Genomic DNA, 57,671 nt, shown 5'->3' on the forward strand with positions numbered 1-57,671 from the left:
TTTTGTGCGCCTGCCTTGGACGCATCCTGCGAATCGGACGACTCCGGCTTCACCGCATTGGACGAGCCTTCACCGTTAGTCCCTCCGGCGCTGCTGCAGGCCGCTAAGGCCAAGATCAACAAGATGAAGGGTACTGTAAATAAAGATCGAGCATTCCGCTTTGCTTTCATAGGCTTCCCATTCCTTTTTTTTGAGATTAGTAGTTGGGGTTACGAAATGATTTTGTTGTCCTGCCTGAACAGCAGCTCCGGCAGCTCTTCGACAGACAATAACGTGCGTTCGAATGTGATCTCCTCGATGCCGAGAGTGCCGAACCGATTAATCAAGATCGGCTTCATCCCTGCTTTCGCGCTGCCCACTACGTCGTCGTAATAATTATCTCCCACATATAAACATTGCTTGGGGTCGACTCCGGCGAGTTCCGCCGCCTTGAGAAAAATTCTGACATCCGGCTTCTCCACTTGAACTTCGGACGATACGATAATGTGGTCCAAATAAGGCAGCAGTCCTGTTTCCTCCAAGACGGTTCTAGCGCTGGCATCCCAATTCGAAATCAAGCCGATGCCGACCGAAGCTTTCTTTAGAAGGGCCAGCACAGGGTGGGAGAACGGAAACGGCTTCCACCTGGGAGACTGAGCTATCTGGATATCCCGCAGCCGACGGCATTGATCGTGCAGGTCGAACCGGACGCCCAGCGTATAATTGAGCACGCCCACATACCAGGGCATATACGTATGGATTTGTTTGCCTAACGCCCCCGGGTATTCCCGCATAAAAAGCTTGTCGGTCAAATGATAAGCTTCTTCAATGTCTTCCAAGCTGAGTTCGATGCCCTGCTCCAGCCAGAATTGCTGATACTCCTTCTCTCTCTCTTGATACACTAACGTATAGCCAAGATCGAACCATATATACGATGTCTGCATGTGTGCCTCCGCTGACGTATCATTGAACAAATTACTGCTTGCTGTTGACGACCGGCAGCGTCAGCTTCGACGCAAAGCGGCGATCGTGATAAATTGTTTGCGTAGCCGTTACAAAATCCGCAGCGGTCACCTGACCGGGATTCATCAGCCGGTTGGGATTACGGTCGAAGGTCGGGAACAGTGAGCTCGTGATGTCCAGCCTGACGGAGTGGCCTTTCTTGAACACATTGGCGGTCGGCCCGAGTGAAACGACGTATTGGATCACCTCGCCCGGCGGAACCGGCTCCGGTTTCTCAAGACCTCCTCTATAGCTGGCCCGCACGATCCCTTCGGCAATGTTGATCGCTCTTCCGTCCGGATAGACATCCACTAGTTTGGCTACGAAATCGGTATCCTCCGCTGTCGTGGATGCATACAGCTCGACGGACACTTCCCCGATTACCGTCAAATCCTCCTTCAGAACGTCGGACGTATAGACCAGCACATCGTTTCTGATTTCAACCGGAAGCTGGTTTTTCGGTCCCATCGGAGTGAGATCGGGAACCGCGCCCGACCTGCCGCCCAATGCGGGAACGGGAATCGAAGGATGATAGACATATACATCTGGCGGTTCATCCAGCGGTTCGGTCAGGCTCAGCTTTCCGTCGCCGTTCACGGAACTAGCTTTGTACAAGCTGTGCAAGTAATAGGCTGCTGCTTGGCTCCCCTGCACAGGCCAGCTTTCCGCTTCCAACCATTTGTTTGCCCCCATGACGAACAGACGAACGGGGGACGGCTGGGGAGCAGCCGGCTCCACACTTTTCAACCATCGGTCAAACCACTGAAGCTGAACGGAATCGATTTCATTCGCGGCCTCCGGTCCGAAATCCACTTCGCCGACGTATCTCGACCACGGCATGTGGTACCAAGGCTCGATAAACAAGTATTGATTTTTCCGCGCCCTTTCGGTTGCGCCGTGCTGGCTTACGCCCAAGTAGTTCTCGATAGTCCCGTCAATAAAAATGTCATACCACCCGCCGATGTGCAGGGCGGGCACCTCAATGGCTTTATAATTCTCCCTCAAGGAAATCTGGCGCCAGTAGTCGTCGCGGGCCGGGTGCTCCAGCCACTCCAGATAATAAGGTGCGGTTTCCTTGACCGCCTCCGGAGGGCTGTTCAGCGGAAGCGCTTTGTAATAACCGTGGATACCGGCATATAGAGAAGACAGCTCTTCCGCCCGCTCCGGCCGGTTATTCCTTAATGCCGTATCTTGGGCCACGAACAATATCCAGGATAGCGTACAAGCCAGCGCAAAGGCGCCGTTCCGGTAAGCTTTCCCTTGATACGAATCGGAACCGATCATGCCGGGCGCGATACAGACCAAATGCGGCGGGCGGCTTACCGCAGCAAGCCATTGCGCGGCTCCCACATAGGAGAAACCGTACATCCCGACATTCGGGATGACACCCGGGAGAGATGCAGCCCATTCAACTGTGTCGTAACCGTCTTCGGCTTCCTTCACGTAAGGATGAAAATCCCCTTCCGATGTCCATCGTCCCCGCACATCCTGGACGACGACAACATAACCGTGGCGGGCATACCAAGCAGGATGGGCATAATTCATCGTTTGCGCGTCTTCTTTGTTGTAAGGCGTTCTCATCAGCAGTACCGGGTACTTCTCGCTCTTGTCTCCTGCAGCAGGACGATAAATATCGGCATACAGCGTCACGCCGTCACGCATCGGAACCGGTACGTTCTTCTCTACCGTTACCGATCCGATGGACGTTATCGTGCTATCGGTCATCAGGCGTCACCTTCCAACCGGCGCTTCCGCAAGTCGCGGTAGGCCGGGAGTCCGCCCGCTCCATCCGCTGTCATGACGGCTCTTATGATTGCCGTTGCCAGCACTTCGGCCGACACCGCTCCGACCAAATCCACCGAGGCCTCGACCTCTCCCGTAGCGGCGGCAAATACGGTATCTCCGTCGAACATCGTATGTACGGGGTAAATGGTGCGGGCTAATCCGTCATGCGCCATTTCGGCCACTTTCTTCGCCTGGGCTTTGGTCAGTTTTGCGTTGCTCGCCACAACGGCAAGCGTCGTATTCGTCCCTTGCGGAATGTTAGTAAACGCAAACGGCTTATCGTACAACCAGCTGCGGCAGTCCACCGGATGGCCATCGCGGTCTAGCGAACCGGCCAGCAGTTCGCCCGTTCGGGGATCGCGAACTTCTCCCATCGCATTCAAGGCCACAATGGCGCCGATCACGAGCCCATTCGGATAACGGACGGATGCCGTGCCGATTCCCGCTTTCATCGCGCCCTCGAATCCGCCCAATTTCCCGACGGAAGCGCCGCAGCCTGCACCAACGTTACCTTCCCTGTCTTCCGTAGGGGATGCCAGCGCTGCCGCCCGGTATCCCATATCTCGGTCAGGCCTTACTTTCGGATCTCCGATGGACAGATCGAACAATACGGCTGACGGAACGATAGGAACGACGCCAACTCCGACATCGACCCCGATCCCTTTTTCTTCCAGCCATGCGACAACCCCGCCGGCTGCATCCAATCCGAAGCTGGAGCCGCCGCTTAAACAAACCGCATGGACTCGATCCACCAACCCGGTCGGGTCGAGCAAATCGGTTTCCCTGGTACCGGGGGCGGAACCCCGAACGTCAACGCTGCACACCGCACCTTCCTCCCAAATGATAACGGTGCAGCCTGTAAATGCTTTAGTGTTTTCCGCGTGTCCCACTTTCGTGCCGGGAACATCTGTAATCGATCCAGCGGACCCCATGTCTCCCCCTCCGGTTGCTCAGTATCTTCGGAATCATTTCTTTGTGGAAATAAAAAAAATGCCGCTCTAATCATTCGATTAGTAGCTGACATTTCCAGTAATCTGGTCAATGCTGAAATTCCGACTAGTTCGGTTGGAATAATACTATCACACCTATTTTTGAGAAGTCAATACATCTTTTTCCAAAAAAAATGTAGTTGACAATCTCCATATTTGTCATTACCATAGCAATCATCTGAAATACAAATCAGCTCTGCAAACATAACCTAATACTCCGTTCGACCAGTCCAACTGGAGACATTTTCTTCTTAGCGAAGAGAATGTCTTTTTTTATTCCAACCACATTGGAGGATCTCCTATGACGAAACCGCTTCAAGACGCCCGCCTCTCGATTGACTCCGAGCGCTTGCAGGAACTGCTTCAATTTCCGCTCGTCGAAGCGCTGTTCGGCCGGCGATCCCGCCGTTTCTTCCGCGGAGCGGAAATCCCGGACGGACCGCTCGCCTACAAATCGAAGTATGAACCTGAGCCACTGGACGACCTTGAGAAAATTTTGATTCTGCTCGCGGTCGGCGGTGTCACCGGTTGGCATCATTCCATCACTAGGCATGACCGGTACAAGCCGCACCTGTCCAACTATTCCGGCTCGGCTACAGGCAGAACCTTCCCTTCGGCCGCAGGCTTCCATACGTCGGAAATTTTCTTCACCGATGATACCGGCACCTACATTTTCAAAACCAGAGATGCCGTTCCCGAAGTCAAGAAAGGGGAAGACGGCAAGCACGACGTCGAGCAATTGATTCTAACTTACAAAAAACATATTCATCGCATTTCGGAACAAAGACTGCACATCCCGAACTACGAGCCCTACATGGAAGGCCATAACTCATGGGTTGCCAACAAACCGGGAACTTTTCTGGCTTTCCCTGTAGGGGATCTGGCACAACATACGATAGCCAATCTATGTTTCTATGTGCAGAACGGGCTCAGCATCTATGACGATATCAATGGACGGAACATTCCAGGTATCGAACAATTCCAGGACATCATCGGTACCGAGAATCCTCTGCCGTTAACGTTTCTCGATCAATATTCGCTTGCGGAACTATCCGCCGAGCTCGCCACTTCCACTTATGCCGGCGTGCTTATGCAGCAGGCTCTGGGACTCGGCGGCTGGATGTTCGACGGCATAGACCGCCTGACCGTTCTCGGAGCCAGCGCAGACCCTGCGGTTCCTGGTTTAGGCTTCCGTTATGATGCGGATGAGCGCTGGGCTCTTCCGAATCCTACCGGGCTGGAAGGCGTGTTCGTTTCTTACACTCCGCCGCACTTTAAGGATATGCGTGCTGCCGTCGACGCTTTCTGCGACAGGAAATTCGGTGTCAACGGCCCGTTCCATCCGGATACGCCCGGACCTTGGAAGGACAGCCAAAAGGTGCGCGGCAGCGCCCAAGTCCATGACGAGCAGTTTCGCAGCGCGGTCGCCCACCAAGCGCAATATATTTACGACACGTTCGGCAAATTCCCGGCGACCGTTCCGTCAGTCTATTCCTTGATGTACTTGCAGACCCATCATCTGGATTTGGATTTCTATGATCAATTTTTCGGTCCGCATTCGTATCTTCACACCCATGCGAAACACTTGGAACGTTGGCATAGCATAACCAAATAACAAAGAAATAACGAATACACTTCTACCAAAAAGCATGCTGCCGAGTGGTGGTCATAGCCCCTTCAAGCAGACCATGTAACAGAGACTGTACTTGATTAAGCGGCGACCGCTTTCCGGAATTCAACCGGTGAGCGGTCGCCTAGTTTTTATCTGAAAGCGTCCCGTGTAGTAAAATTCAATCAGCAATCATTCGAATGTGAGAACGGTTTGAACGTCCCTTATTGAATCAGCGGCAAAACAACCTCCACTTGAGTACCTTGATTTAACTTACTGTAGAAAGAGATTTGTCCACCGTGGGATTCGATAATTTTATAGCACATCATGAGTCCCAGACCTGTTCCCTTGACTTTCGTCGAGTAGAACGGTTCACCTAAGGAAGGAATCCGCTCCGCGGGAATGCCGCACCCCTGATCCTCGACGGTCGTTACGATCCGATTCCCCTCTACGAGATCGGCACGAATCGTAATTTCACCGCCGTCGGGCATGGACTCGATCGCATTTTTAACTAGGTTAATGAAGACCTGCTTGATTTGGACGGGAGAGCATACAATCGGCGGAAGCCCCTCCGCAATCCGGGTGACTATGGTTACGTTGTTCATTAACGCCTGTGACTCAAGCAGTGTGGCGACACCTTGAAGAATGACGTTCACTTGTGCCTGCTTCGGATTATGCTTCTCCGGCTTCGCAATGAGCAGCAGCTCGCTCACGATAAAATTGATCCGATCGAGCTCTTCCATCATGATGCCGTAATATTCGCTTTTACCTCCTTGCCCGCTTCTCATCACCTGCAGAAACCCTCGTAAAGCGGTGAGCGGGTTGCGTATTTCGTGGGCGAGTCCCGCAGCAAGCTGGCCGACGACGCCGAGTTTATCGGACTTTCTTAACAGCTCTTCCGTCTTCTTCCGCTCCGTAATATCCCGGGAAATAGCGGAATAAGCAATAATTTCCCCGTCGTTATCCCTTAATGGAGAAACAGTAAGATCGATATCGATCAAGCGTCCGTCCTTCCGTTTCCGTACGGTCCCGAGCCCTGTCGCAGATTGCCCGAATAAAGTAATCTTCTTCAGAGAATTCTCCTCTTCGCTGGCCGTATTCTCCGGAAAGACGGGTAATTTCCGATCCCGAAGCTCTTCAAGCGTCCAACCATATACGGTTTCGAACGCCGGGTTCACCCAGAGGACCTTCCCGTCCAAATCAACCAGATCAATAGCATCCGACGTGTGCTGAACAAATGACTCCAGCAGCTCCTTCGTCCTGCGAAGCTCTTCTTCCGCCTTCTTCTTCTCCGATATGTCGACGCATGAAGCGATCACCTCGACTACTTGGCCGTTCCGTTTGATCGGCTTCAGGGAAGCCAGATAAGTGACTCCGTTTCCTGCATAGCCTTCATACAGCACATGTTCTTCCCCTTGCCAGGCTCGCCGGTAATACTGTTCTTTACGAAGAGCCGTTTCGGCAGGTAAGAAATCTCGCAGCTCATGACCGATAATTTGCTCCGGCGTATGCCCCGCACGATACACCAATTCCCCCGCGCACATCGTGTGGATAAACCGGCCGTCGATTTCCTTGCATTTAAACGTCATTCCCTGCTGCTTCGTAACAATCTCCTGAAGCTCCTGTTCCTTCGAGCGTAACGATTCCTCTACCTGTTCCAAACTCGTCAGTTCTCTGCCTATAACATGATAGCCGGTGGTCCGCTCATCCGTCATAATGGGTACGACTTTGACCTCCAGGTTCACCGCGTGGCCGCCTTTGTGCTGGATCGTGACGATAGTTTCATTCTTGGCAAGCACGAAATCGTCCAAGCTGCGTCCTAACGCTTCTCCTAAGGTGTACCCGCTTACTTGTTCGGCAGCCGGATTGGCATCCTCGATCTCACAGGATGTGTTGATCCTGATCATCGCCGCCGGATTATAGTAAAGCAGCGAATGATAGCGCTGCTCCATGCTTTTGTACAACGAAATGTCCTGCATATGAATAAGGAGAAACTCGGGTTGGTTGGATGCCTCGTACATGAACTCCATCTGCAGCCCATACCAGTGTTCATGTCCTTGCGGATCGGTTAAGCGTTGTTCCGAAGCGCAAGTAGTGATGCTTCCTTCTAATAACCGCCCTACATCCATCTGGAGGACGGAAACATCCGGCGACCACGCAAGCTGATGCCAGCCCATAGTCAACAGTTCTTCTTCGTGATGGCCGGTCATCCGACAAAAGGCAGGGTTAACGCTAACAAAGCGGCCATCGAGATGGCATACGCCGATACCAGTAGGACTAGCGTAGCAAATTTGCTTCCATCTCTCATTTATAGCGCCTGGTCTATCAAAAGAACTTGAATGTCTCATGTAGCCGCCCCCGCAATAACGATGTGATTAGATGTAACAGATTTCGATTCATTATCAAGAAATTCCTGCTAATCCTCGAAATGACTATTTGTCTATCACCTTCAATATCTAGGCACCGCTGCTATTGCAACGTTCACTGAACTCAAATACCACCTCTTCGGCTACATCCTGCCCTCTATGTAATCACTGCTGAAACTTCAACCTGTTCGGCCTCATTCGGCAAGTGAGGAACTTGGGACAGAAGCAACAGGCGGCTCTTAGCGATGGCTATTTTGCAAAACCCTGCTCAGGAAACGATTCATCAAAATCGGTAGAGATATCAGGATGGGAGGGTCGTCCAGCCGGGGAACGTGGAGTGTCACTTGCTGATGCGGGACGGATGAAAAAGGATTGACCAGGAGCGGCTCTTTCGATCTGGTGCGTAAGGTGGTGTGCGGAAGCAGAATATCCATGGCGCACATTCCCCAAGAGACTGATGTAGCCATCAAATAATAAGTGCCCGGTGTGACGTTCATAAAGCAAAAATCTCCTAAAGAAGAAAGCAGCGTTCCGTATAAAGGCAGCCCTTCAGGAATCGGTTTGGCAAACAAACCAATAAGAATAACTCCCTCAAAAGGAATTTCCGCTTGAACCGTCCCTCTAATTTGGTTATGTGCAGTTACAGCAGGGCTCGACATACGCCAATCGCTAAGCATCTGCAATGAACACAAGTGGTTGCCCGCTTGCAGCGTCGAGTTCCGAAATTCGGATGGCGTCACCCCCACCCGTTCAGTAAATCGGGTGGTGAAGGTTCCCAGACTCTGCTGCCCGATCTCCAATGCGATATCGCGAACAGTCAGATTCGTGCGCAACAACAAATCTTTTGCCTTTTGCAATCGGAGGGATGAACATAATATAGGGGGGAAAAGGCCGATTCTTTCTTTAAAAATGCGCGTGAAATGATATGGACTATAACCTGCGTATTGGGCCAATCGGGAAAGCGGAAGCGGATCATAGATATGTTGATGAATATAGGCGATCACTTCATCTATTTCTGAATACCGGTCCGTCACCTTCGTGCTCAACCTTCTTTCCGTCCATATACTTTGTGCTTGCGCACACTGGTTCGAACAATTATTCCGTTCGATTCTCCAAATTCCAGAGAACAAACGTTCGCAACAATGATACCATATATTTGAAGTATTTGAAACAACTACACCATCAAAAAAATAAAAGATGCCCTTTTTCCGGGCATCTCCTACTTATGGATAATCATCCATGACAAGCTGTGATTTTTCAATCTTAAGCTTTATCTGCTGCGCTTGCTTCCATATAAAACAATTCCCATAGATGACCGTCTATATCCTGAAAGCTCCATACATACATAAAGCCATGGTCAATCGGATCATTAGGCTTACCGCCCGCTGCCAGAGCCTTATTTACAATCTCATCAACTTTCCCCCTGCTTTCAACAGACAATGCCACAATCACTTCTGTATGTTTTGCTGCATCCGGAATTTCTTTTTTGGTAAACGTCTTAAAAAAATCTTCAACCAGCAACATGACAAATGTATTTTCATTGATAACCATACACGTTGCATTTTCATCGGTATATTGGGCGTTAAATTCAAAACCTATTTTAGTAAAAAAGTCGATGGATGTATTCAGATCTTTGACCGGTAAATTAACAAAAACTTGATCTGCTTGAACTCCCATAATCTATCACCTCTAAGTTAAATTTCATGCACGAAGCTTCAGATTCATCGCTTGAGGCATTGCCAGGCTTGCTTCAGGAGGGAAATCTCCTCCGCAATATCGCCGCTTACCACCCGCGACTACTTTTCTCTATGATCCCCTCCTTAACATTAATTTTTGCGTGTCCAGCACATCTGCCATCTAGTGACATCGACATATAAACAAAAACCTGTTCCAAATAATACTAGCATGAAACAAATGAAACGATTTCTTATCGATTGCTAATTTATATAAATCTGTCGTATGCAAAAAACAAAAAAACGCCCTAACTCCCCGGCGCTTTCCGTTTAAGATGGAGCCCAGGGGATCGAACCCCTGACCTCATCGCTGCTAGCGATGCGCTCTCCCGCTATAGTCACTTACACTACTCCAAATGATCCCACCACCATTGTTTAATCCGGATGGCCGGATTATGGCCTACTTGAACGTACGATTAAACTTTCTTAACAATTGTCCAAACCTTTGACATTCTTCATCCGACCAGTCCTGCAGCTTATCCGTTACCCTAGCCAACCGTTCCTGTTTGTTTTCGACTAATTCCTTTTTTCCCAAATCCGTAATCTGAAAGGAGAAAGCCCTGCCATCCAGCGGATCGGGAATTCTGCACACATATCCTTTCTGCTCCAAAGCTGCAGCCTGCCTGCTGACCGTTGAAATATCCAAACGGAATTCATCAGCCAGAGCTTTAACTCCAGCGGAACCATGGGCGAAAATTTGGTGCAGTAAAAGATACGCAGACCGGTCGAGAGTCCAGTTTTTTTTATTGGATGCTATTGATGTGATATGACGAACCAAGACCGCCAATTCAAATTCAATCGTTTCCAGCGACTGTTCCTTCATTTCTGTACCCCCTCACTGCGAACATCATTTCAATTGAAACCATAGTAACATAACACCAATTATTTTTGAAATGACGACACCCGACTTAAAGGTCGTATTGACATCCTATATAGTTGCATAATACAATTATAAAGTTTCATCATACAACTTGTTAACGGATCGAAATTCTAGAATTAGATAGCTGCATTTAGGAGAAAACCATTTCCTTTAGGAAAAATAAATGAGGTTAGGAGTGACCATAAATGTCGACCATATCCCAAGAAGCAACCATTGCAGAGACAAGTCTTCTTAAACAGCCTCGTTCGGTGTGGGCCGTATTTTTCGCTTGTATCATCGCTTTCATGGGGCTTGGGCTTGTTGATCCGATTTTACCCGCAATCGCCAAACAATTGCACGCCTCGCAGAGCGAAGTCACCTTGCTATTCACCAGCTACAATGCCGTCATGGCGGTTGCGATGTTAATTACCGGTGCTATTTCGTCAAGGCTCGGGATCAAGTGGACGCTGATTACCGGCATTGTTATTATTGCCTTATTTTCAGCGCTCGGAGGGTTATCCAACGGGATTTGGAATCTTATCGGGCTTCGAGGGGGCTGGGGACTTGGTAATGCGCTTTTTGTCGCAACTGCTTTAACGGCTATTGTGTCCCTTTCAAATTCCGGTACTGCAAAAGCTATCATACTGTATGAAGCGGCGATAGGACTTGGAATTTCGGTTGGACCCCTGCTGGGCGGAGAACTGGGCGCCATTTCATGGCGAGGACCGTTCTTGGGAGTCGCCACGCTGATGTTGGTTGCCTTTTTCAGTCTTCTTATTATGATGCCGAAATCCAAAATGACTAATACTACCAAACACAAAACTTCTTTGCTCGATCCTTTCCGAGCGTTGAAGCACCGTTCCCTTGTCGTATTAGGCATAGCGGCTTGCCTGTACAACTTCGGGTTCTTCACCTTATTAGCTTACGCGCCTTTTGTCATGGGCTTGGATGAGCATGGTCTTGGCTACGTATTTTTAGGATGGGGCTTGTTGCTGGCTATCACCTCTGTTTTCATGGCACCAAAGCTGCAGCAAAGGTTCGGAACCGTTACATCCATGTGCGCGATGCTGTTCTTGTTTGGTCTGGTCCTGTTGACGATGGGCATTTGGACATCGACGCAATGGGTCATCATTGCCTCTGTTATTTTTGCCGGTGCGTTATTAGGTAATAACAATACTTTGATTACGACAGCCGTGATGAATGCGGCCCCTGTCGAACGCTCCACGGCGTCGGCTGCTTACAGCTTTCTGCGCTTCCTTGGAGGAGCTGCGGCCCCGTATTTGGCGGGTAAACTGGCTGAGGTCTTCAATCCGCATGTACCGTTCATTGTTGGTGCAGGATTTGTCATGATTTCCGTACTGTTCATTACGCTTAATCGGAAGCATCTGAAGCATGTCGACCATGCTGGAGCCGCTCATTGATGCAGCTATAGGGTAGCGGGCATACGGACGATTACAGCAGCGTATTTTCAATGCCGTGATCCTGGTTTAGCCCCACAAAGTGATAACCACGCTTCGGTGTATACGCCAACTACTTTGCGGGGACCTCAGGTTCATTGCTCCGTGCTCGCGGACGCCCCAGGGGTTCGTCCCTTGGGTTCGTCCCTTGGGTTCGAACCCCTGACCTCATCGCTGCCAGCGATGCGCTCCTCAAGACGGTTAGTCAAACTCACCTACTAAATGGAAAATAATTCGTGGATTACTTCCAAATTTCATCCGCAATCTCCTTGATCAAGGCAAGCTTGTTCCACTGCTGCTCTTCCGTCAGAAGATTTCCTTCTTCTGTGGAAGCAAATCCGCATTGAGGGCTAAGGCAAATGTGATTGATATCTACATATTGCGCAGCTTCCCTGATACGACTGATGATGACCTCCCGATCCTCAAGCTCTCCAACTTTGGAGGAATGGAGTCCCAGCACAACCTGCTGGTTTTTCAAATATCGCAGCGGCGCAAAGTCCCCCGCGCGATCCGTATCAAATTCCAGGTAGTAGGCGTCTATGTTATCGATTCCAAACAGAGTTTCCGCGACAGGCTCATAACCGCCCGAGGATGCCCAGGTGGAGTGATAATTGCCCCGGCAGACGTGGGTGGTAATGATCAGATCGTCAGGCAGGCCGGCAATCGCTTCTTCATTGACACGGGCGTACAACTGCGCAATTTCCGAAACGTTAACTCCTTCCTGCTGTCTGGATTCCCAATAGTTCTTGTCACAGAGCATCCCCCACGTGCAATCATCTAATTGCAGGCTGCGGCAGCCGGCCTCATAAAAGGCCAGAATCGCAGCTTTATAGGTCTTCGCAATATCAGCTGCCAAATCTTCCGTGCTGCTGTAAAAAGCATCCGTGCTCGCCTTGTTCTCCGGACGCTGAAGCTCCGCCAGGAATTGTGCGGGAGCCGGAATGGTCTGGCGAGCGATGACATCAGAGCCGGCGACATCCTTCAAGAATTTGAAATGCTCTACGAACGGATGGTAGGAAAATCCGATTTTCCCGTACAGACGTGCAGTTTCCGCTCTCGTCTCCATGCCTTGAAATGGATAGCCTTTTTCTAGGTTCGCCTTTTCCACTCCATCCAGGCCCCACATAAAATCAAGATGCCACCAGGAGCGTCTGAATTCGCCATCCGTCACCGCTTGAAGCCCTACCGATTTTTGCTTCTTCACCAGCTTGATGATTTCCTGATCTTCAATCTTTTTCAACACGTCAGCGGAAATCTCGTTGTTCTGAAATTGGATTCTGGCCTCCTTGAGCGCATGCGGACGCAGGAAGCTGCCGACCATATCATGTCTAAAAGGGGTTGCGGTTCTTTGTTTGGCACTTTCAATCACTATGCTCATTCGGTCTATCTCCTTTAGCTGTATAATTCTATTTGCTATAAGAAAGATAGCACATATGGTTAGTTATACCGTAAGTCCAATTAACTATAACTGGTTATAGCTTAAAGCTATAGCCAACCCATTACTCGATAATGGCCTGATGTAGCGCTTCAATATAAGCCAAGGCGAGCTTGGAGAGCGCAGCATCTTTATGGCTGATCCATCCGACATTGATCGTTTCCTCACACGCCAGGGGGACAGGAATAATCTCATTGCCGTTCAAGTCGGCACTGAGCACTCCTGTAGAAATCGTATATCCGTTCAAACCAATCAACAAATTGAAGAGCGTTGCCCTGTCATTGACGCGAATGCTCTTACTATGCGATAGCGTGCTTAGAATTTCCTCGGAAAAATGAAACGAATTATACTCCCCCTGTTCGAAGGACAGGTAAGGATAGTCCTGAAGCTGATCGACGGTTACGATAGACTGCTTAGCCAGGGGATTATGAACGCTGATAAAAATATGCGGCTTTGCCGTAAACAAGCTGGTAAATTTCAGGTTAGCGTCTTTCAGCAATCTGTTAATGACCTTGCCATTGAACTCATTGAGATACAGTATCCCCATTTCACTGCGCTGGGTTTTGACATCCTGGATAATTTCATGCGTTTTGGTCTCCCGCAATGCTAGTTCATATTCATCCTGACCATATTCACGAACCAAATGTACAAAAGCATTCACCGCAAAAGCATAATGCTGCGTAGATACCGAAAAATGCTGAGGCGAAGGCTTGGCGTTCAAATACCGGCTTTCCAGCAGCTCCGCCTGCTCAATCACCTGTCGGGCGTAGCCGAGAAATTCGGCCCCCTCCTTGGAAAGGGAGATGCCTTTATTGGTGCGTTCGAAAATCGTAATATGAATTTCTTCCTCCAGATCCTTTATGGCGTTGGAAAGACTCGGCTGGGATATAAACAACCGCTTTGCTGCCTCATTCATTGATCCGCGATTGGCAACCTCGATCACATATTTCAACTGTTGTAGCGTCAATGGACTTAATCCTCTCTTGGCTTCGGTCAATTCAATGTGAAGCGTGAATGCTATGTATTTTCCTCATTATATACTAAATTCAAAGGACAGCTGGCGTCATTTAGCTGCACGGCCTAAACATGGCGAATACCTTCAAATATAATAAACGGTGCACTTTCATCCGGGAAGATACATAAGATAACCCATAAGTCAAAAGCCTAATGATTAAATGAAGGGCGGGGAATAAAGTGGCGGTTTCTTATATGGACTTTTCTTCACCATCCGTACAGTTTTCGTATGATTTAAACAACAACCCATTTTTCAAAAAGGATAGCCGGAATTATATTAATTTTCTTTCCATCAACCAGCTAAACACATTAGGAAATGTGTCCCTGCTGGACATTTATCTTAGCAAGGATAACGTAATCGAGCCCCACATCCATCAAAATGCTTCAGAATTGGTATACTGTATTTCAGGCGCGGCTGTTGTCTCCTTAATTAATCCGTTTACGAAAGAGCTTCTTAATTTTCCAATCCAGCCGGGCCAAGTGGCTAATGTGCCTCAGGGATGGTGGCATTATGAAATTGCTTCGGTAGACAACACGCATTTATTGGCCATATTCGATGCGCCAGTTCCGGAATTCATTGGCGGATCCGACCTGTTGCGATTAACGCCAGCGAGTGTGTTTGCCCATACGTATTGCCTCAATGAAGCAAAAGTGAAGGATACGCTGGCACCCATTACAAAAACAGTTGTCATCGGACCGCCTAGCGATTGCAAGCCAAATCAGGTCCAAGGAAAAGCGGCTCATCCAGCCTATTCGAACCGGGACTACAACCAGGCACAGGGTCACCCGCATCGTCCAAACTTGGATGACCGGCAGCAACAGCCCGTCATCGGTAATGGCTGGAAATATGACGGGCGAAATTGAGTTTGCAGTTTCTGGACACGACGCACAACAAAAACCACTTCGGATGAAGTGGTTTGATTTATCCATCTCTATCAACTGCTTATTACGGGAGCTTTGCCAATGAACATCGAATCACGAAACTGTTTGTACATAAACGCTGCCAGATCGCTTCTGCCAAGTTTCGTACCAACAGCTCCACGACCATAATAACCTGACTTCACTTTGAGAAAGACGCCTGATTTAAGCCAAAGCGCCTCACTCGATTTCTTACCGATAAGAAGCCAAAGGTCCTTCAAAATATACGATTTGTGAAATTCGAATATGAAGAGAGCGGTCTTCTAAGTTTATTTGGATGTGATCCACCGCCACACCTGCATTTATACCTTCGATTCTCCCCACAGTCGTCATTAACGCCATTCTTTGGCCTTGATGGCGACTTAAGTGTTGCACAAACACAGGGTCTAAATGTGTGATATATTCGTTTGGCTGGGGAACTCCCGCAATAGGATATATTTGAGAATGTACGGCCGGCATCTGATTCACATAGCCCGGCTGATCAATAGGATTTTGAGCTGTATGAACCTTGTGGCTAACCCCGTTTGAATTCAATGTACATCACCCCTTTATGGCATCTGAATCCGTAATATTTATGCTGAAGAGGCAAAATCTATTCATGACCCATTCATTGTCATTGAATAGGTAGGGAGTTCGACCGCGGGACAAAGCTGTCATTGTCTGCGCGAGCAAACCTCGGGCTCTCTCCACAATGCTACAGAAATAAAGCACATGACCCATTGGCCATGTGCTTTATTTATTTCTCAATCCACTCCTCATTATGCAGGTCTTGTTTCGAACATTCCAGTTCTTTAGGTAAGAAAAGTAGGATTCGATACATATGTTATCCATACTTTTTTTTTCTACATAACTACCTGGTATCCATCCCCTATCCGAATCCAGAATACTTTTCGAAAGATCAAAGAAATAGCGTGTTTTCTTCCAAATGATCAAGCAAGCATCCCCAGTTAAGCCTAGACCGAATCCTCATCATGGAATTGCTTTTGTGTAATTGGAGGGCCCCATACAAGGCGTAACTTTCGGGTTATGCCTTGTATGGGGCCCTTCATTTATGTACCAGAGAGGAGGTGATGCTAATGGCTAAGAGCAGTCTTGTCTACAACATTGAACTCAGCAAGATGTACATCCAACAACGACTGACCGAATCAATTGCAGAAAATCTTCGCAGACAATTCAACTATGATGTAGCCACCTATGTTCAACTCTGCAAAGACGTTCTGCTCGAAGCCGGCCTAGATGCTGTGTTCATTCGCGATCTGATGTGGAATGTGGTCAACGATGCATATGTACTTCATTTAGAGTATTTACACACCGGTATTTACACATACCACAATGGTTCAGGTCAGCATCCGTATTTGCTCGTGTTCAAAGAAGCACAGGATTTAAGTGCGATGATTCGACTCTTGAAACAGTAAGCTTGTAATGTGTCCCATGAAAAGGAGGGATTCAAGCTTTGCGCAGAGCTTAACATTAAGCCCACAGACTTTTTCAAACCGGTTGAAGCAAAGTATACGAATCTCAAATATTGTAAGAAAAAGGCGAAACGGTAAGGGCTTGACCTTATCGTTTCTCTCTATTATAAGAAAACCAACGAAACATGGGCGGTTATAATTTACTCTTTTGTGATCCTTGCTTTAAAAAGAGGTTTCAATTCTTCAACCAACACAGATTGATCAGGAAACAAATTCCTTGTCTTGCAACGTTTAGAACTACCCAAGGTACGTAAATTAAATCCTGACCGATACATCTTAGGTGTTTCAATTGACTTTGGGCCCGGACAAAAAGAGAAAATTATGGAGTAGTTCAAGATTTACGGATGGTAATTATGCACAAATAAAAAGAGAGCCTTAATATGTATTTCTCTTACGTTAATATTCATGCCGTTGGTTAAATAGAAAAATCGAGTCTGTAAAATAAAGTGTGTAAACTCCCAAAACCCAGGAAGTCTGGGGAGGGAAATACCCACTCATTGTACGCTCTTGGCAGAACAACTGGGAGGAACTTGCGACCTTTATCAAGTACTCGCCGGAAATCCGTAAACTCATCTAGACCACGAACATGATCGAGAGCTATCACCGACAGCTTCGCAAAGTAACGAAGAGCAAGAGCATTTTTCCCACCGTTCTATCTGGCGACCATGGATGTGATCTGAAAATGGACAGGCCGCATCCAAAACTGGGGCCAGATGCTGCTCCAACTCTCCCTCTTCTTTCCCGATCGGGTAGGCGACCACTTACGATAAACATACAAAATCCCCCCTCGGGGGATTCATTCATAGACCCTTTCCTCTGAAAATAAAAAGCTCAAGCATTAGTCTCAGCCTGAGCAGTTTCATTAAATTGAATGCTTTTTCAATAAAGTGAAGAACTACCGTCGCTTGGCGACTCGCTTCGATAAACTGGCGCAGAGCTTCCGAGCTTTTTTAACGCTTGCTTCGATTATGGTTTGGCTTGCTTAGGTTTGCATACACGCCCTAATCATTTAATCCCTTTCCACTCAGAATTTGCTGCATACATTTTTCAACCCTTGACTCTCGAGTTTTGGATTGTTTGGGTTCAGAAAAATAAAGAATGTATGCTCTTTGCCGTCCGGGCGTCAATGCTTCAAAAGCAGTTTTCAAGGCAGGGATTTCATCGAATTTATTTTGAAGTTCTTCAGGAATTATGAATTCTGTATTCTTTTTAAAATTCACTTCCAAACCAGCTTTTTCAACTTCAATGGCTTCATAAATATAGGCTTTCAAGATGGTTTCCATTGCAACTATTTCTCGAACATTGGTGAACCGAATCTGGCGCGCCGCCTGTACATTCTCCGTTTGTTGGATTAGGATACCATGGGCATCTTTTAACAAGGCACCTTTGTGAAACAGAAGCGCACAGTATTCTTTAAATCCATGTATTAAAACTATGTTTTTATTCTGAAACGTGTAACAAGGATGCATCCACTTAAATTCTTCGGTCAGCTCACAGTCAAGAACGATATTTCTCAACTTCTCATATTCTTCCTTCCACTTTTTAGCCTTACTTAAAAATTCATCAACCTTAGGATTCATTCTACTCTTTGTCATCAAGGAACGCTCCTCTTCATCATAATAATATTGTGTTTTCAAAATAAGCAGTTCATTTTCAAAATCTACTTGATTGCTTGCTTAGCTTGCCCCCTTTTGCGCCCAATCCATGCTGGTGGACACGGACTACGGTCGTGTCGATCATGCCCTGACTCCAATCGGGTTCTATCGAAACATGATCCAAAATGATGTCCCATATCCCCGCCTTTTGTAAGCGCCAGAAAAAACTGTAGGCGGAAGACCAGGAACCATAATAGGCAGGCAAATCTCGCCATGGGGCTCCTGTACGAGCAATCCAAAGTACGGCATTCAGCATCTGACGACGATCTTTGGGCGGACGACCTCCTTGCGGTTTTCGGGTAGGGGGCAAAAACGGCTCAATGACATTCCACTCTTCATCGCTTATTTCGTATCTGCGTCTCATAGGTTCAATTGTGCTGCTTTTTTATGGATTGTACAGTTTGCGTACAGACTCTAGTAAATCAGGTATGCGGCGAAAATATAGCTCGGCTTTAATAAGACAACGTTCTTTGTTGGATTATTGAAGCCGATTATACTTATTCTTTAACTTTGCTTCGCTTCGTTGTCTTCACTTCGTTCGACTTCGCTTTTTTTAACTTCATTTCTTATCGCTTACTAATCACGTATGATTAACGTTTTTTATTTATCTTTTATGCTGTGACGACAAATTTGAAGCACGGCAAGACCTAGCCGAACAATTACACGTATTCAAAAAAGAAATAGAACGTTTCGCGACCCTCGACATTGGCGATGTACAGGTCATGAAACACGTTCTACAGAGGTTAATACAAAAAATTGAAGTTTTCGAGGGTGGAAAAATTAAAATTCACTATAATCTTTCCACCCCTCTCCCACAGAACTAAGATACAGTCTACTTGGCTGTATCTTTTCTTTCAAGTCTTACTGTACACTCCACATGTGTGGTGACGACTTGGTCAAGATGGCTGCCCAAAATAAGATCATACGGCAAAGTTATAGGTGATTGTTACAATGCCGCTGTCATGGACATCGATGCGCTTTACCAGCGCTTGCAGCGTTTCCCGGTCCAGCCTGTCTAACGGCAGGAGCCTGACAATATCCTTCAAGCTCATGGATTCGCGGCTTCCGCGCTCTTTGATGAGCTGATTGCAGGATTAGTTTCACCGTGCTGAGATGCCAGTCGGAAGAGCCGTTTTTGCGGTTTTGCCGTTGGGCCGGAGTCTGCACTTTCTCGTCCGTCAACTGGTTGGCGATCGCCCTCGAACCGCCGTTCCACCTGCTATTCGCCATAGAGGATATTACTTTTCATAGCGTTTTCCCTCCATTTCCTTATCCGAAAAATGGCATGAAAAAGACCGTCCAGATGGAACGGTCGAATCAATCCGTATGAATTTATATCAAGCCTATTTTGTCACACGTTTCCGTTTCGTTCTTGAAGGCAAGATGTTGATGACATCCACAACGCGATCACGTTCGTGAACGGCGTAATAAAGATTCGATCCAGGCACAAATCAAACTCGTCCTTAAAAATAATACGGAAGGGACGGTTAATTCCTTCTGCCACGGCGCTTCTCCTTCAGTTCGCTGGCCGTGTACCCTTTCATGTCGGGATTATCCAAATATTTTTGCAGAGAAGCTTTCAGTTCGGGATAGTCCTCAATTTCTTGGGCCAAGTCCAGTTCGGGATCATCTTCCGCGACCGGCTCAAAGTTCTCCACTTCCACGGAAACCAGTTTGCCCTCAATAACGAAAGGTCGGATTGCTTGCCTTCCAACGCATGTAAAAGCTCTTCCTTAGCTTGATCGCTCAACTGGTTCATGCCGCTCACCTCCATTTCATAATAACAAAATCGTGGAAAATTCGCTAAAGCTATATTATGCAAGATGCCCGCCTCGTTGGAGCCGTCTTGTTTCCGCAGCGGATTTATTTGTCCTTGGAGTCGCCCTCAGGAATGGTGTGACTGGCATTCCAGCAAGGAACATACCAGTTGTGCACCGTCCTTTAACCTATGTAGGTACATTCTTTCCTTTTTCCAGATTCACAATGAAATTATGCTTTTCCTCCCAATCCCATAATCCCGCCTTATTCTGTTCGTCCATCCGGTATTGGAACTGCTCGATTGCTATAAGTTCCCCGGATCGCAAGATTGAGGGAGGTTTGGCTTAAACACGATAGATTTATCATTCAACATCTATATATTGCAACGCATCATACATGGTTTCACCCGAATATAGCTTCGGTAATTTCAGGATAACAAATCTGTTCAAGAAGCGATTCACTTGATCAATTTTCGGATCACCATACTCATCGATGTTGCCTTCCATCTCGTATTGTGCGACCATTATCATTTCGTTGATTTGACCAATTATGCTTCTGTCGCTTGTCGGGGTATAACTAACATCTCCACAATTTAGTAAATATTTATCAACCAATACTTGTTCCATTCCATCTGCAAGCAAATTGTCGGAGATTTGCTTTACGATCAAGTCACCGAATCGCTTAAAATCAACCTTCACCAAACCAAACATCACAAAATTGTATCTTGTTTCGTTATTCATAACCAATACACACTTTCGGCGACTAAATGAAAATAAATGAGCATGCCAGCAATACAGTGGATTAGAATGTTTCGGCTTCTCAATTAACAAGGGAACACCCAGTTCGCTTGCCAGCTTTTTTGTACATTGTATTGTGATCATTGACAGTTACCTCATATCATGAACTTTTGAGTTCCAGTATTCAACGAATGCGGTATAACTTGTAACTAAAGTAAAGAACGGAATATGCTGATTAACAAGCAGCTTGTAGGAATTGACATACGGGACATGATTCTTTCGAGCCTTGGCAAGGCGGTGATGACCATCGATAACGATAAACGAACCCGGACTGATCTCCGCCTGAATTATTGGTATGGATAAATCAACAGTATCCACATGGTTTTGGTTGATTGAAGATGAAAGGAACTCTTTCTCAACATCAATTACGGAATGATGGATTCCCACTCGTTTCTTTCGATATACTTAATTATCCTCGAGATGTTCCATTCAAAAATTCCATGACGATAAAGCTCTTCATTTTCAAGAGATTCAATAGGTGAGTAGCTTTGATCGACAACCAACAAACGACTTTTCTCTTGCATTTCAACTCTCCATTCCTTTAACTTTCCGCAGCATTTCTTATGCTTCAGACCGCTTCCGCAAGGACAAGGATCGTTTTTGCCGAACTTAACACTTGTAACGGGCACTGCTTTAATTATGCCATCCCATTTTCAAAGGGTGTAGTCGCATTATACCTCATGATCGGCCACCTTTGAAACGCCTTTTCAGTATTTGGCTCTGATCGCCCTCGAACCGCCGTTCTACTATCCAATCCGCATGTTTTCGATTCATCATCTCCATTCTGACACCCTCCTATCCGAAAATGAGTGCAAAAAAGAAGACCAGAGCAGAAGCTCCGATCTCCCAAATAAATCCCAGTAAGATCTTTATGCCGTACTAAGTCCTCTTTCTTTTCCAATACACATTCTCTCTTTTATGTTTAATGCCATTTACCCAAACGACTGCTTCGTCTTCGTTAACCTCAAACACGAGAATGACTTGATACAGCCCCAGCCTTGCCCATTGTCCTTTCAATTTGCCTGTCAGGATTGGTTTGTCGGTAAGAGTTGGTGTAAATAGCAGTCGTTAAACGATTCCAGATAAATTCTTTCCTTCACGTCCGGCGGATAGGCGAGAATTCTGCTGAGTTCATCCAAAGCCGTTTGCGTCCAATAAACGCTATACGTTTTGTTCATGCTCAAATTCCTTGACCTTGCTGCGCAAATAGTCAAGTCCCGCTTCTTTACTGTATATGCGCCCATGTTCACGATCTTCGCGGCTCTGCTCGACTTGTCGAATGAGATCAGCATCCTCCGCGAGCGATGCGACATCCAATTGTTCCAGAACGGCTCTTTCCCGTTTCATATTCAAATACCCGATAAAATCATAAACTTCGATTGCGTCTTGTTCGGGGATTTGATCGATCATTCTTTTCAGTTCTTCCCGGTCTACACTCAACCCGTTCACCGCCTTTCCATACACCAACAACAGATTATTCCCATTATACCACAAATGGAGCGGAACTTAGACAGAAAGATGCCATCAGGTCGCCAGACCATGGCATCTTCTAAAGCTTCGATGAGGATAGATAATAACGGTTGCCTTTGTCGCCGCGCACGTGCCCTCGTGTCGGCGAGAAAAAAGTCAGGCCAGGCAATCTACCTGCCTGACTCTTCTTTACCGCACGTTGCCGCACCTAAGGGAACTTTCAACCTAACTCCCCGTGAACGTGAAATTGCCTTATCGTCTATGACCTGTTCCTCGATCGCTGAGATGGCCGAACAACTTCATGTGACGGAAATCACCGTCAAAAAGCATTTGGGCAGGATTTATGAGAAAGCTGGAGTAAAAGGAAAAACTGAACTGATAAAGAAACTGATGAGTCTTTAAAAATCAGGGTATGTAGGTTGGAAATAAGTAAAAAAAAGAAGACCGACTCTTCAGGAGTTACCGCCATACCAAAAAACGCAGCCGCTCTGGCTGCGTTAATTTAATAGATATTGGTGGAGCCAAGGGGGATCGAACCCCTGACCTCATCGCTGCCAGCGATGCGCTCTCCCAGCTGAGCTATGGCCCCAAATTTTCCAATTATACAATTTCTTGCAACATTCAATCACTTACTTTAAGGTAGTGCATTTGCCAAGTTTGGAATCCCAGCTGAGCTAATGATCCGTGTGGCGACAAAAAAGATAATAACACAGAGGAGCTAAGCTTGTCAACGCTTTTGCGTTAATTAATTTTTCCCGCCTTCGCCGCCGACATGATGCTTGCCGAGCAGCTCGTTAAGCTCCTTCATGAACATGTTGATGTCCTTGAATTGCCGGTACACGGAAGCAAAGCGAATGTAGGCCACTTCGTCCACGGGGTACAGCTCGCTCATGACGATTTCACCGATATCGCGGCTGTCTACTTCGGCGTGGGCGGTGTTGCGCACCTGCTTCTCGACTTCGGAGACGATCATCTCGAGACGCTCTACCGAAACCGGACGCTTCTCGCAAGCGCGGATAAGGCCGCGGAGCATTTTCTCCCGGCTGAATTCTTCCCGGCTGCCGTCCTTCTTAATGACGATCAACGGAGTCTCTTCCACCATCTCGAACGTCGTGAAGCGCTTCGTACATTTCTCGCATTCGCGGCGGCGGCGTATCGATTTATTTTCATTAGCGGGGCGAGAGTCAAGCACTTTCGTCCCGGGATAGTCGCAATAAGGGCATTTCATCGAATTTCATCCTTTCAAGTTTCCAGCGACTTCCTCACATGAAGATCGCCATTACGCACATAATAGGATTACCAACGACAAGGAGGTGAACAGACATGGGTGCAGGTCAATCCCGCAGCAGCAACGTTTTGGTAGTCCCTCAAGCAAATGCAGCGTTGGATCAACTGAAATACGAAGTAGCACAGGAACTGGGTATCGCCATTCCTCAGGATGGTTACTACGGTAACATGGCTACTCGTGATACTGGTGCAATCGGTGGTCACATCACACGACGCCTGGTACAAATCGCTGAGCAGCAACTAGCCGGTCAATTCAAATAATAACACGTTTTGAGGAATACGCAAGAAGTGTCGGACAAGGCTCCCGCAAGGGCTGCCTGTCCGATGCTTCTTTGCATTGAAAGGTCGGGACTAACCCCGGCTCCATTCGTCCCCGTACAGTTTATGATATTTGTTATAGTAGTACATCACGCGTTGAATGTAATGTCTCGTTTCACCGTAAGGAATTTGATTGGCGTTCTGTAACGTACCGTCCCACGCCTTCTCCTGCAGCCATCGGCTGACTTTGCCATGCCCCGCATTGTAACCCGCGATCATCGCATGCATATTTCCGCCGAATTGTTTGTCCATCCAGTGCAAATACCACGAGCCGAGCTCGATGCTGACCGCCGGGGTGCCTAATTTTTTCTTATACTCGGTGTCAAACGGCGCTTTCTCGATAATCCAATTTGAAGTGTCGGGCATCAGCTGCATCAAGCCGTAGGCCCCCTTATTCGATTCGGTATCCGGCTTATAATTGGATTCAACACGGATGATTGCCGCAATCAAGAACGGATCAAGCTCATACTGAAACGCGTTCCGGCGAATGTCGTCTTCATAATGAATAGGGTACAATAGACGTCCGATGAACGAGCTGCTCAAAAATAAAAAAATGAGAAAGGTCAGCAGCAATATGGCGAATACCCGCTTCTTGCGCCAAAACTTCATGTAAGCCCCCTTTCCTTCCAGAACGCCTCGATTTGCTTTTCCGTTTCTTCCAGCGAGCCTGTATTATCGATGACAATGTCCGCCAGTCGCCGTTTCTCTTCAATCGGCATTTGCGATTGAAGCCGCTGCTCCGCTTGCTCCGGCGATAACCCGTCGCGAGCCATCAGCCGCATCAATTGTACTTCGCGCGGAACGTACACGACCATGACCCGCTCCACCATCGACTGTAAGCCGGATTCGTACAGCAGCGGAATATCCACGACTACCAGCCTGTCCGGAAATTCATTCTCATAAGCCCGCATCCGCTCGCGCATCGTTGCGCGAATGGACGGATGCAGCAGACCCTCCAAGTCACGGCGCGCCTCGGGGTCGCCGAAGATACGCTCGCCAAGCTTCTTGCGGTTGAGCGAGCCGTCCTCCTGCAGCAAATCAGCCCCGAAACGTTCAATGACCTTCGCCAGCACGGGCGTGCCCGGCTCAACCACTTCACGGGCGATGCGGTCCGCATCGACAAGCAGTGCGCCGCGGCGGACGAGCATGGCGGCCACCGTGCTTTTCCCGCACGCGATGCCGCCGGTTAATCCGATATTCATCGTAAGATCCCTGCCTATTCCACCATATCAAGAACGTAGTTATAACAATTTCACGATGCCCATCACGATCAAAACAAATCCGGGCAGCACCGACAACCGGCGAACCCATTTCATCTCTGCGTACCGAAACCCGATTCTCAAGCCGAATCCGAGAAAAATGCCGCTCGACAGCGTAATGACTGCCGCTGTGAGCCAGGGCGTAAAGCCGATCAACGCGGCCCCGATCCCTGCGCCAAACGCATCCAGAGACAGTGCCAGACCAAGCAGCGTCGCCTCGTACGCCGAGATATTGCCGGAACGGTCCATATCGGCGATCGACGGCTTCCGCAAGATTTGGATAACCAGGCCGAATCGCTTCAGCTCGATGTACACAATCTCTTTCGCCGTGACCGCAACTGGCGGCGCCTCGCTTGCTTCAGACCTCCCGGCTGCCGATACGGATTCCTCTCCATCGTTAGAATCCAGACCTGGATCCTCATCCTTTTTTTGCATAAACAGCTGATACAGCGCCCACACACCGATGCCCATCAAGATGAAAGCGCCGATATCCTTGGCGACATTCGGATGAACGTAACCGCTCATCCATACGCCGATTTGCATCGAGAGCAAAATAATCAAGCCCGAGACGCAGCAAATGATCGCCACCGACAAGAACGGTATCCGAATTTTGCGCAGCCCGTACGTGACGCCGACGCCGAAACCGTCCAAACTGACGGCAAGCGCCAGCAGCATTAATGAAAAGACCGGCAGCATGCTCTTTCCTCCCAGCTAGAAACCGTCGAAGTTAGCGGCGGTTCAATCGTTGTGCAACGACGCAGTCAGCCCTAAAGCTTATACCTCGCGAACGTCTCACTGGTTACTATATGGGAGTTCTGGGCGGGTGGTGCATCATTCGTTCATAATCGGCCGCCGTTACGCTTTGGTCTTGCCGCCCGAGCTGCGTTTGCGTTTCAACGGCTGGCACTTCGGGCAGTAGTGCGTGCCGCGTCCGGCCACGACCTTCTTCTCGATGTGCTGCCCGCAAGTAGGGCAAGGCTCTCCTTGACGGCCGTATATGTTGAACTGGTGCTGAAACATCCCAATCTCGCCTTGTCCGTTCACGAACGATTTGATCGAGGAGCCGCCGGCCGCTACCGCATCGCGCAGCGTCGACACAATCGCCTCATGCAGCTTGGCCCATTCGGACGCGGACAACGAGTTCGCTTCCCGCTCCGGATGGATGCCGGCCCTAAACAACGATTCATCCACATAAATATTCCCGATGCCGACAATGTATTCCTGATTGAGCAGGAGCGGCTTAATTTTGGTCGTCCGCTTCGCGAGCCGGTCGGTCATCGCCTTCAGCGTGAACGCCTCGTCGAGCGGCTCAAGACCGAGCTTGCGCAGCGGCGCCTCCTGCAAATCCTGATCTTTGGCAAAAATATGCATCGTGCCGAACTGTCGCACATCTTTATACCGCAGCTCGCTCCCATCCGTGAAATGAAACACGACATGCGTATGCGGCTCAAGGGGTTCGTCTGAACGGTAAACCCCGTATCGGCCTTCCATCCGCAGATGGGAGACGAGCGTATAATGATCGAAGATGAAGCGTAAAAATTTCCCGCGCCGCTCCACCGAACGGATCGTTTCACCAACAAGCAGCGCGGCGAAAATTTCGATGTCGTCCGGATGCTGAACGATCCGCGGCAAGCGGACGGTCACCCGTTCGACGGTTTTGCCTACAACAAGCTGCTGCAGCGTGCGGCGGACCGTCTCGACCTCAGGCAATTCCGGCATGATGTTGTGTCCCTCCCGATTATTTCGCTTCGTACCAATTCGTGCCGCTGTCGACGTCGACCTTAAGCGGCACGTCCAGCTGGAGCGCCGATTCCATGACTTCCGCCACCATGCGCTTCATCGACTCCAGTTCCTCTTCCGGCACTTCAAGCACCAATTCATCGTGTACCTGCAGCAGCAAGCGGCTTCGCACGCCTTCTTCCAGCATGCGCCGATCCAGCTGCACCATAGCCAGCTTGATGATGTCCGCGGCAGATCCCTGGATCGGCGAATTCATCGCGGTTCGTTCCGCGAACGAACGGATGTTATAGTTGGACGCCGTAATCTCCGGCAAATAGCGGCGGCGGTGGAGCAGCGTCGTGACGTAGCCGTCGGTCCGCGCCTTCTTCACAATATCTTCCATATATTGGCGAACCCCCTGGAACACGGCAAAATATTGCTCGATAAACTGAGCCGCGTCTTTACGGGTAATGTTCAGGTTCTGCGACAAGCCGTAATCGCTGATGCCGTACACGATGCCGAAGTTAACGGCTTTCGCTTGGCGGCGCATATTCGAGTCGACCTGCTCCTCCGCCACGCCGAACACGTCCATCGCCGTCTTCGTATGAATGTCCATATTGTTGCGGAACGCTTCAATGAGCCGCGCATCCTGTGAAATGTGCGCGAGCACGCGCAGCTCGATCTGCGAGTAGTCGGCCGTCAAGATACGCCACCCCGGTTCGGATGGCACGAACACCTTGCGGATTTTGCGTCCTTCTTCGAGACGGATCGGGATGTTCTGCAGGTTCGGGTATTGGCTGCTCAGCCTGCCCGTAGCCGCGATCGTCTGCCTGTAGTACGTGTGCACCTTGCCGGTATCGGGCCGAACCTCTTTCAGCAGCCCTTCCACATACGTGGATTGCAGCTTCGCCAGCGTGCGGTAATGCAAAATTTGAGCAACGACCGGGTGGCGGTCCTGCAGCTTCTCGAGCACCTCGGCGTCGGTGGAATAGCCGGTCTTCGTCTTCTTCACAACGGGCAGCTGCAGCTTCTCGAACAAAATTTCGCCGAGCTGCTTCGGCGAATTGATGTTGAATTCCGTGCCGACCGATTCATAGATGCTCTGTATAATCTGTTCGACCCGTCCGCTCAATTCGGCGCCGTACCCCTTCAGCTCCTCGGTATCGACCTTGATGCCCTTCTTCTCCATCGAAGCCAATACAAGCGCAAGCGGGAGCTCAAGCTCGTAGAACAACCCGTGCATTTCGCTGGCCTCAAGGGCCGCCATCAGCTTCGGCGTCAGCCGCTGCACGGCTGCCGCCTTGCGTCCCATGAAGCCGGCCAGTACGTCCTGCTCCGGCACCTGGAACTTCGCCCCCTTGCCGAACACGTCTTCGTCGGCAGGCAGCGCCGGCAAGCCGTAACGCGACGTCAGACCGGACAGCGTCAGCGTAGACTCGGTCGGATCGAGCAAATAACCGGCCAGCAGCACGTCGAAGGCCACGCCCTGCAGCTTTATGCCTCTCCACCAAAGAGCGACGACTGCCTTATGCAAGTCGTACACGGTGATCGACTTGCCTTCGTCGGCCAGCCAGGCGCGAACTTCGCCGGCGCCATCCCCCGTCAGCACGTCGAACGGAACGTAGTGCACGCGGCCTGACTCGGCGCCGGAATCCTCCTGCGCTTCGGAGGAGCCTCCCGCATCGTCCGCCTCATAGAACGCGATGCCGAGCACCTCGGCCGTATGCGGATTGTCTCCGATCACTTCGACGTGGAGCGCTTTTACGCGCGGCAGCGCAGCGATAAGCTTGTCCAGCTGCGCCTGCCCGGATACCCGCACCGTCTCCACAGAAGCGGCCGGAGCCGCTTCGGTCCCGTTCTCAGACGATTCGTCTCCGCCGACACCGACGCCATGCAAATCGAGCCGTTCCAGCAGCGATTTGAATTCCAGCTTGCGGAACATCTCCCCGAGCGCCTGCTTGTCGTAACCCGCATAAGAGAGCGAATCGAGCTCCATATCGACCGGCACCTCGCGGTATATGGTCGCAAGCTCCTTGCTCATCCGCGCATCGTCGGCATGTGCGGCGACCTTCTCGCCCATCTTGCCTTTGATCTGCGATGCATGCTCCAATACGTTTTCTACGGTCCCGTATTCATGCAGCAGCTTGAGCGCCGTCTTCTCGCCGACCCCGGGAATGCCCGGAATATTATCGGACGTATCGCCCATGAGTCCCTTCAAATCGATGATTTGCTGCGGTTTCAGCCCATACTTCTCGTCGATATGAGCAGGGTCGAACAGCTCGATCTCGCTGATCCCCTTCCTCGTTAACGCGATATGAACCTTGTCGGAGGCGAGCTGCAGCATATCTTTATCCCCTGTCACGACGACGACTTCCTTCAGCTCGTCCTGACCCTCGGCCAGCCGGGTGACCGTACCGATGATATCGTCAGCCTCGTATCCTTCCAGTTCGAACTGTTTGATCCCGAACGAAGCAAGCAGCTCCCGCAGCAGCGGGAATTGCTCGGTCAATTCCGACGGGGTCTTCTCCCTCCCGCCTTTATATTCCGCATAACCTTTATGCCGAAACGTCGTCTTCCCCGCATCGAACGCCACAAGGAAGTGCGACGGCTGATGTTCCTCTAACAATCTCAATAACATGGTCGTAAATCCGTAAACCGCGTTCGTGTGCAGCCCTTTCGAGTTGCTGAGCAGAGGAAGCGCAAAAAACGCACGATACGCGATACTATTTCCATCGATCAAAATAAGCTTGGACAACGATTACACCCCATTCGCAGGCAGACTACCTTCTACCTACATGATAGCATACGACTCCAGAAGAAAAAAACATAAACGAAAGCGGACGGAACAGGGGTGACCCGGGCTAAGCTCGCATAAAATGAACTAACTCGCTCCTAGCCGCGCTTTGCGTTCGCATCGCGCCAGGAAACCGGAGGGATGAAAGTGACTGAAGACAAACCGCTTAGCGGAAAGCAAGCCGTATTCTTCGATGTCAATCAGACGTTGGTCGTGCGGGGGCTCAGCTTTGAAGCCAGTTTTCGCGAGGTGTGGAGCCGCTACACGGCCCGTTGGAGTACTGACGACACGCCGGATGCCGGGCAATTATGGCAGGCCTATATCGGCAAATGGCATCATCGCAAGAAGGCTCGCGCCACCTTCAAGCAGCTTGACGAACTGCAGCAGCAATGCTTGCGCGAAGCGTTCGAGGAACAGCAGATTCCGTTCTCCTCCGCGATGACCCGTGATTTTATGAAGGAAGTGCTGCAGCTGCAGGTCTCTGCCAAGACCATGCCCCCGCACACGCTCGAAACGCTTGCCGCGCTCGCTCCGCGCTGCAAGCTCGCGATCATCAGCAACAGCCCGCGCGCCGAAGTGATGCTGCTGCTCCAGAGGTTCGGCCTGCATCCGTTCTTTCCGCAGGAACGCATCTACACCGCCCTCAAGCCGGCGGACAAAAAGCCCGCCCCGCTCTTGTTCAAGACAGCGCTGCAGGCGCTGCAGCTCCCTCCGCGACATGCCGTCATGGTCGGCAATTCGTGGAAGCACGACGTATGCGGAGCGGTTAAAGCCGGGCTCGACGCCGTATGGCTGCACGAGGACAGAGACTCCGCGGCGGAGGGCAAAAAAATTTCCCAGCACCGGCTGGGAAAAAGAAAAGTGTATTTAATCCGGCGCCTGGATCAGATGCTCGATTTGTTCCCGTGATGCGCAGGCTGCGGATCAGCGGCGGGAGCCGTCGCCTCCGAGCCGATGCAGTCGCAGTAATACACGCTGCCGCGATACGCCTTGGACAGCTTTTTCAGCCGGGCCGAGACCTGTGAAATTTGCTCGGGCGTCACGCCGAGCCCGGACTTGCAGACGACCAGCGCTAACGACAATGTCACACCACCGCTCTCCATCCGATTGCCGTGCCGGTCTTCGACGTAAGACCAGTTGTCTACTTCATAAAACGCCCGAACGCCCCGGTCAAAACGCTGAAGGATGTCCGTACATAACAATTCCGGGTTGGAGGTGCCGCTCATGGCAATGAAATCGTCACCGCCGATATGTCCGACAAAGTCATCCGGGATGCCGGCAAGGTGGATCGCCTGTTGAATGCAATCGGCCGTAAACTGAATCAACTGGTCGCCCTGATGAAAGCCGTAACGGTCGTTAAACCATTTGAAGTAATCGAGGTCGGCATAAATGACCGAGAAGTGACGGCCCTCGGTCAGCCTCCGATTCAGCTCGCGGTTAATCTGTAAATTACCGGGCAATCCGGTAAGCGGACTGGCGACTTTGGCATTCTCCATCTTCACATTCGTCATGCATTCCAGAATGGTGCGGATGGAGGCGGTGCCAAGCATGCAGCCTTTCGACGTGACGATGACCAGATCGTATAAATTACGAATATCCCTGGATGTGGCAAGCCGCGAAACCCATTCTACCGGCGTATGCTCCTCAACGATTAAGGGCCGAACGTCCATGATTGAATCGATCGGCCGATTCCAAAAGAGCGAATAGCCGTATTGCCCGGCCAATTGCTGAAATAACCGATCGCGCATAATAAGGCCGACGGGCTCGCTCCCAGTCGTCACCACCACACCTTGGGCGTTTACATGTTCTTTGAAGTAATTGGCTACGGTCGAAATCGGTGTCTGGGCGTCGAACGTCGGGGAGGGGGAACTCAGCTCGCCGATGCTTAGCACATGCCCTGACATCTCGAGTTTTTTGCGGTGTGAGACAATATGCTGCCGAAGCTCGGGAGTTAGATCCGCCGGTTCCTTATCAGGACGTCCCAGCAAGAAACCTTGTCCGTAATGGACCCCCATCAGCGTAAGCTTCGTCAGCTCCTCCTCGGTTTCTATCCCTTCGGCGATCAAATAGACGCCGAGCTTCTCGGCGAACGTCACCATCGTTTCAAGGATATATTCCTTTGTTTTGTTCCGATGCACGCCGGAGACGAGAGAACGGTCCACCTTGATATAATCCGGGTGCAATTCGGCAATGGCCTGCAGCGACGAGTAACCTGCCCCCGCATCGTCGATGGCGATCCGGTAGCCCTGCTTCCGGTAGTGATCCAGGATATGCTTGGTCTTCTCAAAATCTTCAATCGAGCTGCGCTCCGTAATTTCGAACACGACGTTAGCCGGTGTGAGACCGCGAAGGCGCAGCAGCTCTAGCGTTTGCCCCGGGGCAAACAAAGGGTCGTTCAAGATGTCCGCCGACAAATTCAAAAAGAGCTGCTGCTTCCCGCTGCGCAGCGTGACGCTTCCGATCGCATTCGACCGCGCCAGCCTATCGAGCGGGTACAACAAGCCTTCTTGTTCGGCCAACTCAAACAACGACAGCGGGGAATGAAGCGCACTCCGTTCCGGTCCGCGCGTTAAAGCCTCGTAACCGAGGACCTCCCCGTCGCTCAAGGAGACGATGGGCTGATACACGGAGCGGATGTTCTTCGAGTGCAACAGGTCGAGAAGCTCTTCCCGCAGCGCTCGCCTCACTTCCGCTGACGACTCGATCAAGTTTCGGTCTGCTGCCATATCCATCCCTACTTATCGAATTGTAGTCTTATTCTACATTCACTATAACATAGGACCTTCAACCTAGTATTAAATGGAAACGACAGCGCATGTTAAAATATTGTAAAATATTGCTTCTTGTATCCGTCACCGGTTAAACGGAAAATTAAAAAAAAGCACAGCTTCGGCAGTTGGCCAAAACTGTACTCTTCTCCTCAAACATTCAGATCTTTACGCTTACCCGTAACCATATAAATAACGCCTTCGCCGATATTGGTCGTATGATCGGCGACGCGCTCAAGGAAATGCGCGGCCAGCATCAGCTGCGACAGCTCGCGGTTGCGCGCCAAGTCACTGTTCATGAGGCCGTTGATCTCCTCCACGACCGAGCTGTACAGCTTATCGACCTCGTCGTCGCGTTCGGCGAGCCTCGCTGCGCGATGCACGTCCCGCTGCGTGTACGATTGCAAGCTTTCGCTCAGCATTTCCCGAACGATCAACGCCATATTCGGGATGATTTCCAGCGGTTTCACCGGGTCTTTGCCTGCCAGACGCCGGGCGATCTTCGCGATATCGACCGCGTGATCGGCGATTCGCTCCAAGTCGACGGCGATTTTGAGCGCCGTCCCGATGATCCGCAGATCGCTGGCCATCGGCTGCTGCAGCGCAATGAGGCGCAAGCAATTTTCTTCAATTTGCAGCAGCTTATCGTCAATCTGATCGTCTTGATCGATCGTTTGCTTAGCCAGCGTTTCGTCCCGCTTCGCCAACGCTTCAACCGCTCCTTCGATGCTGTTCTCTACCAGAGTGCCCATATTGAGCAGTTCTTGCTGCAAATCCTCCACCGCTTGATGAAAATTCGACCTCGTGTCCATCCGCTACTCCTCCTAATTATCGTTGTCGTAATTAACCGAAACGTCCTGTAATATAATCTTCCGTCCGTTGGTCGGTCGGCGTCGTGAAAATTTTCTCCGTTTGATCGGATTCGATCACTTCGCCATTCAGGAAGAAGGACGTGAAGTCGGAAATCCGTGCGGCTTGCTGCATATTGTGCGTGACGATAACGATCGTATATTTCTCGCGAAGCTCGCGGATCAGCTCTTCGATCTTCAGCGTCGAGATCGGATCGAGTGCGGACGTCGGTTCGTCCATCAGCAGAATGCGCGGGTTCACGGCGAGCGCTCTTGCGATGCACAGCCGCTGCTGCTGGCCGCCGGACAAACCGTAGGCCGACTTTTTCAAGTTGCCGCTGACCTCGGTCCACAACGCAGCCGCCTTCAAGCTCGTCTCGACGATGTGATCGAGCTGTTCTTTATCTTTTATGCCGTGAATGCGCGGACCATACGCAATGTTATCGTAAATGGATTTCGGGAAAGGATTCGGCTGCTGGAATACCATGCCGATGTTTTTGCGCAGCAGCTCGACATTCACATCGGGGTCGTAAATATTTTGACCGTCGATGGCTACTTTCCCTTCAATCCTGATGCCCTTGATCATATCGTTCATCCGGTTTAACGTCCGCAGCAGCGTCGACTTCCCGCAGCCGGAAGGTCCGATGAAGGCGGTGACAGAGCTTTCGGAAATTTCCATGTCCACTTTCTTTAACGCATGAAATTCGGAATAATATAAATCCAGCTGCTTTATATCTACAATCGTTGTCATCTCTAGGCTCCTCCTGAACGGTCTTCTACAGCTTCCTCTGATACTTGTTGCGCAAATAGATGGCGAACGCATTCATGCTGAGCAGCATGATGAGCAATAAAATAATCCCTGCCGCGGCCACGTTCTGAAATTCCGCCTGCGGCTGGCTCGCCCAGTTGAAAATCTGGATCGGCATTGCCGTGAATGTATCCATCGGCGATTGCGGCAAGAAAGCCACGTAAGCGACCGCGCCGACGACGATAAGCGGAGCCGTCTCTCCGATTGCCCGGGACAACGACAGAATCGATCCGGTTAGAATGCCCGGCAAGGCCGTCGGCAGCACCACGCGGGTGATCGTCTGCCAGCGGTTCGCGCCGAGCGCGAATGAAGCGTTCCGCAGCGACTGCGGCACCGTCTTGATCGCTTCCTGCGAGGAGACGATAATAATCGGCAGCACGAGCAGCGTCATCGTCAACGCGCCGGACAAGATACTGCGTTCCAAATGCAGCAGCCGGACGAAAACCGTCAATCCGAGCAGTCCGTACACGATGGAGGGAACGCCGGCGAGGTTCGCGATGTTCGTTTGGATAATACGGCTGAATAAAGTGTCTTTGGCATATTCCTCCAGGTAAATCGCGGTTGCGACACCGATGATGAACGTGAGAGGGGCCGTAATCGCCATCAGCCACAACGTACCGACGAAGGCGGCCAGAATGCCGGCCCGATCCGGTATACGTGATGAATAGTTGGTCAGGAAGTCCCAATCCAACCAGCCGAGACCTTGATATAAGATTTGTATAAGCAATAAAGCAAGCGCAACAATTCCGAAGCAGGTGGATGCAAAAAACAACTGATGGAAACGTTTATTTTTGCTTTTGCGTTTATTGATGTGCTGAAGTTCATTATGGCTTTCCATCAGTATTCCTCCCTGAACTTTCTGGAAATGTAGCTTGCCAGAATATTCATAGCCAATGTCATGACGAACAACGTCATCCCTACTGCATAAATCGTTAAATATTCGATTGATCCATACCGTGTATCGCCAGAGCTGACCGATACGATATAAGCCGTCAACGTTTGCAAGCTTTGCAGCGGATTATAGGCCATTACAGCCATATTGCCCGCCGCCAGTGTCACGATCATCGTTTCGCCGATCGCACGGGACAACCCGAGCACGAAGGATGCGACGATACCGGAGAAAGCGGCCGGAACGACGATTTTCAAAGCTACCTCCAACCTGGTCGACCCAAGCGCGTAAGCGCCGTTGCGAAGCGCTGTTGGCACAGCAACCATAGCGTCTTCGCTTAAAGAGGAAATAATCGGAATAATCATGATTCCTACAACGATGCCCGCACTAAGGGCATTGAATATTTCCGTTTGCGGAATGATGAACCGGAGTACAGGCGTAACGAACGTCAGGGCGAAGAAGCCGTATACGATCGTCGGAATGCCCGCCAATATTTCCAGAATCGGTTTGACGATATTCCGCACTTTTGCAGGTGCATATTCGCTTAAATAAATGGCGCTGCCGAGCCCGATCGGGATGGCGACGGCGCTGGCGATCAGCGTAATGAGCAGCGTACCCGAGATCAGGGGTAAAATGCCGTACTGCGGCGGCTCGAACAGCGGTGTCCACTGGATGCCGCTGATGAATTCCCAGAACGGGACTTCCCGGAAAAAGCCGAACGATTCGACGATGAGGATCAGCACGATGCCGACGGTCGTCATAATCGAAATAACAGCAAAAAAGGCCAATATCTTGGGTATCAGCACATCGGAGGATAATACGTTTTTTTTCTTTTTATAATTTACTTTTGTCAATTGAGGCGAAACTTTTTTGTCCATAAACTATCCCCCCGTGTAAAGCAAGTAATAGTCGGAAAACCGCGGCACTCCACAGCGAACCTCCGGAGTGCCACGGCTTCCAAACTTTTTTACAGATTCAGGTTCATTATTTCAATAATTCCAGGTTTTTGTTCAAAACATCTTGAGGAAGCTTGATATACTTAACGGCTTCAACCAATTTCATGCCTTCCGCACTGTTGTAATATTTCAAAAATTCTTTAATGTGCGGTTGATCGATCGCTTTCTTCGTCGGATACACGAAGATGTAACGGGAAAGCGGCGCATAGGTCATTTTTTCGATCGTTTCGTGAGTCGGAGCTACTGCCGGAGCGTTCGCATCCTTTTTGATCGAAACGGCATTCAACTTATCTTCATTTTCTTTGTAGTAAGAGAAACCGAAATAGCCGAGAGCAAACTCATCGCCGGCTACGCCCTTCACAAGTACGTTATCGTCCTCGGAAGCCGTGTAGTCCGCGCGGGATTCTTTTGCTTTGCCGTTGATCGCTTCCGTAAAGAATTCGAACGTACCGGAAGCCGTACCTGGGCCGTACAACTTGATTTCTTTATCCGGCCATTCCGGACGAACTTCGTTCCATTTTTTCAATTTGCTGTCTTTATTCCAAATCTTTTTCAATTCCTCGACCGTCATATCCTTCGCGAACGTGTTCTTTTTGTTTACGACAACGGTAATGCCATCCAAGGCCACGGGCATTTCAAATGCTTCGGTGCTTTGTTTCGTTTTCAATTCGTCCAATTCTTCTTTTTTGAACTTACGGGACATGTCCGCGATATCGATTTCGCCAGCGATCAATTTCTTCGCGCCGTTACCGGAACCGGACTCGCCGACTGTAATTTTTACATCTTTATTTTTCTTCATGAACTCCTCGGCCACAGCCTGGGAGATCGGGAACACGGTGGAAGAACCGTCAATTTTGATCTCGCCCTTCAGACCTGCTGGAGCCGGAGTCGCTGCGGAAGGAGCCGGCGTTGCGCCACCTTGCGTATTCTCGTTTGCTTTAGTACCACATGCCGCCAAAGACAATGCCATTACTGCCGCAGTTACCGCCAACGTGCTTTTCTTAAACAACTTGACCACTCCTTAAAATTTGTGTTTGTCGCTCACAATGACAATCTTATCTCCTTATTGTTTTCGCTAATTCAATCATTTGTTAACGCAATGTAAAAAATCTCGAAATCTCTGCAACGAAACGTCAAAGTGCCGCAAGAACGCTGCCTCATTCGACAAACATTTACATGAAATTAACATTTCTCGTACAATCGCTTAATTTTCGAATAGTACGATAGTCATAGAAAATTACACCTTACAGGGAGGGAAACGAATGGTTTCATCTATTCGAACATGGCTTAGCCTCGAATTTACGCTGAAAGCCAAACTGATTCTTAGCTTTACAGCCCTGCTGCTCATTTTTGTCGCCGTGTCTGCCTTTAATAGAAGCCAAATGAACGGCATTCATCAACAAGTGCTTCATCAGAATGCGGAAATGAACAAGCAGCGGCTTGCTCTGGAGCTGAAAATCAAAACGAACGAGATCGACGCCGTTAAATCTGGATATATTATTTCCAAAGATGAGAAATTAATCGGCCAGTTCGAACAAAAGAGCGCAGACTTTTACACGCTGGTCGAACAAATCGCATCCAGCGCCTCCAACAGCGACCAGCGTAAATGGAGCGCTAAGCTGACCAACACGTCTACCGAATATACGGCTACGTTCAACACCGCCCTGCAGATTGTCCGCAACCCCAATTTGTCTCCCGTGGAGATGAACGAGCAGTTAGCCAAGGTGCACGAGCTGTCGCAAGTACATAAGGAATACATCTTCGAGCTGGTCGATCAGTTTAACCAGGCTTACGAATCCGATGTACAAGCGGCAATCTCCAGCTCGAACGAATATGTGAAGCAGTCGCAGAACACCTCTTTAATAGCCGTATTGCTTGTTCTCGTCGTTAGTGCAGGTGTGGCCTTCTTGTTGATTCGCTCCTTCATGAGACCGATCAGCCGTTTGCAAAAAGCCGTAAGGCAAATTGCCCAAGGCGATTTAACGAGCCGGATCAACAACACGTCGCGCGACGAGCTCGGCAACCTGAGCCGCGACTTCGATCATATGATCGGGCAAGTTCGCGGGATGCTGCAAAACTCGCAGCGCATCGCCTCGTCGCTGTCCACGCACTCCAGCATGTTCCGCGAATTCTCGGGCTCGACAGCCTTGGCCAACAAGGAAATTGTGCGCGCCATTCATGAAATTTCGGCAGGCGCCGAGCAGCAGGCGCAATATACGGAGCTCAGCTCGACGACGATCAACGAGCTGGACGAGCAGGTGCGCGATATCGCGAAGTTCACCGACACGATGCAGCGCAAGAGCCGCGAAGCGGCTATCAATACGCATACCGGTTCGGAATCGATGGAAGAGCTGCAGAGCGCGGCGCGGCGCTCGGAAGAAGTGCTTCATCACGTGTATCAGGCTATGGAGACGTTATCGCGCAGCTCCGCGCAAATCGCCAAGATCGTGGGCACCATCTCGGATATTTCCACGCAGACGAATGTGCTTGCGTTGAACGCCGCGATCGAAGCGGCCAGAGCCGGCGTACACGGCAAAGGCTTCTCGGTCATCGCCGAGGAAGTGCGGCTGCTGTCGGGGCAGACGAATGATTCGTCCAAGACGATTGCCGTCATCGTCAAATCGTTGATGACACAAATTAAAGAACTTGAAGCAACTCTGGGGGAAGCGAAGCAATCGTTCGAACAGCAGAAAGGAAAGATGAGCGACAGCCTCGCGGCTTTCCAGGAAATTCGCCAATCGATGGACGAGCTCTCCAGCCATATCGGACAAATTCATTCGCGTATCGCCGCGGCGGAGGACAAAAACAACCAGCTCGTTCAGTCGATCCAGCATGTCGCTGCCATCGCGCAGGAAACGGCTGCCGGTGTCGAAGAAGTCAACTCCTCCTCGCTTCAGCAGGATGCGGCTATACACCAGATCGCCCGCGAAGCCGACGACATCTTGGAGCTGGCCCAGTGGCTGTTCACGGAAATCAACAAATTCAAGATCGGCGAGGCTGAACCGTCAACGGACGGCGATCCGGCAGCGCCGGAGGCGCAAGCCATGGCCCTGGAGGAGCGAAACGGCGGGAGCGAAAACCGCCCGAACGCCGAGACAGCAAGCGGATTTAACCCGGGGATGGATCGAAACGATGCCCTCAGGGAACCTCAGCGGACAACAGTGAACACCCAAGAAGCGGAGAAAGCCGAAGGGCAAGAGAAGAGCGAAGAGGAGAAGAAGAAGCTGGTGACGGTATAGGTCCGATTCATTCGCACAGAGCTGCCCCCCGCCAGGGGCTTGAACCTCGGGCGAGGTGGCGGATGGCAAAGAGACATAAAGCGAACTTCCTGGCGCCGATAATAAAAAAAACGTACCGAAGCATGGTCTGCTTCCGGTACGTTTTTTGCGTTATTTTTCTTCGAAATAAACGGCCTTGCCCGTTTTGGAGGATTCGTAAATCGCTTCTAGAATTTCCGAAACGACGCAAGCTTGCTCCGGCGTGACCACCGGATCGGTATCGTTCTCGATCGCTTCCAGCCACATCCGGGCTTCCAGATCGGCCGGACTTTCTTTGGCTCCATCGTAGAAGTCTACGCCTTTTGCATCAAGCTGGATTTCATTTGTAAACAACCGGCTGTGCTTCTCCCCGTTGATGCGCAGGCCGTCCCACATATCGGCGCCGCCTTCCGTACCGCAAAGCGTCGTCTTGGCTTCCCCGGTTTGCAGCATATTGATGGCCCAGCTCGACTCCAGTACGATCGTCGCGCCGTTCTGCATCGTAATCATCCCGAATGCCGAATCCTCAACTGTAAACTTTTGCGGGTCCCAGGATCCCCAGGCATTCGCCGCATTTTTCTTCTGCGACAGCTTATGGAACGCCGTACCCAGTACCGCTTTCGGCTTGTAGTTGTCCATCATCCAGAGCGTCAGGTCAAGCGCGTGCGTCCCGATATCGATGAGCGGTCCCCCGCCCTGTTTCTCTTCGTCGAGGAACACGCCCCAAGTCGGCACCGCGCGGCGGCGAATCGCATGCGCTTTGGCGTAATAGATGTCGCCGAGCTCTCCATCCTCGCATACTTGCTTTAAGAATTGGCTATCCGGACGGAACCGGTTTTGGTAGCCGATCGTCAGCTTTTTGCCGGTTCGTTTGGCCGCTTCGACCATGCGTCTTGCGTCGGCCGCCGTCTTGGCCATCGGCTTTTCACACATGACGTGCTTGCCCGATTCCAGCGAAGCGATCGTAATATCGGCATGGGAATCGTTAGGCGTACATATATGGACGATATCCAGGCTCGAATCCGACAGAAGCTCCCGGTAATCGGTGTACACCTTCGCTTCAGCGGTGCCGAATTTTTGTGCCGCGTCCCGGGCCCGATCCTCATGAATGTCGCAGAAAGCGACCATTTGAGCGTTCGGCTGGTTTTGAAGCGCAGGCATATGTTTGCCGAATGCGATGCCGCCGCAGCCGATAATACCGATTCTATACACTTTAGACATAATTCATATTCCTCCCTGGACATAGCTTGTATAATGCCGATAAAGGCGCTTTACATTTAGTATAGACAAGTCCAAGGAAAAAGATATGGCGTATTTGGCTTTCTTTGCATCCGATTTTGGCATGCGCCGCTGCGCGGCGTTTCCCGGGAAATATTTTGTTACCGCAAAAAAACGGCCCCTTCACTAGGGCCCTGCAAAACGAATACAGATTCTGTTAAAAACAACCCAATGCCGCGCAGGCATTGGGTTTGTTGTATACTGGAAGAAAAGTAAAGAGAGTTGAATAAAATTGCTACACTCGGCTAAGCAAATGACCACATCGTTCCATGCGGAGTTATATAAATTTATCCCGGAAGATCATCTACTTAAGAAGATTCACGGTATTGTGGACTTCAGTTTCATCCATGAGCTAGTGAAAAATTCATATTGTGAGCATTAAGGCAGACCGGCAAACGAGCCGGAGCTGCTTTTTCGCTTGCTATTTTTACAGATCCTATACAATCTTTCGGATGAGCGAATGATACAAGAAGCGCAGGTTAACCTGGCTTACAAATGGTTTATCGGGGTAAATCCGGAAGATGCATTGCCGGATGCTTCGCAACTCTCACGTTTCCGTAACCACCGTCTTGGCGTAAATCAAGTGGCTGATGTGCTTAAACAAGTAGTAGGCCAGTGCATCGACAAAGGGCTCATCAAGTCGAAAACCATCATTATGGATGCCATGCATACGCATGCAGCAACCCAGCGTCAACAGCCGCTGAACGTGCTTCGGGAAGCAGCCAAACGACTATTTCGTGTTGTGGTAAAACGGCATCCAAAGCTAGAGAAGAAGCTTCCTCCCTTGCCGAAAGTCAAGAGTGAGCAAGAAGATGCAGAGAAGGTCATGTTGCGCTATCTCGCCGAGCTTGGTCAAACGGTAGAAGAGTTGTTGCCGGACCATGAAGGGGCAATAAGCGACAAATTGCATATCGCGAAGGAAAATACTGGAAACAGCCGTTCGCTCGTATTCTACTTTGACGTAGAGAAGTGCAAAGAATGTCCGTTGCGCGAGGGCTGCTACAAACCGGAGTCCAAAAGCAAGACATACTCCATTCGAATCATTGCTGAGCACTTCAAAGAACAAATGGAGTTCGAACTAAGTGATACGTTTAAAGAGCGGATTAAACGTAGGCCGATCATTGAACATAAAAACGCAGAGATGAAAAGGTTCCACGGTATGGAAAGGGCCAAATATCGAGGTCTTTTTCGTATGCGAATACAGGCCTATCTCACTGCGTTCGTTGTAAATGTGAAACGAATGGTTAGGTTAATAGAGCAAAAGCAGCCCGCCCTCTGACGAGGAACGAGCTGCTTTTTTAGTTTTCCAATCACTTTTACCAATTCAGAGAACTTGTTTTCTCAAAATTGAGGATTTTGCAGGGCTCTCTTCACTAGGGCCGTTTCTCTAACTCTTATCCTTCTTCACCGGGGTGGTCACGAGCTTATATCCCACGCCGCGTATCGATTCGATCTGCACCGATTGTTGGTTCATCTCCAGCTTCTTGCGCAAGGAGCTGACATGGACGTCGACGGTACGCTGGCCGCCGATATAATCGAAGCCCCAGACGATGTTCATCAGATCGTCCCGCGTCACGACGACCCCGGGCCGCTGCACCAAATACAGCAATACCTCAAACTCCTTGGGCCGCAGCGGAATCGATTCTCCGCCCAGAACAACCTCGTACTTCTCGGGGTAAATCATCAAATCGCCGGCCATGATAACCTTCTCGCCGTTCCCCGTCTTCTCGTGAGCCGCTTCCTCCGACATCGTACGGCGAAGCACCGCGGATACCCGGGCGAGCAGCTCGGCCACACCGAACGGCTTCGTGATGTAATCGTCTGCGCCGTACTTCAGCCCCTGCACGACTTCCTCTTCCGCATTACGTGCGGTTAGAATGATAACCGGCGTCTTATTGCCCTTCTGCCGGAGCTTCGATAAAATATCAAAACCGTTCATCCCGGGAAGCATGATATCGAGCACAATCAGATCGAACTGCTGCTGCAGCGCTGCCTGCAAACCGTCGCTTCCGTGATCGATGACCTTGGTTTCATAGCCTTCTTGGGTTAAATTATAGGACAGCAATCTTGCTAACGTAGGCTCGTCTTCGATAACAAGTATTTTTTGCGGCATGGGAATCCCCCGACTTCATATCTATATATACTTTAAGCTTAACATAGCCTGTCCGTGCTGACAAACCCGAAAAACTTTTAAAAACGTAACACGCTATTGAAATAGATCAATGTATCAGCGGCATCTCAATGATAAACTTCGACCCGACGCCGACCTCGCTTTCGACGCGAATGGTGCCCTTGTGCAGCTCTACCAAGTGTTTCACAATTGACAAACCGAGTCCCGTCCCGCCTGAGCTTCGCGACCTCGCTTTATCTACCCGATAAAACCGTTCAAAGATACGCGGAATGTCCTTCTTTGGAATTCCGATTCCCGTATCGGTGATGGTAAAACGAACCTTGTCGCTCTCCACCGCATCGGAACCGCCCGTCATATGTTCGACGCGAATGCTCACTTTGCCGCCTTCCGGCGTATAGTTAATGCCGTTGGACAGCAGATTGATCAATATTTGCCGCAGCCGGTCTTCATCCGCCTCCATATAGATGTCTTCAGGAACCGACATTTGCAGTTCAATCTCTTTGCTCATGGCCTGTGAACGCAGCACATTCAGGCAGTTCCCGATGAACGACTGCAGATGCACCGGTGAAAAATGGAGCGGAATCCGCTTCGATTCGATTTTCGAAAGCTCCAAAATATCGCCGATCAAGCGGTTCAAACGTTCGCTCTCGTCGAAGATGATCTGCAGAAACGATCGCGCCGTTTCCTTATCGTCGAGGGCCCCCGCCAGCAGCGTCTCGGCAAAGCCCTTCACGGCCGCGATCGGCGTCTTCAACTCATGCGACACATTGGCGACGAACTCGCTGCGCATCCGTTCCAGGCGGCGAACCGCCGTAATGTCGTGCAGGACGATCAGCAGACCCGACCACTTGGCGCTCACTTCGGAGATGGGGTTCAAGTTGATTTCGAGGATACGCTCGGTCGGGAAATAAAATACCATCTCGTCGCGGATATGCGCCTTCGAATCGATGCACTCTTGAATGAGCTGCGTAAATTCGAACTGCTGCTTCGCTTGATCAAAACGCTTGCCTAGCAGCTCCGGCGCGGAGAATCCGAGAATCTCCTCGGCAGAACGGTTTAACAGCACGATGTTACCGTCCCGATCGATCATGACGACGCCGCTGATCATGTTCTCCAGTACGCTTTTCAACCGGCTTTCGTCCTCGAGAATCCGGTTCATCTGCAGCTGCAAGCTGTCAGCCATCCGGTTAATGGCTATGCCGAGCTGCCCGATTTCATCTTTCTTGCTCACCTTGACCCTATACTTGTAGTTCATGTCCGTAATTTGCTGGGCTACGCTCGTGATCAGCTCGATAGGCCGGGTGACCCCATAAGCGATCCGGTAGCTGATCAGCCCGGCCAGCACGAACACGACCAGCAGACCGGAGAGCAGACCGAGCCAGACTTTACGGATCGATTGCTCCACTTCAGTTAAACTCATCGCGAGACGCAAATAACCGAGCTTCTCATCGCCTGCCTTCACCGGCAAAGCCGCATACAGCATGTTGCGTCCGAGCGTACTGCTGAACCGGGTCGCATACCCGATGCCGTCCCGGGACGCCGCAATAATCTCCTCGCGGTCCGAGTGATTCTCCATTCCTTTCGGATCGCTGTCCGAATCGCCCAGCACCGTACCGTCCGCTTGAATGAACGTCACACGCGCATCGGCCGATTGCTTCAGCATCAATGCCTTCCCGTTGAAATATTGAAACCTTTCTTCCATGGAAGCAAAGCCGGAGGCCTTCCACTCGACCGTCGTCATAATGATGCGCAGCTCGCGTTCCATATTTACTTTTAACGAATCGATATTCGACTGCTGCAGCATTCGCGCCATGAAAATACCGGCCAACAGCACGCTCGAGCCAATCAAGGCGATAAAAATGAAGGTCAGTCGCGCACGGAACTTATTCATCCTGTAAAGCTTCCCTCCAAGCTCGGGCATGCGGATGTCCGCTTGTCCGTCCCAAACATTTTACTCCTTATCCTAACGGCTTTGGTCAGGAAACGCCAGTTAATTTATTGTAAAGGCGCGACGCCATGAATTTTTTCATAAACAAACTGTTGATGGTCGCAAACGGCTGTTGAAAAAGGATCGACAGCACGACCGGCACCGCCGTCAGTGGACTGAAATACGCGAGCGCCAGCACGAGGCCGAGCGAAATATTCCGCATGCCGGACACGTACGTCAGTGTGACCAACATCTCCGGCTTCCGCAGCCAGAGCGATCCGGCAAGCCCGATGCCGTAGCAAAGGGCCACCAGGATGACGACCAGCGGCAGGACTGCCAGCAAATCGCCTTTCAGTTCCACCACATGCGGGGTAATGGCCGCCGCATTAATCAGAATGACCACGCACAGGGCGAGCTTGGAGGTCGGGCCGCAGAAAGGCGCCGACCACGCCTTGAACCGGTAGCGGGACAACTCATTCACCAGGATGCCGAGCAGCGTCGGAGCAACGACGATCATGACCAGGTCGAGCAGCATGCCGGCGTGGTCGAGCTCGATCGATGCGCCGAACAGAAACTCCAGTGCGCCAGGAATGACAAGCGGGCTCAGCGCCGTGTCGATCACGATCATGGCCAGCGTAAACGGCACGTGACCTCGGGACAGCGATACCCAGAGGACCGAGGACACGCCGAGCGGAATGATCGCGAACAGCACGAAGCCTACGACGTAAGGCGAATCCGCCCCGAAAACAGCGGCGCTCAGCGCATAAGCGACCAGGGGCGCCGCAATATGCGTCATCACGAACGTCAGCAGTATCGTACCGGGCATGCGCAGCGCTTCGCGGATTTGCTTGATGCTGCAGCCCGACGCCATCACGAACGTCAAATAAGCGAACAGCAGCGGAATGGCGCCGACCCCGGATTTGAACTGCTCAGATAAAAGAAACCCGAGTATCAACGATACCGGGGTTAAGAGAAATAAATAGGTTTCAATGAACGTATTGAGACGATTCCCTATCTGGTTCATGTCGGTCCGTCTTCCTGATTATACGAAAACGGGCTCTTTGAATTGAGCGAGTTTCGCGCGCGAGTCGTTCTCGACATCGGCATGCAGGCTGTTGCCGTGTGAATCCATCGTGACGATCGCGGCAAACCCTTCGGTTTGCAAATGCCACATCGCTTCCGGGATACCGAACTCAAGGAAGTCCACGCCTTCCACCTTCTTGAAACATTCGGCATAATATTGAGCCGCTCCGCCTATGGCGTTCAAATAGACGCCACCATGCTCCTGCAGCGCCTTCAACGTCTTCGCGCCCATACCGCCCTTGCCGATGACCGCACGGATGCCGAATTTCTTAATGATGTCGCCTTGATACGGCTCCTCGCGGATACTGGTTGTCGGTCCTGCTGCTTTCACGACCCAGTTCCCTTCGCCGTCCTTTGCCATGACCGGACCGCAATGATAAATAACCGCACCGTTCAGATCGATCGGCGAGTCGTGATCCATCAAATATTTGTGCAGCGCGTCGCGTCCGGTGTGCATCGGTCCGTTGATAATGACGACGTCGCCTACGCGAAGCGAACGAATTTGTTCTTCCGAGATCGGCGTTTGCAGCACGATTTCACGGCGTTCGCCGCTGTCAGCCGAAGCCGCGGCGTCCTTGACCGGCTCGTCCTTCTCCATCGGCAGCTCATTGCCTCTGCGGTATACCCATTCGGTGATGTCGCCCGTGCTCGGATCGATCAGCACGCCTTGACGGCGGAACGCCCAGCAGTTATAGGCCACCGACACGTAGAAGCTGGCCGGAAGCCGGTTCATGACGCCCACTTTACAGCCGAGCAGCGATACTTGACCGCCGAAGCCCATCGTCCCGATTCCGAGTTTATTGGCGTTCTCCATCACGTAATCTTCAAGCTTGCGCAGCTCTTCGTTCGGGTTCACATCGTCTACGGCACGGAACAATTGATGCTTCGCCAGCTCATAACCGGTCGTCCGGTCGCCGCCGATGCCTACGCCGATGAAACCCGCGCTACAGCCCTGTCCCTGCGCTTGGTAGACGGCGTGCATGATGCATTTACGGATACCGTCCAGGTCACGACCCGCTTTACCGAGTCCTTCGAGCTCGGTCGGCAGGCTGTACTGAATGTTTTTGTTCTCGCAGCCGCCGCCCTTCAGAATCAGCTTCGCTTCGATTTCCGGACGTTCCCATTGCTCAAAATGAATGACCGGCGTGCCGGGTCCGATGTTATCGCCACTGTTCGCGCCTGTCAACGAATCCACGGAGTTCGTACGCAGCTTGCTGTCCTTCGTCGCTTTGGCTACCGCTTCAATGATCGCTTTCTTCATCTCGATCTGATTCGCCCCCACAGGGGTATGTACGATGAACGTCGGCATCCCCGTATCTTGGCAAATCGGCGACACGTTGCACTCCGCCATCCGGATGTTGTCAGCGATCGTCGACAACGACAACGCGGACCGCGTGCCCGCATCTTCCTTCAATCGCGCTTCCTGGATAGCTTCACGGACGTCGGCCGGAAGGTTTGTAGACGTTTCGACGATCAGTTTATAAATGCTCTCTTGAAATTGCTGCATGATGGGATAAAACTCCTTTCGGTGGCTGAAAACCTTATGTTTGGACATCTAAGCATATAACTCTATCATACCATACACGTACGCCTGCTAGCACCTTGTTTTCATAGGTTTCATGCAGCGGTCCGGGGCTTTCGGCAACAGGTCACCAGCTTTTAATAATTTGGCTAGGGCATTCCGGCTCCGTATCGTGTATAATTCGTTGTGCGGCAAGTTTGACGCCATTAAACAGACTGGGATGATGATTGCATGGAAAGCCATTTTTTTGCGTATATGTACCGTCTCCGCTATATTGAGCGTTGGAGCCTGATGCGTAACGTGATGAAGGAAAACGTTGCGGAGCATTCGTTTCATGTCGCCATCCTGACGCACGTGCTGTGCACGATTGCCAACGACGTATACGACCGGAAGGTGCCGACGGACCGTATCGTCAGCATGGCGCTGTTTCACGATGCGACCGAAGTGTTTACCGGCGACATTCCGACCCCGGTGAAGCATCACAATCCGAAAATTTTATCCAATTTCCGCGAGATCGAACAGCTGGCCGCCGATCGGCTGCTGGATATGATTCCCGATTCGCTGCGCGCCGTCTACGATCCGCTGATTGATCCGAAGAAAAATACGGAGCTTTCGGAATATAAAAAGTACGTGAAAGCCGCCGACCTGCTCGACGCTTATTTGAAATGCGTCACCGAGCTATCCGCCGGAAACCGTGAATTTACGACGGCGAAGAAGCAGATCGAAGATACGATGGCGTCCATCAGCATGCCGGAGCTGAATTACTTTCTGGAGCATATGGCTCCGAGCTTCGAGAAGACGATCGACGAGCTGTAGACCACTCACCCCGAGGCGGACGATACCGACGACGAAGAAAGACCAGACTGCACGAGTCTGGTCTTTCTTTGATGGCGCTATTAAGCGAACCAATTCGGGAAATTCATCAAAGTGACGGTCAAGAAAAACAATACGCCGTTAATCAGCGCCAACGTTTTGATCGAGCCGAGCTGAGGTTTAATCGCGCTGCCGGATGACTCTTTCAGCGCAAGGCGCATACGCTTGCCCATGATGCCCGACAACGCGGCGATGCCGAGGAACAAGACAACCGCGAGCACCATCCAGACGATCGAATAATCGGCTTTGCTGACCAAATATCCCCCGGTTAGAAACGATAAAATCAGAGCGAATTGCCCGACGCGGTTCGTCGTAAACAGGACGCTAAGAAAACCGAATTGCGACGCCCCCGACTGCAGCTTATCCACACGATTGAGGAGAAACGGCAGCACCAAATAAATTCCCATCAAAATTGCGCTTACAACATGAATGTACAGCAGCACTTGCAGCATACGACGGCTTGCCTCCCTATACCTATTCTTAATACCTAGTATAACGGATGACCTAGCGCGTAGCAAACGGCCCCCGTCCCGCTTCAGCGGACATTCGTTATCCGGTAACGTTTGTCCCAAAAAAAATCGCAATCTCCGTTGGAACGGTAGATTGCGATCGGTTGGTGATGCGTAACGACGATTAGATCGTGACAACTTTGATGACGTTGCGTACGGAATCGGCCGATTTGTCGAGAGCCGCTTTTTCTTCCGGAAGCAGCTCGAGCTCAAATACTTTCTCGATGCCGTTGCCGCCAAGCAAGGTCGGCACGCCCATGAACAGGTTGTCGTAGCCGTACTCGCCTTGAAGCAAAGCGATCGAAGGAATGATGCGTTTTTTGTCTTTCAGGATCGCTTCCGTCATTTGCACGAGCGAAGCAGCCGGCGCGTAGTACGCGGAGCCGTTGCCGAGCAGGTTGACGATTTCGCCGCCGCCTGTGCGCGTGCGCTTCACGATCGCCTCGATGCGCTCAGCCGGGATCAATTTCTCAATCGGAATTCCGCCGACGTTGGAGTAACGAACGAGCGGAACCATGTCGTCGCCGTGGCCGCCGAGAACGAAGCCGCGAACGTCTTCAACGGATACGTTCAGTTCTTGTGCGATGAATGTGCAGTAACGCGCAGTGTCGAGTACGCCGGATTGGCCAATGACACGATTTTTCGGGAAGCCGAGCGTTTCATAAGCAACGTAAGTCATGGCATCAACCGGGTTGCTGAGGATGATAACGATCGATTCTGGGCTAGTTCTTTTCACGTTCTCACAAACGGACTTCACGATACCTGCGTTCGTGTTCACGAGGTCGTCGCGGCTCATGCCCGGCTTCCGAGCGATACCGGCCGTGATGATGACGATGTCGGAGTTCGCGGAATCGTCGTAGTTGGACGTGCCGACGATGTTCGCGTCGAAGCCTTGTACCGGAGAAGCTTCGAGCATGTCGAGCGCTTTCCCTTTGGTTGGGTTCTCAAGCTGCGGGATGTCGAGCAATACGACGTCGCCAAGCTCTTTCTGTGCCAGCATCAGCGCAGTTGTCGCGCCTGTGAAGCCTGCGCCGACGACCGTAATTTTTTTACGTTGAATAGCCATGATGAATCCCTCCCGAAATTATTAGTTTTATGGCGGGGACTGATCCCCTGCCGAAGCGCGCTCCCACACCCGAACGTAACGCTGGAACACCCACGCACGCATGAAAAGCGTGTCGTCGCAGCGCGCGAGCCCCTGTTCACGCCTACGACGACTAGAAGCGCTCCTGACTCCAAAACCTCATGGGTGACTCTTAGAAATTTTTAATAATCTCATCCGCAAACTGCGAGCATTTTACTTCCGTAGCGCCTTCCATCAAACGTGCAAAGTCATAAGTAACCGTTTTGTTGTTGATGGCCGTTTCCATTCCTTTGTAGATCAGCTCAGCCGCTTCCAGCCAGCCGAGGTGCTCAAGCAGCATAACGCCGGAGAGGATAACCGAACCCGGGTTTACAACGTCCAAACCTGCGTATTTCGGAGCCGTACCGTGCGTAGCTTCGAAAATGGCGTGGCCTGTTACATAGTTGATGTTCGCGCCTGGCGCGATACCGATACCGCCGACTTGAGCAGCCAGCGCGTCGGACAAGTAGTCGCCGTTCAAGTTCAACGTCGCGATGACGTCGAAGTCGGTCGGACGCGTCAATACTTGCTGCAGCGCGATATCCGCGATTGCGTCTTTCACGATGATTTTGCCAGCGGCTTCCGCTTCTTTTTGAGCTTTGTTCGCAGCATCTACGCCTTGAGCCTCTTTGATTTTATCGTATTGCGCCCAAGTGAAGGTTTTATCGCCGAACTCTTCCTCAGCCAGCTCATAACCCCAGTTTTTGAACGCGCCTTCGGTGAACTTCATGATGTTGCCTTTGTGTACGAGCGTAACGCTTTTGCGTTTGTGCTGGATCGCATATTCGATCGCTGCGCGGACCAAACGCTTGGAGCCTTCGGAGGAAACCGGCTTGACGCCGATACCGGAAGTTTCCGGGAAGCGGATCTTTTTGACGCCCATTTCATTTTGCAAGAAGGCAAGCACTTTCTTCACTTCTTCGGAACCTGCCGCCCACTCGATGCCGGCATAGATGTCTTCCGTATTTTCACGGAAAATAACCATGTCTACGAGCTCAGGACGTTTAACCGGGGAAGGCACGCCATTGAAGTAGCGAACCGGACGGGAGCATACATACAGGTCAAGCTCCTGGCGAAGCGCAACGTTCAAGGAGCGGATCCCGCCGCCGATTGGCGTAGTCAACGGTCCTTTGATGGCAACGATGTATTCGCGGATCGCAGTCAGCGTATCAGCCGGCAGCCAGTTGTTGAATTTATTAAAAGCTTTCTCGCCTGCAAACACTTCGTACCAAGCGATTTTCTTCTCGCCTTTATAAGCTTTCTCAACAGCCGCATCCAATACGCGCTTGGAAGCCGCCCAGATGTCAGGACCTGTGCCGTCACCTTCGATGAATGGGATGATCGGTTGGTTCGGAACGTTCAACTTGCCGTCGGTAATCGTGATGCGTTCGCCTTCTGTCGGCAAAGAATATTGCTCGAATTGTACCATGATTATGTAATCCTCCTCGTTAAATGAGAGCCGGCCTGCGCCGACTCGCGTAGTTAGGGTATACCTCAAAAAGATACGGGAGCTGCGGCATCCCGGTTTCCCTGAGTGAGCGCCGCAACAGCCCGTGTAGGTAACAGCATTATCGTGGCAAGAACCACTTTCGTTCGCTTGAAGCTCCGCTCCGATTAGCGTTTCTCGATCGGAACGTAAGCTTGGTGAGAAGGTCCGGTGTACTCGGCACGCGGACGAATCAGACGGTTGTTCTCGTATTGCTCAAGGATATGCGCCGTCCATCCCGATGTACGGCTGATGGCGAAGATCGGCGTGAACAGGTCGCGCGGAATTTCCAGAGACGTGTATACGGAAGCGGAGTAGAAGTCGACGTTCGGCTTCAATCCTTTTTGACCGGTGACCAATTCTTCGATTTGGATGGACATGTCGTACCAGTTCATGTTCCCGGTCAGCTTGCCGAGCTCTTGAGACATTTTTTGGAGGTGCTTCGCGCGAGGATCGCCGTTTTTGTAAACGCGGTGACCGAAGCCCATAATTTTCTGTTTATTTTCCAGCTTCTCGGTAATGTAGCTCTTCACATTGGCAGCCGTGCCGATTTCTTCGAGCATCGCCATAACCGCTTCGTTCGCGCCGCCGTGCAGAGGTCCTTTCAACGCGCCGATGGCGGAAGTGACGCCGGAATAAATGTCCGACAGCGTAGCTACGGTAACGCGAGCGGCGAACGTCGAAGCGTTCAGCTCATGATCGGCGTGGAGCACAAGCGCTTTGTCCAACGCTTCGATCGCAATTTTCTCCGGATTTTTGCCGGTCAGCATATACAAGAAGTTTTCCGAGATGCTGCCTGCATCCGCTTTCGGAGCGATCGGCTCGAGGCCTTTGCGGATGCGGTCGAACGCCGCAACGATCGTCGGCAGCTGAGCTTGCAATTTAATAGCCTTACGAAGGTTCGATTCCGGCGTCATATCGCCGGCTTCGGGATCGTAAAGCGCAAGACTGGAAACAGCGGTACGCAGAGCCGCCATCGTATTCACGTCTTTAGGGTACAGCTTGATTTGATTCAACACTTCGGCAGGCACCGCTGCGTTGCTGTTCAATTCCTGGATCAACCCGCTCAGCTCGGAGCGATTAGGCAGCTTGCCGTACCATAACAAATAGACAACCTCTTCGAACGTAGCGTTCTCGGCGAGGTCGTCGATATTGATGCCGCGATACGTGAGCACGCCGTCGATGATGGAGCTGATGGAGGAAGTTGTGGCTACGATTCCTTCCAAACCTTTGGTAGCAGTCAAGATAATCTCTCCTTTGTCGTTCGATTCACATAAGTCTACTATAAAGGATTTACCTATCAATGTGAACAAATTTAGACATAAAAGTTCATTATCAGCACCATAAAGAATGTTTCTTATTGCCTCGAAATCTATAATTTCCAGCAAAGCTGAACCATTTCGACGCTGCATGGAAACTTCGTTCAAGACGCGAAAGGATATTCCCCCCTGAGAAACTGCGATCAACCAAACTCCGCTTTATCGCTCTTCGCCTAAATTTGCATCCCACCTAGAAGCATGTCATAACCGATGTAAAATTATTCCCCAAAGTTTTGCAGCATCCAAAATCGATGTTAAAATAAGAGCATGACGACTTGCAAACAGGAGGTTTCCACATGAGCAGCAGCCGAAGAATCGGCATCATCGACATCGGTTCCAACTCCATTCGCCTCGCCATTTACGAACTGCTGGCCGCCGGCGGCTACCGCGTCGTCAGCGAGTTCAAGGAATCGGCCCGCTTAAGCGGCCGAATCGGAGCCGACGGTTCGTTACCTCCTGCCGAAATTCAAGCGACCGCACAAATTCTGAAGCATTTCAAACGTATTTGCGAGAAGCACGAAGTGTCCGAATTCCGCGCCGCGGCCACGGCGGCCATCCGCAATGCATCCAATTCGGAGGAGATCGTGGAGACGCTTCGCCAAGAAAGCGGCTTTCCCATCGAGATCATGTCCGGCGAGGACGAAGCGAGGATCGGCTTTCTCGGCATGATTCGAACGATGGACGTGGAAGACGGGTTTCTTGTCGATATCGGGGGCGGCAGCACGGAGGTCAGCTTATTCCGTAACCGCCAGCTCCAGCATAGCGTCTCCTTTCCTTTCGGGGCCGTTAACACGACGCGTAAATTCGCAACGGACGGCGAATTCCAAGAGGAGCAGCTGCTCGGGATTCGCCAAATGGTCGAGCAGGCGCTCGCCGGCGAGCCTTGGATCAAGGAAGCGCCGGGGCTCCCCTTGATCGGCCTCGGCGGCGGCGTGAGGACCTTAAGCAAAATCAGTCAGCGCAGGCGTAAATATTCGTTTCTGCAAACGCACAATTACACGGTGACGGCCGACGAAATGGACGAGCTCGCCTCCTGGCTGCCGAGCCTGCCCGCCGAAAAGCGCAAGAAAGTCGACGGGCTAGCCAAAGACCGACACGACATCATCGTGCCCGGATTGCTCATCCTGCAGACGGTGTTCCGGGCGGTGAACGCTTCGCATTACGTGGTCAGCGGCGCCGGGTTGCGCGACGGCCTTTTCTTCGAATCGTTCGCGCCGGGTGACGGGACAGACCGGCAGGTCGCGGAGATCAGCTCGGACAACCTGCTCGCCCTCCATCCGACCGCGCCGGAAGCCCACATTCGGCAGGTGTGCGCGAACGCGCTTCGGCTGTACGATGCCTTGGCGGATGCGGGATCGCATGGTTATTGCCCGCGGATCAGGCTTGTCCTGAAAATCGCAGCCAAGCTGTACCGGATCGGCGCTTCGCTGCAGTATTATCAATACCAGAAGCACTCGTTTCATATGATCGCCCATACGCGGATCGACGGCTTGAGCCACCGCGAGATGCTCTTATGCGCCCTGATCGCTTCATTCAAGGCCAAGAGCCGCACACAGCAAGCCATGGCGCCTTACAAGGACATTCTGCTGGAGACAGACCTGGAGCTCATCTGCAAGCTTGGCGTCCTCCTGCAGCTTGCCATTGCGCTCGACGTCAGCGAAACGCAGGCGATCGAGGTCATGACCGCGTTCACCGAAGGAACCACGCTCCACCTTAAGGTGCGGACAAAGCACGACCCCTCTGCGGAATACAGAGAGGTCGAAGGCCACCAAAAAGATTTTAAAAAGGCTTGGGGCATTCAGCTTAACCTTCATGAGCTGTCGTTTTCCAAGAACTGATGCGCATCGCTTCGAATTGACTCCGCAGCGGTTCATCGTCGCCTGCGGTTACACGCTCGTAAAGCCCGTTCGGCTGCAGCTGGCGGGCTTTGACGTTATCCCGTAAGTTGAGCTGCAAAATATTGATCAGCGACTGCTGGATGTCCTTATCGAACACCGGGCACATCAGTTCGACGCGGCGCGTCAGGTTGCGGGTCATCCAGTCCGCACTGGCGATATAAACTTCAGGCTCCCCTTCGTTCTCGAAGTAGAAGATCCGGGAATGCTCGAGAAACCGGTCCACGATGCTGCGCACCGTGATGTGCTCGCTCAGGCCCGGCACGCCCGGACGCAAGCAGCAGACGCCCCGTACGATCAAATCGATCTTCACGCCTGCTTGCGACGCTTGGTATAACTCGTCAACCATCTGCTGATTCGACAGCGAGTTAAATTTCGCGATGATGCGGGCCGGTTTCCCTTCCGCGGCGTGTTTCGCTTCCCGGCGAATTTTCTCGAACAGCTTATCCATCATATCCGTCGGAGCGACGCCGAACGCTTTCCAGTTATGCGGCGCCGAGTAACCGGTCACCTCGTTGAACAGCGCCGACGCGTCCTCGCCGATCACCTTGTGCGAGGTGAACAAGCCGACGTCGGTGTACAGCTTCGCCGTATTATCGTTGTAGTTGCCCGTTCCGACGTGCACGTACCGGTGCAGTCCATCCTGCTCCTGACGGACGACGAGCGTAATTTTGGCGTGCGTCTTTAAGCCGATCAGACCGTACACGACATGGCAGCCCGATTGCTCCAGCATCCGCGCCCAGGCGATGTTGCGCTCCTCGTCAAAACGCGCCTTCAGCTCGACGACAACCGTCACCTGCTTGCCGGATTCGGCCGCCCGGGCCAGCGCTTGAATGAGCGGCGAGTTGCCGCTGACGCGATATAATGTCATCTTGATTGCGAGCACCTGCGGATCGTAGGCCGCTTGGCAAATGAAATCGGTCACCGCATCGAACGATTCGTACGGGTGATATACGAGCACGTCGCGCTGCCGCAGCTTGGCGAACAGATCTTCGATATCATCCAGCTCGGCCGGGTACACCGACTCAATCGGTTTATACCGCAAATGATCGTAGCCCTTCAGCGAGCCTGTCAGTTTCATCAAATACGTCAAATCAATCGGTCCGTCGATCTCGAAGACGTTGTCCGTAATCTCGAACTCCTCCGTTAACTGCTTCAGCGCATAGGGATGCATCCCTTTCTGCACCTCGAGGCGTACCGGGTCTCCCCAGCGGCGGCGGCGCAGCTGGTTCTCGATTTCCTCCAGCAAATCCTCGGCGCCTTCCTCATTCAAGGTCAAATCGGCGTTGCGCGTTAACCGGAACGCTTGTACCGATACCGCGGTATACCCGCTGAAGAGCGTATGGATGTGCTGCTCGATCAGCTCTTCGATCAAAATAAACTCGTGCTTCTTGCTGTTGGCGCGAGCCGGCACCTCAATAAACCGCATCAGGTTCGAAGGCACCTGCAAAATAGCGAAATAAGGCTCGTCCTCCGGGTCGTCCCCTTCCTTCATCAGCACGACGGCCAAATAAACGGCTTGCGTACGGACGAGCGGAAACGGCCGGGCTTGGTCGACCGCCATCGGGGTTAATACCGGAAATACGATCTCATGATAATACGCATCCATCGCCCTGCGCTGTGTGACCGTCAAGTCTTCGTAATCAGCGATATAAATGCCTTCTTTACCGAGCAGACGCAAGATTTCGCGGTATGTACGGTATTGCTCGGACACCATTTTCGACGAGCGTTTCATAATACGCTTGAACAATCCCGCCGGCGTATACCCGGTGAAATCTTTTTTCGTATACCCCGCTTTAATCTGGTCCTTGATACCCGCCACGCGAACGCTCATAAACTCGTCCAAGTTGGAGGAAACGATCGATAAGAACTTCACACGCTCCAGGAGAGGCGTCGTCGGGTCCTGAGCTTCCTCCATGACCCGCCAGTTAAACTCCGCCCAGCTCAGATCTCGGTTCAAGTAATGATTCGCCGCTTCTCGGGAAGTCGTCTCCTTCATCGGATACCCATCCTCCATGCCCTTACTTTGTCATCTACCGTTCTACTTCATTCATCGTAATTCGACATTGTTAAAAGAAAATAGGTCTTTTGTAAATTTTATGTTAACGTTACTGAAAAATACGCTGTTTTTACATATGGCTGCCGATTAAAGCATACAAGTCCGGCGCTTCGCGGTCAATTCGCGTCGGCTTCCAATCCCGGTTCACCCATACATGACGCGTGCTTCCGGTGACGAGCAGCTCTTCGCCGCGCTTCACCTCATAAGCAAAATCGAGACGCAGATGGGTAAACGCCGTCACCCGCGTATAAATCGTCACCGTATCATCGTATTTGGCCGGCTGCTTGAATTTAAGGTCCGCTTCGATCAACGGCAGCAGCAAGCCGCGCGCCTCGAGGGTTTGGTATGGCATGCCCAGAGAGCGAATCATCTCCGTGCGGCCGACTTCAAACCACGTCAAATAGTTGGCATGATACACGACGCCCATTTGATCCGTCTCCTGATAGCGTACGCGGAATTCACAACTAAACCCATTCATGCCCTCACCCTCCATCCGTCTCATTCACATTGAGGTGCTGCCACAATGAAAAGAGCGAAACCGATATTCGATTTCGCTCGCTCCATGTTCATATAATTACAAAACCCGCGCACGGCCGGAGTAGATAACCCCGACTTCCGGGTAAATCGAAACTTCCGTACCGTCTTTCAAAATTTGCAGCGCATTCTCGACGCCGACGATCACCGGCTTGCCCAGGCTGATGCCGACAACCGCCGCGTGCGACGTAATACCGCCCGTTTCGGTAATAACCGCGGCTGCCTTCCCGAAGGCCGGCATGTAGTCCCGGTCCGTCGTCGGCGTAATCAAAATGCAGCCCTCTGTCGCTTTCGCATTCGCCTCATCCGCGCTGCTCGCGGTGATGACTTTGCCGGTTGCGATTTGCGTCCCGATGCCTTGACCCTTGGCGATCATCTCGCCGATCTGGTGCACTTTAATCAAGTTCGTCGTTCCGGAGCGGCCAACCGGAACGCCCGCTGTGATGACGACGATATCGCCCAGGCTCACGTATCCCGCTCTCACGCTCGTATCGACGGCCAGTTCGAACAATTGGTCAGTCGACGTGCACGACTCGCCCTTCAACGGCACGACGCCCCATACGAGCGACAGGCGGCGCAGTACACGCTCGTCCGGCGTAACCGCGATGACCGGCGCTTTCGGCCGGTACTTGGACACCATACGCGCCGTATAACCGCTCTCGGTCGCCGTAAGGATCGCGCGCGCATCCAGATCGAGCGCGGAGTTAGCAACCGCTTGGCTGATCGCTTCG

General features: G+C 51.2%; 51 protein-coding genes, 1 tRNA gene and 2 pseudogenes (1 of these 54 running past the window's edge). 12 read left to right on the plus strand and 42 right to left on the minus strand.

Annotated elements, in window-relative coordinates:
- Positions 1–209 precede the first annotated feature (209 nt).
- The 3 genes from PVA01S_RS17700 to PVA01S_RS17710 are packed head-to-tail and all read right to left on the minus strand — an operon-like array spanning position 210 to position 3,698.
- Complete coding sequence (locus tag PVA01S_RS17700; RefSeq protein WP_054799623.1) at positions 210–923, minus strand: HAD family hydrolase; 714 nt, start codon at positions 921–923, stop codon at positions 210–212.
- Between the two features lie 31 nt (positions 924–954).
- The gene (locus tag PVA01S_RS17705) at positions 955–2,706 is read right to left on the minus strand and encodes a CocE/NonD family hydrolase (RefSeq protein ID WP_164751882.1); all 1,752 of its coding nucleotides are present in this window, start codon (positions 2,704–2,706) and stop codon (positions 955–957) included.
- On the minus strand, positions 2,706–3,698 hold the full coding sequence (locus PVA01S_RS17710) for a P1 family peptidase (RefSeq protein WP_127608714.1): 993 nt from the start codon (positions 3,696–3,698) through the stop codon (positions 2,706–2,708). The genes PVA01S_RS17705 and PVA01S_RS17710 overlap by 1 nt, the downstream gene beginning before the upstream one ends.
- Positions 3,699–4,056: 358 nt before the next feature.
- Between PVA01S_RS17710 and PVA01S_RS17715 the strand changes: the two genes are divergently transcribed.
- Positions 4,057–5,370, plus strand: a complete 1,314-nt coding sequence (locus tag PVA01S_RS17715; protein WP_127608715.1) for a hypothetical protein — start codon at positions 4,057–4,059, stop codon at positions 5,368–5,370.
- A gap of 218 nt (positions 5,371–5,588) precedes the next feature.
- On the opposite strand, the gene PVA01S_RS17720 is transcribed toward PVA01S_RS17715, so the two are convergent.
- The 4 genes from PVA01S_RS17720 to PVA01S_RS17735 form a co-directional block, all read right to left on the minus strand.
- The gene (locus tag PVA01S_RS17720) at positions 5,589–7,712 is read right to left on the minus strand and encodes a PAS domain S-box protein (protein WP_127608716.1); all 2,124 of its coding nucleotides are present in this window, start codon (positions 7,710–7,712) and stop codon (positions 5,589–5,591) included.
- 257 nt (positions 7,713–7,969) lie between these two features.
- Positions 7,970–8,764 (minus strand): helix-turn-helix transcriptional regulator, encoded by a 795-nt coding sequence (locus PVA01S_RS17725; RefSeq protein WP_127608717.1) that lies wholly within the window; start codon positions 8,762–8,764, stop codon positions 7,970–7,972.
- Between the two features lie 229 nt (positions 8,765–8,993).
- Positions 8,994–9,407, minus strand: a complete 414-nt coding sequence (locus PVA01S_RS17730; RefSeq protein WP_127608718.1) for a VOC family protein — start codon at positions 9,405–9,407, stop codon at positions 8,994–8,996.
- A gap of 456 nt (positions 9,408–9,863) precedes the next feature.
- The gene (locus tag PVA01S_RS17735) at positions 9,864–10,286 is read right to left on the minus strand and encodes a MarR family winged helix-turn-helix transcriptional regulator (protein WP_127608719.1); all 423 of its coding nucleotides are present in this window, start codon (positions 10,284–10,286) and stop codon (positions 9,864–9,866) included.
- Positions 10,287–10,528: 242 nt separating this feature from the next.
- Between PVA01S_RS17735 and PVA01S_RS17740 the strand changes: the two genes are divergently transcribed.
- Entirely contained in the window at positions 10,529–11,743 is a 1,215-nt protein-coding gene (locus PVA01S_RS17740; protein ID WP_127608720.1) for an MFS transporter, read from the plus strand.
- 277 nt (positions 11,744–12,020) lie between these two features.
- On the opposite strand, the gene PVA01S_RS17745 is transcribed toward PVA01S_RS17740, so the two are convergent.
- Together PVA01S_RS17745 and PVA01S_RS17750 are read right to left on the minus strand one after the other, a co-directional pair.
- Positions 12,021–13,157 carry a 5-methyltetrahydropteroyltriglutamate--homocysteine S-methyltransferase gene (locus PVA01S_RS17745; protein WP_127608721.1) on the minus strand — a complete coding sequence of 379 codons (1,137 nt, stop codon included), beginning with the start codon at positions 13,155–13,157 and terminating at the stop codon, positions 12,021–12,023.
- A 121-nt stretch (positions 13,158–13,278) separates the two neighbouring features.
- Complete coding sequence (locus PVA01S_RS17750) at positions 13,279–14,181, minus strand: LysR family transcriptional regulator (protein ID WP_054796549.1); 903 nt, start codon at positions 14,179–14,181, stop codon at positions 13,279–13,281.
- A gap of 227 nt (positions 14,182–14,408) precedes the next feature.
- On the opposite strand from PVA01S_RS17750, the gene PVA01S_RS17755 reads away from it, so the two are divergent.
- Complete coding sequence (locus tag PVA01S_RS17755) at positions 14,409–15,092, plus strand: cupin domain-containing protein (protein WP_054796548.1); 684 nt, start codon at positions 14,409–14,411, stop codon at positions 15,090–15,092.
- Between the two features lie 246 nt (positions 15,093–15,338).
- On the opposite strand, the gene PVA01S_RS17760 is transcribed toward PVA01S_RS17755, so the two are convergent.
- Entirely contained in the window at positions 15,339–15,680 is a 342-nt protein-coding gene (locus PVA01S_RS17760; protein ID WP_230876340.1) for a DUF2642 domain-containing protein, read from the minus strand.
- Positions 15,681–16,222: 542 nt separating this feature from the next.
- Here PVA01S_RS17760 and PVA01S_RS17765 point away from each other — a divergent pair.
- Together PVA01S_RS17765 and PVA01S_RS27295 are read left to right on the plus strand one after the other, a co-directional pair.
- On the plus strand, positions 16,223–16,561 hold the full coding sequence (locus tag PVA01S_RS17765; protein WP_054796547.1) for a hypothetical protein: 339 nt from the start codon (positions 16,223–16,225) through the stop codon (positions 16,559–16,561).
- Between the two features lie 523 nt (positions 16,562–17,084).
- A pseudogene (locus PVA01S_RS27295) lies at positions 17,085–17,388 on the plus strand (transposase); the annotation flags it as partial.
- A 231-nt stretch (positions 17,389–17,619) separates the two neighbouring features.
- Here PVA01S_RS27295 and PVA01S_RS17780 read toward each other — a convergent pair.
- The 7 genes from PVA01S_RS17780 to PVA01S_RS17810 form a co-directional block, all read right to left on the minus strand.
- Positions 17,620–18,213: a YdeI/OmpD-associated family protein gene (locus PVA01S_RS17780; protein ID WP_127608722.1), complete on the minus strand. Its 594-nt coding sequence runs from the start codon at positions 18,211–18,213 to the stop codon at positions 17,620–17,622.
- Positions 18,214–18,271: 58 nt separating this feature from the next.
- Complete coding sequence (locus PVA01S_RS27750) at positions 18,272–18,637, minus strand: IS5 family transposase (protein WP_127608723.1); 366 nt, start codon at positions 18,635–18,637, stop codon at positions 18,272–18,274.
- 556 nt (positions 18,638–19,193) lie between these two features.
- Positions 19,194–19,325, minus strand: coding sequence for a hypothetical protein (locus tag PVA01S_RS27515; protein ID WP_269058719.1), 132 nt, complete (start codon positions 19,323–19,325; stop codon positions 19,194–19,196).
- A 435-nt stretch (positions 19,326–19,760) separates the two neighbouring features.
- Positions 19,761–19,937, minus strand: coding sequence for a hypothetical protein (locus PVA01S_RS26735; RefSeq protein ID WP_155615662.1), 177 nt, complete (start codon positions 19,935–19,937; stop codon positions 19,761–19,763).
- 456 nt (positions 19,938–20,393) lie between these two features.
- Positions 20,394–20,912: a DUF6933 domain-containing protein gene (locus tag PVA01S_RS17795; RefSeq protein WP_230876341.1), complete on the minus strand. Its 519-nt coding sequence runs from the start codon at positions 20,910–20,912 to the stop codon at positions 20,394–20,396.
- 281 nt (positions 20,913–21,193) lie between these two features.
- Positions 21,194–21,457: an SEC-C metal-binding domain-containing protein gene (locus PVA01S_RS17800; protein WP_244932987.1), complete on the minus strand. Its 264-nt coding sequence runs from the start codon at positions 21,455–21,457 to the stop codon at positions 21,194–21,196.
- A 532-nt stretch (positions 21,458–21,989) separates the two neighbouring features.
- Positions 21,990–22,268 carry a hypothetical protein gene (locus PVA01S_RS17810; RefSeq protein WP_054797463.1) on the minus strand — a complete coding sequence of 93 codons (279 nt, stop codon included), beginning with the start codon at positions 22,266–22,268 and terminating at the stop codon, positions 21,990–21,992.
- Positions 22,269–22,367: 99 nt separating this feature from the next.
- On the opposite strand from PVA01S_RS17810, the gene PVA01S_RS17815 reads away from it, so the two are divergent.
- On the plus strand, positions 22,368–22,700 hold the full coding sequence (locus tag PVA01S_RS17815; RefSeq protein ID WP_164751884.1) for a response regulator transcription factor: 333 nt from the start codon (positions 22,368–22,370) through the stop codon (positions 22,698–22,700).
- 111 nt (positions 22,701–22,811) lie between these two features.
- On the opposite strand, the gene PVA01S_RS17820 is transcribed toward PVA01S_RS17815, so the two are convergent.
- Both PVA01S_RS17820 and nrdR read right to left on the minus strand, forming a co-directional pair.
- Positions 22,812–22,887: transfer RNA gene (locus tag PVA01S_RS17820), tRNA-Ala, on the minus strand.
- A gap of 156 nt (positions 22,888–23,043) precedes the next feature.
- Positions 23,044–23,526, minus strand: coding sequence for a transcriptional regulator NrdR (nrdR, locus tag PVA01S_RS17825; RefSeq protein WP_054797455.1), 483 nt, complete (start codon positions 23,524–23,526; stop codon positions 23,044–23,046).
- A 95-nt stretch (positions 23,527–23,621) separates the two neighbouring features.
- Here nrdR and PVA01S_RS17830 point away from each other — a divergent pair, with 95 nt between their 5' ends.
- Positions 23,622–23,846 carry an alpha/beta-type small acid-soluble spore protein gene (locus PVA01S_RS17830; protein WP_054797454.1) on the plus strand — a complete coding sequence of 75 codons (225 nt, stop codon included), beginning with the start codon at positions 23,622–23,624 and terminating at the stop codon, positions 23,844–23,846.
- A gap of 90 nt (positions 23,847–23,936) precedes the next feature.
- Here the strand turns inward: PVA01S_RS17830 and PVA01S_RS17835 are convergent, their stop codons facing one another.
- The 5 genes from PVA01S_RS17835 to polA form a co-directional block, all read right to left on the minus strand.
- Entirely contained in the window at positions 23,937–24,512 is a 576-nt protein-coding gene (locus tag PVA01S_RS17835) for a lytic transglycosylase domain-containing protein (RefSeq protein ID WP_127608725.1), read from the minus strand.
- Entirely contained in the window at positions 24,509–25,105 is a 597-nt protein-coding gene (gene coaE, locus PVA01S_RS17840) for a dephospho-CoA kinase (RefSeq protein WP_054797453.1), read from the minus strand. Before coaE ends, PVA01S_RS17835 begins: the two co-directional genes overlap by 4 nt.
- Positions 25,106–25,144: 39 nt before the next feature.
- Entirely contained in the window at positions 25,145–25,858 is a 714-nt protein-coding gene (gene ytaF, locus PVA01S_RS17845) for a sporulation membrane protein YtaF (protein ID WP_127608726.1), read from the minus strand.
- A gap of 159 nt (positions 25,859–26,017) precedes the next feature.
- On the minus strand, positions 26,018–26,881 hold the full coding sequence (gene mutM, locus PVA01S_RS17850) for a DNA-formamidopyrimidine glycosylase (RefSeq protein ID WP_127608727.1): 864 nt from the start codon (positions 26,879–26,881) through the stop codon (positions 26,018–26,020).
- 19 nt (positions 26,882–26,900) lie between these two features.
- Positions 26,901–29,636, minus strand: coding sequence for a DNA polymerase I (gene polA / locus PVA01S_RS17855; protein ID WP_127608728.1), 2,736 nt, complete (start codon positions 29,634–29,636; stop codon positions 26,901–26,903).
- A 180-nt stretch (positions 29,637–29,816) separates the two neighbouring features.
- Between polA and PVA01S_RS17860 the strand changes: the two genes are divergently transcribed.
- Positions 29,817–30,584 (plus strand): HAD family hydrolase, encoded by a 768-nt coding sequence (locus PVA01S_RS17860; RefSeq protein WP_127608729.1) that lies wholly within the window; start codon positions 29,817–29,819, stop codon positions 30,582–30,584.
- Here PVA01S_RS17860 and PVA01S_RS17865 read toward each other — a convergent pair.
- From PVA01S_RS17865 to PVA01S_RS17890, 6 genes are all read right to left on the minus strand, one after another.
- On the minus strand, positions 30,560–32,401 hold the full coding sequence (locus PVA01S_RS17865; RefSeq protein WP_164751885.1) for a GGDEF domain-containing protein: 1,842 nt from the start codon (positions 32,399–32,401) through the stop codon (positions 30,560–30,562). The genes PVA01S_RS17860 and PVA01S_RS17865 overlap by 25 nt on opposite strands.
- Before the next feature lie 194 nt (positions 32,402–32,595).
- A complete protein-coding gene (gene phoU, locus PVA01S_RS17870; protein WP_127608731.1) occupies positions 32,596–33,255 on the minus strand; it encodes a phosphate signaling complex protein PhoU in 660 nt (219 codons plus the stop codon).
- A gap of 31 nt (positions 33,256–33,286) precedes the next feature.
- On the minus strand, positions 33,287–34,042 hold the full coding sequence (gene pstB, locus PVA01S_RS17875; RefSeq protein ID WP_127608732.1) for a phosphate ABC transporter ATP-binding protein PstB: 756 nt from the start codon (positions 34,040–34,042) through the stop codon (positions 33,287–33,289).
- Positions 34,043–34,067: 25 nt separating this feature from the next.
- The gene (pstA, locus tag PVA01S_RS17880; protein WP_127608733.1) at positions 34,068–34,937 is read right to left on the minus strand and encodes a phosphate ABC transporter permease PstA; all 870 of its coding nucleotides are present in this window, start codon (positions 34,935–34,937) and stop codon (positions 34,068–34,070) included.
- Positions 34,937–35,866, minus strand: coding sequence for a phosphate ABC transporter permease subunit PstC (pstC, locus tag PVA01S_RS17885; RefSeq protein ID WP_127608734.1), 930 nt, complete (start codon positions 35,864–35,866; stop codon positions 34,937–34,939). The genes pstA and pstC overlap by 1 nt, the downstream gene beginning before the upstream one ends.
- A 106-nt stretch (positions 35,867–35,972) precedes the next feature.
- A complete protein-coding gene (locus PVA01S_RS17890; RefSeq protein ID WP_230876342.1) occupies positions 35,973–36,953 on the minus strand; it encodes a PstS family phosphate ABC transporter substrate-binding protein in 981 nt (326 codons plus the stop codon).
- A 253-nt stretch (positions 36,954–37,206) separates the two neighbouring features.
- Between PVA01S_RS17890 and PVA01S_RS17895 the strand changes: the two genes are divergently transcribed.
- Positions 37,207–39,183, plus strand: a complete 1,977-nt coding sequence (locus PVA01S_RS17895; RefSeq protein WP_127608736.1) for a methyl-accepting chemotaxis protein — start codon at positions 37,207–37,209, stop codon at positions 39,181–39,183.
- Between the two features lie 150 nt (positions 39,184–39,333).
- Here the strand turns inward: PVA01S_RS17895 and PVA01S_RS17900 are convergent, their stop codons facing one another.
- A complete protein-coding gene (locus PVA01S_RS17900; RefSeq protein ID WP_127608737.1) occupies positions 39,334–40,422 on the minus strand; it encodes a Gfo/Idh/MocA family protein in 1,089 nt (362 codons plus the stop codon).
- A gap of 289 nt (positions 40,423–40,711) precedes the next feature.
- Between PVA01S_RS17900 and PVA01S_RS17905 the strand changes: the two are divergent.
- A pseudogene (locus PVA01S_RS17905) lies at positions 40,712–41,758 on the plus strand (transposase).
- A gap of 108 nt (positions 41,759–41,866) precedes the next feature.
- On the opposite strand, the gene PVA01S_RS17910 reads toward PVA01S_RS17905, so the two are convergent.
- The 4 genes from PVA01S_RS17910 to PVA01S_RS17925 all read right to left on the minus strand — a co-directional run bounded on the left by PVA01S_RS17910 (position 41,867) and on the right by PVA01S_RS17925 (position 47,127).
- Complete coding sequence (locus PVA01S_RS17910) at positions 41,867–42,592, minus strand: response regulator transcription factor (protein WP_127608738.1); 726 nt, start codon at positions 42,590–42,592, stop codon at positions 41,867–41,869.
- A 106-nt stretch (positions 42,593–42,698) separates the two neighbouring features.
- Positions 42,699–44,501: a two-component system histidine kinase PnpS gene (gene pnpS, locus PVA01S_RS17915; protein WP_127608739.1), complete on the minus strand. Its 1,803-nt coding sequence runs from the start codon at positions 44,499–44,501 to the stop codon at positions 42,699–42,701.
- Positions 44,502–44,586: 85 nt separating this feature from the next.
- Positions 44,587–45,561 (minus strand): bile acid:sodium symporter family protein, encoded by a 975-nt coding sequence (locus PVA01S_RS17920; protein ID WP_127608740.1) that lies wholly within the window; start codon positions 45,559–45,561, stop codon positions 44,587–44,589.
- Between the two features lie 18 nt (positions 45,562–45,579).
- The gene (locus PVA01S_RS17925; RefSeq protein ID WP_127608741.1) at positions 45,580–47,127 is read right to left on the minus strand and encodes a fumarate hydratase; all 1,548 of its coding nucleotides are present in this window, start codon (positions 47,125–47,127) and stop codon (positions 45,580–45,582) included.
- 246 nt (positions 47,128–47,373) lie between these two features.
- Here PVA01S_RS17925 and yfbR point away from each other — a divergent pair, with 246 nt between their 5' ends.
- On the plus strand, positions 47,374–47,958 hold the full coding sequence (gene yfbR, locus PVA01S_RS17930; RefSeq protein ID WP_127608742.1) for a 5'-deoxynucleotidase: 585 nt from the start codon (positions 47,374–47,376) through the stop codon (positions 47,956–47,958).
- A gap of 80 nt (positions 47,959–48,038) precedes the next feature.
- Here yfbR and PVA01S_RS17935 read toward each other — a convergent pair whose 3' ends face one another.
- From PVA01S_RS17935 to citZ, 4 genes are all read right to left on the minus strand, one after another.
- On the minus strand, positions 48,039–48,467 hold the full coding sequence (locus PVA01S_RS17935) for a hypothetical protein (RefSeq protein WP_054797442.1): 429 nt from the start codon (positions 48,465–48,467) through the stop codon (positions 48,039–48,041).
- 181 nt (positions 48,468–48,648) lie between these two features.
- On the minus strand, positions 48,649–49,590 hold the full coding sequence (mdh, locus tag PVA01S_RS17940) for a malate dehydrogenase (RefSeq protein WP_127608743.1): 942 nt from the start codon (positions 49,588–49,590) through the stop codon (positions 48,649–48,651).
- Positions 49,591–49,780: 190 nt separating this feature from the next.
- Positions 49,781–51,076 carry an NADP-dependent isocitrate dehydrogenase gene (gene icd, locus PVA01S_RS17945; RefSeq protein ID WP_127608744.1) on the minus strand — a complete coding sequence of 432 codons (1,296 nt, stop codon included), beginning with the start codon at positions 51,074–51,076 and terminating at the stop codon, positions 49,781–49,783.
- 185 nt (positions 51,077–51,261) lie between these two features.
- On the minus strand, positions 51,262–52,377 hold the full coding sequence (citZ, locus tag PVA01S_RS17950; protein ID WP_127608745.1) for a citrate synthase: 1,116 nt from the start codon (positions 52,375–52,377) through the stop codon (positions 51,262–51,264).
- A gap of 371 nt (positions 52,378–52,748) precedes the next feature.
- On the opposite strand from citZ, the gene PVA01S_RS17955 reads away from it, so the two are divergent.
- A complete protein-coding gene (locus PVA01S_RS17955; protein WP_127608746.1) occupies positions 52,749–54,290 on the plus strand; it encodes a Ppx/GppA phosphatase family protein in 1,542 nt (513 codons plus the stop codon).
- Here the strand turns inward: PVA01S_RS17955 and PVA01S_RS17960 are convergent.
- The 3 genes from PVA01S_RS17960 to pyk all read right to left on the minus strand — a co-directional run.
- Positions 54,256–56,346 (minus strand): RNA degradosome polyphosphate kinase, encoded by a 2,091-nt coding sequence (locus PVA01S_RS17960; RefSeq protein ID WP_127608747.1) that lies wholly within the window; start codon positions 56,344–56,346, stop codon positions 54,256–54,258. The genes PVA01S_RS17955 and PVA01S_RS17960 overlap by 35 nt on opposite strands.
- A 130-nt stretch (positions 56,347–56,476) precedes the next feature.
- Positions 56,477–56,884, minus strand: coding sequence for an acyl-CoA thioesterase (locus PVA01S_RS17965; protein WP_230876343.1), 408 nt, complete (start codon positions 56,882–56,884; stop codon positions 56,477–56,479).
- Positions 56,885–56,980: 96 nt separating this feature from the next.
- Positions 56,981–57,671, minus strand: the 3' end of a protein-coding gene (gene pyk / locus PVA01S_RS17970) for a pyruvate kinase (protein ID WP_054797440.1). It continues 1,070 nt past the right edge of the window; 691 of the gene's 1,761 nt are visible here — the last part of the coding sequence; the start codon falls outside the window, past its right edge; it ends in the stop codon at positions 56,981–56,983.

Origin of the sequence: Paenibacillus validus NBRC 15382, from assembly GCF_004000985.1 — a bacterium.
GTDB classification, from domain to species: Bacteria; Bacillota; Bacilli; order Paenibacillales; family NBRC-103111; genus Paenibacillus_G; species Paenibacillus_G validus.

Excerpts from the sequence above, each read along its gene's own strand:
- PVA01S_RS17830 (WP_054797454.1), top strand. The coding sequence starts at position 23,622 with ATGGGTGCAGGTCAATCCCGCAGCAGCAACGTTTTGGTAGTCCCTCAA.
- PVA01S_RS17925 (WP_127608741.1), bottom strand. The coding sequence starts at position 47,127 with ATGCAGCAATTTCAAGAGAGCATTTATAAACTGATCGTCGAAACGTCT.
- pnpS (WP_127608739.1), bottom strand. The coding sequence starts at position 44,501 with ATGAATAAGTTCCGTGCGCGACTGACCTTCATTTTTATCGCCTTGATT.
- PVA01S_RS17955 (WP_127608746.1), top strand. The coding sequence starts at position 52,749 with ATGAGCAGCAGCCGAAGAATCGGCATCATCGACATCGGTTCCAACTCC.
- PVA01S_RS17900 (WP_127608737.1), bottom strand. The coding sequence starts at position 40,422 with ATGTCTAAAGTGTATAGAATCGGTATTATCGGCTGCGGCGGCATCGCA.
- PVA01S_RS17815 (WP_164751884.1), top strand. The coding sequence starts at position 22,368 with ATGGCATCTTCTAAAGCTTCGATGAGGATAGATAATAACGGTTGCCTT.
- PVA01S_RS17935 (WP_054797442.1), bottom strand. The coding sequence starts at position 48,467 with ATGCTGCAAGTGCTGCTGTACATTCATGTTGTAAGCGCAATTTTGATG.
- phoU (WP_127608731.1), bottom strand. The coding sequence starts at position 33,255 with ATGGACACGAGGTCGAATTTTCATCAAGCGGTGGAGGATTTGCAGCAA.
- PVA01S_RS17740 (WP_127608720.1), top strand. The coding sequence starts at position 10,529 with ATGTCGACCATATCCCAAGAAGCAACCATTGCAGAGACAAGTCTTCTT.
- PVA01S_RS17780 (WP_127608722.1), bottom strand. The coding sequence starts at position 18,213 with ATGACAAAGAGTAGAATGAATCCTAAGGTTGATGAATTTTTAAGTAAG.
- PVA01S_RS17720 (WP_127608716.1), bottom strand. The coding sequence starts at position 7,712 with ATGAGACATTCAAGTTCTTTTGATAGACCAGGCGCTATAAATGAGAGA.
- PVA01S_RS17705 (WP_164751882.1), bottom strand. The coding sequence starts at position 2,706 with ATGACCGATAGCACGATAACGTCCATCGGATCGGTAACGGTAGAGAAG.
- PVA01S_RS27750 (WP_127608723.1), bottom strand. The coding sequence starts at position 18,637 with ATGAGACGCAGATACGAAATAAGCGATGAAGAGTGGAATGTCATTGAG.
- mutM (WP_127608727.1), bottom strand. The coding sequence starts at position 26,881 with ATGCCGGAATTGCCTGAGGTCGAGACGGTCCGCCGCACGCTGCAGCAG.
- PVA01S_RS17730 (WP_127608718.1), bottom strand. The coding sequence starts at position 9,407 with ATGGGAGTTCAAGCAGATCAAGTTTTTGTTAATTTACCGGTCAAAGAT.
- PVA01S_RS17765 (WP_054796547.1), top strand. The coding sequence starts at position 16,223 with ATGGCTAAGAGCAGTCTTGTCTACAACATTGAACTCAGCAAGATGTAC.
- PVA01S_RS27515 (WP_269058719.1), bottom strand. The coding sequence starts at position 19,325 with ATGAGCTTGAAGGATATTGTCAGGCTCCTGCCGTTAGACAGGCTGGAC.
- PVA01S_RS17895 (WP_127608736.1), top strand. The coding sequence starts at position 37,207 with ATGGTTTCATCTATTCGAACATGGCTTAGCCTCGAATTTACGCTGAAA.
- coaE (WP_054797453.1), bottom strand. The coding sequence starts at position 25,105 with ATGAATATCGGATTAACCGGCGGCATCGCGTGCGGGAAAAGCACGGTG.
- PVA01S_RS17910 (WP_127608738.1), bottom strand. The coding sequence starts at position 42,592 with ATGCCGCAAAAAATACTTGTTATCGAAGACGAGCCTACGTTAGCAAGA.
- mdh (WP_127608743.1), bottom strand. The coding sequence starts at position 49,590 with ATGGCTATTCAACGTAAAAAAATTACGGTCGTCGGCGCAGGCTTCACA.
- pstC (WP_127608734.1), bottom strand. The coding sequence starts at position 35,866 with ATGGACAAAAAAGTTTCGCCTCAATTGACAAAAGTAAATTATAAAAAG.
- PVA01S_RS17835 (WP_127608725.1), bottom strand. The coding sequence starts at position 24,512 with ATGAAGTTTTGGCGCAAGAAGCGGGTATTCGCCATATTGCTGCTGACC.
- icd (WP_127608744.1), bottom strand. The coding sequence starts at position 51,076 with ATGGTACAATTCGAGCAATATTCTTTGCCGACAGAAGGCGAACGCATC.
- ytaF (WP_127608726.1), bottom strand. The coding sequence starts at position 25,858 with ATGCTGCCGGTCTTTTCATTAATGCTGCTGGCGCTTGCCGTCAGTTTG.
- PVA01S_RS17865 (WP_164751885.1), bottom strand. The coding sequence starts at position 32,401 with ATGGCAGCAGACCGAAACTTGATCGAGTCGTCAGCGGAAGTGAGGCGA.
- PVA01S_RS17710 (WP_127608714.1), bottom strand. The coding sequence starts at position 3,698 with ATGGGGTCCGCTGGATCGATTACAGATGTTCCCGGCACGAAAGTGGGA.
- PVA01S_RS17860 (WP_127608729.1), top strand. The coding sequence starts at position 29,817 with ATGAAAGTGACTGAAGACAAACCGCTTAGCGGAAAGCAAGCCGTATTC.
- nrdR (WP_054797455.1), bottom strand. The coding sequence starts at position 23,526 with ATGAAATGCCCTTATTGCGACTATCCCGGGACGAAAGTGCTTGACTCT.
- pstB (WP_127608732.1), bottom strand. The coding sequence starts at position 34,042 with ATGACAACGATTGTAGATATAAAGCAGCTGGATTTATATTATTCCGAA.
- PVA01S_RS17920 (WP_127608740.1), bottom strand. The coding sequence starts at position 45,561 with ATGAACCAGATAGGGAATCGTCTCAATACGTTCATTGAAACCTATTTA.
- PVA01S_RS17700 (WP_054799623.1), bottom strand. The coding sequence starts at position 923 with ATGCAGACATCGTATATATGGTTCGATCTTGGCTATACGTTAGTGTAT.
- PVA01S_RS17715 (WP_127608715.1), top strand. The coding sequence starts at position 4,057 with ATGACGAAACCGCTTCAAGACGCCCGCCTCTCGATTGACTCCGAGCGC.
- PVA01S_RS17965 (WP_230876343.1), bottom strand. The coding sequence starts at position 56,884 with ATGAATGGGTTTAGTTGTGAATTCCGCGTACGCTATCAGGAGACGGAT.
- PVA01S_RS17735 (WP_127608719.1), bottom strand. The coding sequence starts at position 10,286 with ATGAAGGAACAGTCGCTGGAAACGATTGAATTTGAATTGGCGGTCTTG.
- pstA (WP_127608733.1), bottom strand. The coding sequence starts at position 34,937 with ATGGAAAGCCATAATGAACTTCAGCACATCAATAAACGCAAAAGCAAA.
- PVA01S_RS17795 (WP_230876341.1), bottom strand. The coding sequence starts at position 20,912 with ATGATCACAATACAATGTACAAAAAAGCTGGCAAGCGAACTGGGTGTT.
- PVA01S_RS17960 (WP_127608747.1), bottom strand. The coding sequence starts at position 56,346 with ATGAAGGAGACGACTTCCCGAGAAGCGGCGAATCATTACTTGAACCGA.
- yfbR (WP_127608742.1), top strand. The coding sequence starts at position 47,374 with ATGGAAAGCCATTTTTTTGCGTATATGTACCGTCTCCGCTATATTGAG.
- PVA01S_RS17745 (WP_127608721.1), bottom strand. The coding sequence starts at position 13,157 with ATGAGCATAGTGATTGAAAGTGCCAAACAAAGAACCGCAACCCCTTTT.